We start from the raw sequence: 56,442 nt of genomic DNA, 5'->3' as shown, positions 1-56,442 counted from the left end.
TATTTCCGTGACCCGGATGTGGCATGGGTACAAACCCCGCAATGGTTCTTCGATCTGCCGGAAGGCAAGCGTTTGCCGGATGTATTGGGTAAATACCTGAAAGCACCGGGGCGTTGGATCGGCAAAGGCGTGGAAGCGGTGATCGGCGAACTGCGCGTTGGCGAAGACCCGTTCGTGAATGAGCCAAAAATGTTTTACGACATTATCCAGCGCCGCCGTAACTGGGCGAATGCGTCGTTTTGTTGCGGGGCTGGTTCGATCCACCGTCGTGAAGCGGTGATGGAAGCCGCGCTCAAAACCTATTCCGACACCATCGAAAAGCAGGTGGGCAAGCAGTCCAAACAGTTGCAGAAATTGATGGGTGGAGAAGCGCTGGATAGCGGTTTGGTGCAGGAAATGCGCCATCAGGTGGCGGGTGAGGAAGAATTTACCCCCTACCGTTTCCACGTTTCCGAAGATATTTATACCTCTATCGTGCTGCATTCGGATGAGGATCGTCATTGGAAATCGGTACTGCACCCGGCCGTCGAGTCCAAAATGTTGTCGCCGCAAGACTTGTTGAGCTGGACGGTGCAACGCTTCAAATACGCAGGTGGCACGCTGGACATCGTGGCGCATGATAATCCGATAACGCGTAAGGGCATGAGTTGGGCGCAACGGTTGATGTATGGGGCAACCGCGTGGTCATACCTCGGCGGTATCTGGAACATGATGTTTCTGGTCGCACCGTTGATTTACCTGTTTAGTGGCATTGCGCCGGTGAGTGCTTACACTGGGGACTTTTTTCTGCACATCCTGCCGTTCCTGATTGCGATGGAGCTGGCCTTCATGGTGGGGACGTGGGGCGTTGCGGGCTACCGTTCCAAGGCGAGTTACTTGTCGTTTTTCCCGGTTAACTTGCAAGCGATTTGGACGGTATTGAAAGGTGAACAGATCAAATTCCCGGTGACGCCGAAAGACCGGCAAGAGGGCAATTTTTTCCATCTGGTGCTGCCACAATTTGCGGTGATTGTATTGACGGTATTGGGGATTGTTTACGCTAGCGTGCAATTTTTTGTGCTGGGTAATCACGATTATTCGATGGGGGGTATTCTGACCAATCTGTTCTGGGGCTTGAATAACATTCTGGCGTTGAGTGGTATTGTGATGGCAGCATTTTGGCAGCCAGATGCGGAAGAAGCCGTTACCGAGGAAGTAGCTCAACCCCAACAATATAAAAATAATGAGGTGACAGTATGAGTTTTAAACAGAGCTTGGTGCGTGCGCGTAGCCATTTGATTTTTTTGACGGGGTTAGTCACCGCGTTTGGTTTGGTTGGCTGGTTGGAAGGGCTTAGTGTCGGCAATGCGAATACGCCTGAGGCGATTATTGAGGCCAATGCGGATGTGAAAATTGCTCCAACGCGTCCGCTGACTGCGCAGGAAATGGCGTGGGCGAAAACGGCGTGGCGTTATTTCCAGAACAATACCATGCCGGAAACTGGGCTAGTGAACTCGGTGGATAAGTATAATGCCTCGACTTTGTGGGATACCTCGTCCTACCTGATGGCGGTGATTGCGGCGCAGCGCTTGGGCATTATTGACCAGAACGAATTCGATACGCGTATTGCCAAGGCGCTGGATTCCCTGACGAAAATGCCGCTGTTTGAAGGCAAACTGCCGAACAAATCCTACAACACGATTTCCCTGCAAATGGTGGATTACACCAATCAGCCGAGTGAAAAGGGGATTGGTTGGTCAGCGATCGACATCGGGCGGGCATTGGTTCCGCTGAATGTGTTGGCGTGGAATTACCCGCAGCATACCGCTTCGGTCAAAAAAGTGATGGAACGTTGGGATACGCAGCCGATGCTGGTGAAAGGTACGTTGCAAGGTGCGGCGGTTACTGCTGCGGGCAAAACCGAATACCTTCAGGAAGGGCGTTTGGGTTATGAGGAATACGCGGCGAAATCCTTCAACCTGATGGGGTTGGATGTGGCTAATGCCTTGCGTTACACCGATTTCCTCACGTTTGTTGATATTGATGGCATTCAGGTGGCAACGGATAGTCGCAGTGCGCAGCAATACGGGGCGCATAACTACGTGGTCAGCGAACCGTACATTCTCGATGGTGTGGAATTCGGTTGGGATCATCTGTCGCAGGAACTGGCATGGCGCGTCTACAAGGTGCAGGAAAAACGCTTTGAGGATACCGGCATCCTCACCGCTGTATCGGAAGACAATATCGATAAGCCGCCGTACTTTGTTTACAACACCGTGTTTACCAATGGCAAAATTTGGAATGCGATCACCGAAAAAGGTGAGGATGCCAGCCAGTTCAAAACCCTGAGTACCAAAGCGGCGTTTGGCTGGCACATGCTTTACGAAACGCCTTACACCCAGAAACTAATGGATAAAGCCGCCACGTTAACCGACCCGGAACGCGGTTGGTATTCCGGGGTGTATGAAGTCAGCGGTGAACCCAATAAGGCGCTGACTGCCAACACCAACGGCATCATTCTGGAGACGTTGGCGTATAAGCAGAGTGGTAAGCTGATGAAATTGGGGAAATAATTAAATTTCCCGATTCAATACCCGTTTGAGTGCCGCCGGATCAAAGTCGGCGGTGACGATGGATTCGCCCAGCGATTTCATCAGGATGAGGCGCAAGGTGCCATCCAGCACTTTTTTGTCTACCGACATATAGCGGGTGAAATCCTCGCCCGTCATCTGTGCGGGCGGGACAACCGGCAAGTTGGCGCGTTGCAGGATGTGGCGCGTGTAAGCCACGTCATCCGCCGCCAGCCAACCCATTTGCTGTGACAGTTCCGCCGCCATTACCATGCCGGTCGCAACCGCTTCGCCGTGCAGCCAGTTCCCGTAACCCATTGCCGCTTCAATCGCGTGGCCGAAGGTATGCCCTAAATTGAGCAATGCGCGTTGCCCGGATTCGCGTTCATCCGCCGCCACGACTTCTGCCTTGTGTTCGCAGGAACGGAAAATCGCGTAGGTGAGGGCTTCCGGGTCACGCGCCAGCAGTTTATCCATGTTCGCATCGAGCCATTGCAGGAACGCGGGATCACGGATCAGGCCGTACTTCACCACTTCGGCAATCCCGGCGCTGAGTTCGCGGTCGGGCAGGGTGTTGAGTGTGTCGGTGTCGATCAGCACGCATTGTGGCTGGTGGAATGCGCCGATCATGTTTTTGCCGAGCGGGTGATTCACCCCGGTTTTGCCGCCGACGGATGAGTCGACCATGGCTAGTAAGGTGGTGGGAATCTGGATAAAGTTGATGCCGCGCTGGTAGCTTGCCGCCGCATAGCCTGCCATATCGCCGACGACACCACCACCCAGCGCAATCAACGTGGTTTTGCGGTCAGCTTTGCTTTCCAGCAAGTGGGTGTAAATCTGGTTGAGTACGTCGAGGTTTTTGTATGCTTCGCCATCAGGTAGGGTGACGGTGGAATGTTTCAGGCCGGTCAGCATTTGCTGGGCAGCAGTCAGGTAGAGCGGGGCGACGGTGGTGTTGGAAACCACTACGGCACTGTTGCCCTTGATGTGGGGCGTGACCAGTTCGGCGTGTTGCAGCAAGCCTTGCCCGATGTGGATCGGGTAGCTACGCTCGCCAAGCTCAAGATTCAGCGTTTGCATGGGTAACATCCTGTAATTGTTTTAGTTTGGCGTGAATGTCACGCAGGATGACATTCACTTTTTGTTTGCCGGTAGGCATGATCAAATCAGCAACTTCCATGTACAGCGGCTCACGGGCTTTGAGTAAGTCCCGCAAGGTTTGCATGGGGTTGGCGGTTTGCATCAAGGGTCGGGTTTTGTCGTGGCGGATGCGCTGAAAAAGCTGTTCAGCCGAGGCACGCAGGTAGATGACCGTGCCACCTGCCTTGATGTGTTCGCGGTTGATGTCCCGCAAGACACTGCCGCCGCCGGTGGCAATCAGGGTATTGGGTAAAGCGGTTAGCTCGGCAATGACCTGTTCTTCACGCTCACGAAAACCCGCTTCGCCTTCAACGGCAAAGATGGTTGGAATGCTGACGCCTGTGCGTTCTTCGACTACCTTATCGGAGTCGTAAAATGTTAGGTTCAGTCGACGGGCGAGGTGTCGGCCTATGGTGGATTTTCCCGCGCCCATCAAACCCACCAGGATGATGTTATTTTGCATCCCGGATTTATGCCAGTACCGGGCGCGGGAATCAAGCGACTTGTGTGTTTCGCTTAGGATTTACTGTCCACAATCTTGGGCGTGACAAAGATCAGCAGCTCATTATTGCTCTTGCTGTTATTGTCTGTACGGAACAGGCGACCGAGGATAGGCACATCGCCCAGCACGGGGACTTTGCTGGTGCCGTTGGTACTGCGTTCCTCGTGGACGCCACCGAGCACCACGGTTTGACCGTTTTCAACCAGTACCTTGGTCTGGATTTCGCGGGTATTGATGCTGGGAACCCCGGAGTATATCGAGCCAACCGTATCCTGATTGACCTTCAAATCCATCGAAATGTGCTCATCGGGGGTGATTTGTGGGGTGACTTCCATACTGAGCACCGCTTTCTTGAAGGCGACGTTGGCAGCACCGCTGGAAGAAGCTTGCAGGTACGGCACTTCCACACCTTGTTCAATCAGCGCTTTGGTTTGGTTGGAGGTGATCACTCGTGGGCTGGAAATGGTTTCACTTTTGTTTTCCGATTGTGAGGCCGACAGTTCCAGATCCACCAAAAAGTCTTTGCTGAGGATCGAGAAGCCGTAGCTGCCGATCGCCCCCGTCACCGGTAGGTTGACGCTGAGGCGGTCGCTCAGGCTAGGCATGGTGACGGTGGCAGAGCCCGTTGTGTCTGCCAAGGCTTTGGTGGCGCTTTCCCAGTAGGTGTCAGTACCTGTACCCAGTGTGCCTGTACCAATACCGACGCTATCCTGATTGATCCACGTTGGGGTGATACCAAAACGTGCGCCGAGTTCTTTGCCGAAGGAGTCGCTGGCAATGACGATGCGTGATTCGATTAGTACTTGTGCGACGGGTACGTCCAGCACTTTGATCAAATCACGGATGGCGTTGACCTGTGTGGCGGTGTCTTGCACCAACAGGGTGTTAGTGCGTTCATCTACCGATACTTTGCCACGTGAGGAGAGCAGGGATTGCTTGTCATTTTCTTTGTCCCCACCCTTGGATTTTTCGATGATGGCTACCATGTCGGTGGCTTTGGCAAAGTTGATGGCAATGTATTCTGTCACCAAGGGTTCCAATGCCTGTTTGGACTTGATGGCTTCGAGTTCTTGTTGCTCTTTGGCGGCCAGTTCGGCGGCGGGCGCTACCCAGATGACATTGCCGTTTTCACGCATGGCCAGGTTTTTGGATTCGAGTACGATGTCCAGCGCCTGATCCCACGGTACGTCTTTGAGGCGCACGGTGATATTGCCTGTAACGGTGTCGCTGACCACGATGTTTTTGTCGGTGAAATCAGCCAGCAGTTGCAGAACCGCGCGGACTTCAATGTCCTGGAAGTTGAGTGAGAGCTTTTCGCCGGTGAAGGTTTTCTTTTTCTTGCCACCTACCAGTTTGTCTTCTGGCACTGCTTTGAGTTTGTCGATCTGGACAGTGTACTCATTGCCGTTACGCTTGGTGGTGTATTCAAAACCTTCGTGGGTAGTGATACGAATGCGGGCGTTACCGCTGCGCTCGGCGACATCAATAGCACTCACGGGCGTGCCGAAGTCCATGACATCCATGCGCTTTTGCAGGTTGGCGGGGACATCGGTTGCCGCGAAGGTAATGGTGATGGTGTTGCCAGTTTTGTCGTCGCTGATATTGGTATTGGCAGAAGACAAGTTGATGACCACACGCCCACCACCATCTGCTTCACGGCGGAAGTCTACGGCCTGTAACAACGGGGCTGCACTGACAGCAGGTTGTGGGGAGGGCGCAGTATTTTGCATGATGGCTGGAGCCGGGCGCTGGACTGCCGCTGGTTTGGGGGCAACAACAGGCGCGGCTGTTGGCATAACCACGGGTGCAGGCGCGGACGCGGATTTGCCGCCGGGCGGGGTGTACCAAGCGTAATCGGTTGGCAAGCTGTTGGGCACTGGCAATTCCGGCAACGGCAAGGAGGCTGCGCTGGGCGAATGTTCGTTATTCCAGCTTGGCTGGGGCGGCGTTAACGCTGGTGTTGTCAGTTTATCGGGGGCGGCTTTGCCACTGCGGTGCACGCCAGAGGCTGGTGTCGCTTGGCCGTTCTTATTGTCAAACAGCATGACAACCGTGTTGCCCCGTGCTTCGATCGTGTGGTCTACCAAGCCATTGAGGTGTACGACAACCCGAGCCTTGCCTTTATTGTTGGCGGCATCAATGGTCTGGATTTGTCCCAGGTTGATGGTTTTGCTACGGCTATTGGCGTCGACTTCCGTCGCGGGAAAGTCGAACACCAAGCGAGAAGGGTTCTCCATCATGAAACCTTTGGGCAAGGCGACGGGGGAGCTGAACTGCAACTGTACTTCGGTTTTGTTGCCCGCTGCGTGGGCAGAGATATTTTGTAGCTGCGTATCGGCTGCCAATACCAAGCTGCTGGCTGGTGTACAGGCCATGAGAATTGCCAAAGCAACACTTTGCTTTATTGTTTTCATTTTGTTGCTAGTCCTGTTTGTTATTTTTTTACATCTTTGAGGTCAGAAAGGGCAATGGCATTTTCCCGTTCCTTGAAACCACCGAAGCCGTTTTCGACAATTTCCTGTACGCTAATTTTGGTTTCTTCAACTTTATTAATTTTACCGTGGTTTTTGCCAAGGTAGTTACCGGCACGCGCCCGATGGACTGCTCCATCCGGTATACGGATTAGTGCCCACAGTGAGTTGTTTTGATTGATCGTGCCTACCATGCGCAAACTGTCCAGTGGGAAGCTTTCCAGAAACTCGGGAATGTGATTCGGGTCAGGCATGATGCTACTCCCGGCTTCTACCGCATTATCGGGTGCGAGTATTTTGGAATCAAATGGGTTCAGTTCATGCCCAGGGTAAATGAAGCGCACATAAGGCTTCACCTCGGGGATGGGGTCAATCGGGGCTGCGGGTTTGGCCTTGACCGTTTTTACGTATTGCTCCAAGTCACTCATGTCGCTGTTACAGGCGCTTAACAACAGCAGCACGCTCAGGCCAGCGGATAGTTTCAGGGTGCGTTTCATCCTTGCTTACTCCCTTTACTGGCAACTTTATTGGTGGCTGGGGTATCGCCGTTGCTGTCTTCCAGATAACGGTAGGTTTTCAGGATGGCTTCCATGCGTAATCGCCCGGTTTTGTCTTCGGGTTTCAGGTCGATATTATTGATGGTAACGATGCGTGATAGACCAGAAATGTCACTGACAAAGGTTGCCAGTTCGCGATAGGAACCCTTGGCGATGATCTTGATGGGCTTTTCAGCATAAAATTCCATCTTCACTTCGCCTTGTGGCTCAAATAGTTCTAATGCCAAGCCGTTGGATAAGCCTTTTTCGGAAATATCCAGAATCAGCCCCGGAATCTCGGTGTCGCTGGGTAACTGGCGTAACAGGATGCTGAAGGAGCGCTGCATTTCTTCCAGTTGCGCCTGATACTGTGGGAGCTGGCTGGCGCGTTTCTGTTTGGTTTCCAGATCGCTGCGCAGTTGTTGCTCCTTAGTTTCAACCGCTGTCAAGGCATCAATCTCATCGACGATGACGAGTTGGTAGCCCAACACTAGAATGATGATCATGATGACAGCCAGTGTCATTGATTTGATCGACCAGGAAACACTACCGGGGTCATCGACGAGGTTATTGAGTTCGTGCAGGTTCATGAGCCACCCCCTTGTTTAGCTTTTGCCTTTGCTGGAGTGGCCGTCTCTTCTGTATCGTTGCCTTGACGCAGTAACTGGGTGACATCCAGCTTGAAATCCCTCAGCAGGATGTCAGCATCTTTGGCTTCCTGTTTGGTGGAAATGATGTTCAGGTTGGAAGAGCTCAACCACGGGGAAGCATCCAGCCGGTTCATGTAGCTGGAAACCCGCGCATAGGATTCGGCCTTGCCTTCGAGTTGCACCTTGGTGGCTTCCTGTTTGAGGGAGAGCAAGTACATGCCTTTGGGTAAAGCATTGACCATTTCGTCAAACAGATGGACGATTGCCGGGCGGGTGCTTTGCAAATCTTCAATGATCTGCATCCGATCCAGCAATGCCTGACGGGTGGTGTCGAGTTTTTCGATTTCCTTGATCTGCTTATCCAGTGCGGCAATTTCAGTGGCCAGGAATTGATTGCGTTGCTCTTGATTCTCAATGGATGACAGCATGAACTGGTGTGCGCCAAACACAGCGACAGTCGCCAACGCCGCACTGACCCCCACTAGGGTGAAAAACTGCTTCTTTTTTTCCTCGCGAGCTTTTTCGCGCCAGGAGAGAAGGTTAAGACCTGCCATTACTCCAGCCCTCGCAGTGACAAGCCTGCCGCAATCAGTAGAGCCTGCATGTCATTGGTAAACCTGACCGGGCTGACCCGTGAGCCGAGGGCAACCTGCGTAAATGGGTTGATGACCCTGACAGGAATGCCGATAGTGGACTGGATTTGCTCATCCACACCGGGAATACGGGCGCAGCCACCACAAATCAGGATTTGTGACACGCTGTCTTTCTGGCTGGAGGCGTAATAAAACTGAAGAAAACGGTGCAATTGGCGCACCATGCTGTCCTTGAAGGGTTCCAATACCTCGGAAACGTAGTTTTCCGGCAGGTTGCCTTCTTTTTTTGCCAAGCCTGCTTCCTGCCAGGTCAGGCCATAGCGGTGCATGATTTCTTCGGTCAATTGCCGTCCACCAAAGACTTGCTCGCGGGAAAAGGTTAAGCGGCTTTGCTCAAAGACGCTGATACCGGTCATGGTCGCACCAAAGTCGACGATGGCGAGTGAATCGTGCTGACTCAATTCGCTGGTCAGGTGGCGCAGGACTTTTTCCAGTGCATGGGTTTCGGTGTCGACAATATCCACGGTCAAGCCCGCCATTTCGGCCGCTGCCACCCGGACTTCGACATTTTCTGAACGGGTAGCAGCGAGTAGTACATCCACTGTTTCGGGGGAATTGGCGGATGGCCCGAGGACTTCAAAGTCATAATTGACTTCGTTCATCGGGTAAGGAATGTGTTGCTCGGCTTCCATCGACATTTGTGCTTCCAGCTCGGCTTGTGGGATGGAGGCTGGCATTTGGATGATCTTGCTGATCGCCATGGATGTCGGGATGGCGAGTGCGCAATGCTTCAGTTTGGAGCGGCTGTCACGCAAAGCGCGGCGGATGGCTTCACCCACAGGCTCTGGTTCCACGATGTCTTTTTCGTTGGCGACACCTTCGGGCAAAGGGGCAACGGCATAGCTTTCGATCCGGTAATCGCGCCCTCTACGGGTCATTTCCACCAGTTTGATGGCAGAAGAGCTGATGTCCAGGCCGAGCAGACTTTCTTTGCGAGGATATATTGAAAACACAGGCAATTCCGGGGGTTATTGTTATTATTAAAGGTTATTGTTCATATCTTTTAATTATTTTCAGGTCAATGGTAGCGTCGAATCTCAAAATAGTCTACTCTGCCCGTCTTGGGTGGCGTGCTTTCAGATAAACGGGAGCCGTGCGTAAACGAATAAAAGTCCAATGTAGTCATGCGGTTCATCTATAAGTTTTTTCAGCTTGTTTTAGGCGCTTTTTTTGCGCTCCTCACGTTAGGGGCGTTAGGTTTGTTTGCCTTATACTCCCATTATGCACCCCAATTGCCTGATGAAGCCGAGCTGCGCAAAATTGATATTCAGGTGCCTTTGCGTATCTATACAAAGGATGGCGAATTGCTGGCTGAATACGGCGAACGGCGTAGCCGCCCGGTAACACTTGCTGAAGTTCCCCGTAACTTGAGTCAGGCATTTATCGACATTGAAGATGCCCGTTTTTACGAACATCAAGGCGTGGATCTCAAAGGGGTACTGCGGGCGCTGCGCAATGTGGTGTCAACAGGTTCGGCAAGTCAGGGCGCTAGTACGATCACCATGCAGTTGGCGCGAAATTCCTTCCTGGATTCTGGTAAAAACCTCGAACGTAAATTCAAGGAAACCCTGCTAGCCATCAAAATGGAGCAAAATCTGAGCAAAGACCAGATCCTTGAGTTATACCTCAACAAGATTTATCTGGGCAATCGCGCTTACGGGATTGCTTCTGCGGCAGAAACTTACTACGGCAAAACATTGGGTGAACTGACGCTGGCGCAAAGTGCCATGATTGCTGGTTTGCCCAAAGCGCCTTCGCGTTATAACCCATTGGCTAATCCTGAGCGGGCGACGATCCGCCGTAACTATATCCTCAAGCGGATGCTGGAGTTTGGGCATATTTCCCAACTGGAGTACCAGACGGCGCTGAATGAGCCGAATACTGCTGAAAAACACAAGACCGAAATTGATGCCGATGCGCCTTATCTTGCGGAAATGGTGCGAGCGGAAATTGTCAAACGTTTTGGTGTGGATAATGCCTATACACAGGGCTACCATGTTTACACGACGCTGGATTCCGAAAAACAGGCAGAAGCCGCCGCCTCGTTGCGTAAGGCGCTGAGTTCCTACGCCCAGCGTCATGGTTATCGGGGGGCTGAAGATAAGGTTGATCTCGGCGATTTGAAAACCGAAGATGAGATGCGCGATAAACTTTCCACTTACCCGGTCTTTGGTGATTTGTACCCTGCCTTGGTGCTGAGTGCTGACAGCAAAGCGGCTGAGTTGCTGGTGGGTGAGACACGGGTGACACTGGATATTAATGCGGTCAAATGGGCGCGTGCATTCAAGACAGAAGACCGGCGCGGCGCATCCCCTAAACGTGTCAGTGATGTGCTGAAGGCGGGCGATATTGTACGTTTGCGTCAGACCGATAAGGAAAGAAATACCTGGGTGCTTTCCCAAGTGCCAACCGTTGGTGGTGCGTTGGTGTCACTTGACCCTGCGGATGGCGCGGTTCGTGCGGTCATGGGTGGCTTTGATTTCTACCATTCCAAATTCAATCGTGCGACCCAAGCGGTGCGTCAGCCGGGTTCCAGCTTCAAGCCGATTATTTATGCGGCTGCTTTGGCTAAAGGCTTTACGCCCGCGAGTGTGGTGAATGATGCACCGCTGGATATTCCTGGCAGTAACTGGAAGCCTGAGAATTTTGGGGGCAGATACATTGGCCCCACGACGTTGCGGGAAGCCTTGGCAAAGTCGCGTAATCTGGTGTCGATCCGCTTGCTGCGGAGTATCGGGGTTAATTATGCGATTGATTTTGCAACCCGCTTTGGTTTTCCCAGAGAAAATTTACCCCAGAACCTGACGCTGGCTTTAGGGACGGCGATGACAACGCCCATGGAAATGGCGACGGCATACGCAGCTTTTGCCAATGGCGGCTACAAGATTGATGCCTATTTTATAACTCGGATTGAAGACCGCAATCATCAGGTTTTATTCAAGGAAACCTCACCCCGGATTTGTGCGGGTGGGTCTGACGTGTGCGTTATCAAGCAGCCAGATGACAAGGCAGTGACTAAAACGGACGCGGTTAAAAAGGAAGTGTCCGATAAACCCATCTGGGAAACGGCTGAAGTTGAGCGCCCGAAAGTGGGTGACGAAGGGGTATACCCTGCTGCCAAACGTATTCTAGATAGCCGCACCCATTACCAAATTGTCAGCATGATGCAGGGTGTTACTCAGTTTGGCACGGCTGCACGCGCTGGGCGCAGTTTGAATCGTAAGGATATTGCGGGTAAAACCGGTACCACCAACGATCAAAAAGATGCTTGGTTCTGTGGCTTTACCCCGGATGTTGTGAGCATTGCCTGGGTTGGGTTTGATGATATGGCGAAGCTTGGGGAAGGGGAAACCGCTACCAATGTGGCTTTGCCAATGTGGATTGATTTTATGCATCGGGTGCTTAAGGGTGAGCCTTCCAAAGAATGGGAAAGGCCGGTGGATCTCAAGGAAGCAGATTTGGGGCTTGATATCGAGGATAAGCCGAAACGGCGTAGCAGTAGCAGTAGCAGTCAGACGGCTTCTACCAATAGTGGCTTCCAGTACAAAAGCGAGCGTGACATTGTGACCCGCCAGCAAGTTGCGCAGCCGCGAGCGCCCGCACCACAACGTACCCCGGAACGGGTGGAAATTCCCGAGCAGCTTTTCTGATGCGCAATAGCCGCGATGAACTGCGTCACTTGGTCGCAGATGAGGCTGCCCGTCTGCTTTACGAAGACGGGATGCGCGATTACCGGCTTGCCAAGTTACGGGCGGCGGAAAATCTGGGCGTGAGGTTGCAGGGTAGCGCCCAACCGACCAATGAAGAGGTGGAAGCCGCCATCCACCAGCGTATCCAATTGTTCGATGCGGATACCCAACCTGTCTTGCTGCGCCACCACCGCGAAGTGGCGCTGGAGGCGATGGATTTCCTGCAAGCCTATCACCCCTATTTGACGGGGGCTGCCCTCGAAGGAACGTCTAGCCCGCACTCTGCTGTTACCTTGTATTTGGGGGCGGACAGTGTGGAAGAAGTGATGTTTTTCCTTGAAGATCAGCACATCCCGTTCCAGACGCATGAACGCCGCACCCGTCTGGGCAGCAAGAAACAGGATTATTTCCCGCTGTTGCGTTTCTATGTCGATGATGTGGAAGTGGAGCTGATGGTGTTCCCGCAGGATGACCGTTTTGCCGGAGCGCCGATCAGCCCCATTACCGGCAAGGCGATGAGGCGGGCAGATCGCAAGAAAGTGGCGGCATTGTTGGGTTGATGAGTAAGCATCGTACACACTTGCTGGAAACCTATGCTGCTGGCTTAGCTGCCGTTAATGGTGAGCAGGCTGTTTACCGCGCGATGCTGGTTAGAGGTAAACGCGAGCCTTGCCACGTGGTGGCGATTGGCAAAGCTGCCGAAGCCATGTTCAGCGGTGCAGCCCGTTACCTGAAAGGCAATCTGCAAAGCGGTTTGTTGATTACCAAGCACGGTCATGTCAATTCTACTATCGGCGATCATGTACAGATTATCGAATCCGCCCATCCGATCCCTGATGAATCTTCCCTGCAAGCGGGCAAAGCCCTGATCACGTACCTGCAAGGTCTGCCCGCAGAGGAACCTATCCTTTTCCTGATTTCCGGTGGTACATCGAGTCTGGTGGAAGTGCTGGAAGCGGGTTGGAGCTTACCTCGGCTGCAACAGGCTACCCAAGACATGCTGGCGAATGGTGTGGTAATCAGCGACATCAATGCCATGCGCCGCACGCTGTCCCTGATCAAGGGCGGCAAATTGTGGCAATACGTTAGTGAGCGTCCGGTGCGTTGCCTGTTGATGTCCGATGTGCCCGGTGATGACCCGGCGGTGATTGGTTCCGGCTTGCTGTTTCCTGCGCCGCGCGAGGATTTCGACTGGGAAATCGTCGCCAGTAACCAGCAAGCACTAGCGGCAATGGCGGTGGCCTCCTCCTCTGACAAGGGGCTGCCAGGTGGCGTTTCTTCCACTGTTATGCCCGATTTTCTGGAAGGCGATGCTGAAGTTGTCGCCCATCTTTGCGTGGAACACTTGCGCAACAGTGAACCCGGACTCTATTTATGGGGGGCGGAAACCACGGTTCAACTCCCGCTCAACCCCGGTCACGGTGGGCGAAACCAGCATCTCGCCTTGGCGGCGGCGCTTTATTTACGCCCTGATGATAATCTGTTCTTGTTAGTAGCGGGGACAGATGGTACGGATGGTGTGACAGATGATACCGGCGCACTGGTGGATAATGGCACGGTGCAGCGTGGTAAGTCCCAAAACCTTGACCCACTGGCTTGTTTTCAGGCAGCCAATGCCGGTATATTCTTGGCAGCCAGCGGCGACCTGATCCATACTGGGCCGACGGGCACGAATGTGATGGATGTGATTATTGGCCTGAAATTGTCATGAAAAACCTTTACGCCGCAGCTTATGCCTGCTTGATGCAAACTGACCTTGAGGATAAACTGGCTTGTGCCCGTCAGCTCTACGCCGACTGGCAGGCGGGTAATTGTTTGCGTGAAAATACTCTGGACTGCCCGGTGCTGACGATTTCAATGCCGGGACGCCCCGCCAAACCGGAACTTGTTCACCCCAAACAGGTCAAACAACGCAAGCTGACCACCCCGGAAGGGCGACGAGCCTTGTTGCACGCAGTGGCGCATATTGAATTCAATGCGATCAATCTGGCGCTGGATGCTGTCTACCGTTTTCGCGATTTACCAGAGGCGTATTACGGTGACTGGTTACAGGTGGCAGCGGAAGAGGCTTATCATTTCAGCTTGTTGCGTGAACGCTTACGGGAGCTTGATTGCACGTATGGTGAGTTGCCCGCGCACAATGGTTTGTGGGAACAAGCCTGTAAGACGGATCATGATGTGCTGATTCGTATGGCGCTGGTGCCGCGTGTGCTGGAAGCGCGTGGGCTGGATGTGACCCCTGGCATGATGCAGCGCTTACGCGAGGTGGGGGATGAGCCGACCATCGCGATTTTGGAGATTATCCTGCGGGATGAAATTGGGCACGTGCGGATTGGTTCGCACTGGTTCCGTTACTGCTGCGCACAGCGCGGGCTGGAGCCGGAAGCCACGTTCCGCCAGTTGATACGTGAGGTGTTGCAGGGGCCGTTACGTGGCCCGTTTTACACCGAGGCACGCTTGCAGGCAGGTTTCAGTGCGAATGAACTGGCACAGTTGGAAGCAATGGAAAAAACGTGGGCAGAAGATGCCGCTTATCGGGTGAAATAGCCACTGCTTGAATGGCTGCAAGCATTCCCCGGTATTTTCCGGCAGAATTTGCTTCATTGGCCTATATTAATAGGCGGGTTATTCAGTGAGTGTCTTGTCATTATGAAAAAAACAGATCAAACCCTGTTGTCAGCATTGCTGGCAATCAGTCTGCTATGCTTTCCATTTAGTCTATACGCTGGGGAAGCACCAATCCCAGCGTGTGTCGACAGTAGCGCTAAAACACTCAATAAACAGGCCGAACCTTATCAGGCCGCTATTAAGCAAGCAGCCAAGCGTTATGATGTCAGCCCGTCACTTATCAAGGCGGTAATGGCCTCTAGCAGTTGCTTTAATGCCGTAAAGGTTTCCCCGCAGGGCGCGGTTGGCTTGATGCAGCTCAGGGCGGATACTGCCAAGCGCTTTGGTGCGTTGGAGGTACTCAACCCCGACGCCAATATTGATGCGGGAACCCGCTACCTCAGTTATTTGCTGAAACGTTACCAAGGCAGTTTGGCAGAAGTACTGACCGCGTATGTGAGTGATGGTGGCAGACTGAGGGAAGAGGCCACCAAAAAAGCCCCCTTGGCTGAGATTCGCGAGCCAGTTAAGCAATTACTCAGTACTTTGCTCAAGTTGGCAAACAACAAGAAAGCCAATCGTGAGGCACAAGCCTTGCTGAAAACTTGGGATAAATCCGAAGATATTTACCTCACCGCCTTGGCAGCCTTGCCGAGGCCGGATGAGAAAGCGCTTAAAATCTGGTTCAAGTCACGTCTGGCGAGTATCCATTACGCACGCGCGCCGGAGGCGAGAGGCTGTGGTGGTTTCAGCGCAAAGACCCTGCAAGAAAAGGCCGCGCCTTATGAAAAAATGATTCAGACATCCGCCAAGCGCTACGGTGTTAACCCGGCGCTGGTCAAATCGGTTATTGCTGCCGAAAGTTGTTACCGCGAGATGGTGGTTTCCTATAAAGGCGCATCGGGTTTGATGCAGCTCATGCCTGAAACGGCGGATGAGTTGGGCGTGATGGATATTTTTGATCCATCCGAAAACATCAATGGGGGAACCCGCTACCTCAGTTGGTTGCTCAAGCGCTATAACGGCAGTTTCTCCCATGCTATCGCCGCCTACAATGCCGGTGCAGGCAGGGTAGAGCAAGGACAGCCCATTACGGTTTCATTTGTAGAAACCCGTGGCTATATCAGTAAGGTGCTAACCAATCTGACCAAGCTGGAAAAGGGTAAAAAGTCCATCGAGAATGCCCGGTTATTGTTGGCGGACTGGGAGCAGGCTGAACTGGAATATCAGGCTGCCTTGCGTGGCGAAACACTCGCGGTGGCTGAACCACCGGCAGAACCGTTGGTTGAAGGGGAGCAGTCGCCAGTTGAGGGACAACAACAAGTTGCTTCCGCAGATGCGAATATAACTACTCCGTTACCAGCTCCAATGGCGGAAGAACAGCCGGGTGCAACCTTGGTATTCTCACGGAATGAAAAGGTTTCACTGGCATCTGCCCAAGCTGGTGAGCAACCGAATTTCCACCTGATTTCTATGATTGATCAAGACATTGTGCGCGTGAAACGTGTTAGTACGACGGTTGTCGTTCCAGCAGCAGAGCCGTTATTGGTGGAAACCACCCTAGAAGCACCTGTAGCGGTAGCAGGGGAGTCTGTTCCCGCCCCCCAACCAGTGCCGCAGTCGCCATCACCAGCAAACAAGGGTTTGCCAAGTTGTGATGCTTTGCCGCAGTCACTGTTGGAGCAGACTGAAGAGCGTGGTAGTGGGCGCTATGGTGCGTTTTTCTACTTGCCTCAAGCGGGTGATACCGTAGAGCAACTTGCCAGTAGGCTGGGGATTAACCCTCAGGATGTGTTGTTTCTGAATAATATTCAGGCAGGTACAGTGATTTCAGCGAGGCAACATTTGAAAGTGGCCGAGTGTTTGCGAAATTTGTAGCAAGCACTTGTGAAATTTTCAGTGTATTCCGCTGTGTTTTGGTAGAATGCCCTGATGGAAGAAAGTTTGTCATTTGTTGTCACGCTCGAAGGTGGTGCGCCTTCTGTGCAGCTTGTTGTGCTCGAAGGTTACAGCCACCCAGACCGTATTATGGAAATCCCGTTTGGATTGCTGGATTTTCGTGCCCTTGTGCGCAGTGCCCAAGCTACCGGCGATTACTGGATTGTAAACACCACCCCAGATTTACCTGAGTTTCAGGTGGAGTCTGCTATTTTTGTGCGTCATCGTGACGATAAAATCCTGTGGGACATCGTGTTTGAGCACTATGAGCCTTTTCTGGACATTGAGCTTGCCGCCGATGAAGAAGACGATGAGCCGCTGGAAGACTTCGATGAGAATGTCATTACGCTGAGCTTTGACCCCTTTCAGTATGTCAGTGCCCTGTACCAGTTTTGCCAGCTTTACCCGCAATTCAAGCCGATTACGTTTCTGCCGAAGTCTGCTGATGAGAATTTACGGCTGGAACAGTTTCTGCCGCAGTTACATATTTTGTGGCGGCGTTATGGGGAAGAGCATGGTTCGGTCAGTTCCGATGGTTTGCTGATCAGTGATACCGATACGTTTGCAAAATACGCCGAAGAGCAGTGGACGGATGAAGTGCTACGGGCTTTGCTGGAAATGCGCTTTGGGCGGATTCTGGGCAATATTGACGAGTATTTGAATTCACTACCCGGTGATGTGCTTGCCAAGCTGGAAGCAGACAGTGCCAGCATCGAGCAGGCGCTGAATGAGCGTTGGGAGAAGTTGGTTAATTCCCTGACGGAAGAAGAGGCTGAGGCGCTGGAAAACGACCAAAGCCAGAGTAAGTTTCCCAATAGCTTGAAGTTACGGCTGATGCGTGAGTTTCTGGCAGGAAATCCGTCGGTATTGCTGGGTCATGCCCATGTGGCAGGTAAAAACAGCGATACGCCCGACAAGGTGATCAGTTTGGAGTCTTGGAAAAAAGACAAGGATTCTGTCGTTAGTCCACAAAACTCCACTCAAGACGAATAATGACATCCTTTCAAGCAGGCTGCCCAGTGGTTTGGGCAGCCGTCGTTGTGCGTGCGTAGTTCTTAGCGTTTACGTGCCTTGAAGCCAACCGCTAGCAAGCCCAGTAACAGGGGGGCGAGAGGGAAGCTGCCGCCGCCCCCGCCACTGGATTGCGCCACTACTTGTGAGGAAGGTTCACTGGAACTGGTAGAGCTGCCGCTGGTAGAGCTGCCACTAGTTTGAGCACGTGCGTTCAGTCGGTCGATGACATTGCGCGTGATACGGCTGACTTGGGGATCATTCAAACCTTCTGCCCAGTCGATGGTTGGTGCAGTAAATACTGTGCCACTGTTGGCTGTTGGCTGGAAAATGCCCATTGTGCCCCAGCCTTGGCCTGCATGGTTATTATACACTACGCCCGGAACGAGGGATGGTGAGTTGACCGCATAAGCAGGTGTTGTTGCCAGTATCTGGAAATTCAGGGGTGTACCATCTTCTCCGGTGACGACAGGTTTGTTACCGGACATGCTATACAATGCTCCATCAACTTCGTAACCGACTACAGAGCTACTGTTGCCATCTCCGCGCCCGAAGACGTTGCCATTGGCTAATCCTGTGTCAGCGAATACCCAATGTGTGGCATCGGCAACTTTGAAACCGCCATAAGAGCCATCGTCACCAGTACTATTTTTGACGTAGTATTGGACGCCAGACTCGGTGTAATTAGCATAGCCACCATGTTGAAAGCTGACACCTGTAGAGAGATTTTCCGGCCTGTTCACGGGCGATTTGAACCAGTTGGTGGTGACTCTGCTATTGTCTTGCCCATATAAGGGGTCATTATTGGCATTTTTGTAACAGACCATGTGTTTGTTGTCAGCGCTGAAACGCACTTGCCACCACATGGTATTACCACTGAATATTGCACCGTTGCCACCTGCTGCAAGGTAGCTATCCCAATTGTCACGCATCTCTTTGGACCAGTACTCGTTGTGCCCAACCAGAATGACCAGATTGTAATGGCTCAACAATGAAGGGTCGCGATGCAGATCCATCATCGAGGCTGCTTCATAGGCAATGCCCTGCTTGTCCAGCCAAGTGACGAATCCCCGGTGTTCTGCCCACTGACCCCTACCTGTCGGGCGTTCCATGGATACCTGAGCGCTTGCCTGCCCATCGGTGGAGTTGAAGCCATACATGGACTTCCCACCAATCGGGGAGTAGGCAATCTTGGTGGGAAGGCTGTCAAGCACCAGTATTTTGGAATCATTGCCCGGTTGTGCAGATTTGATGGCAACGAATTCGGAATAGCTGCCTTTGCCATTGTTGAAGCTGACTTCGTAAATACCGCTTTTCCAGTCTGCCGGAATGCCGATGGAGTAAGCGGAACCCCAGTTCAAGTCGTCATAGCTGTTGGTGGGTGTATTATAATTGACTGCACCGTCAAATGAGCTGCTTTGCAGGTTAGGGTTGTCATTGCCCGCTCGCCGTACATATACATTAAAACTCGGTGTGGTGCTGGCAACATGCACCTTCAGTTGTCCACCTGTTTGCACGCTGCCTGCTTCGATGTAGCCACAAATTTCAGCGAATACGTCGCCATTTTTGAAATCACACGATACTGCAAACGCACTCGGTGACAGCATGAAGCTGATCAATCCAACTACCCCAGCCAGACCAGTCCATAATTTGCTGGAAGTAGGGTGGATGTGGGTAGGTAATATATTAGCCATATAGTCTTCTCCAGAACTGCCCTTGATAAGGCAGTTCTTTATTCACTTGCCGCATAAATTGTTATTAATTAACGTCATAATTACTAATAATTATGACGTTAAGATTAATTAAATTTCAGTTAATTGCTTTATTTATCAGTTGGTTGTCAATTGTTTCTGCTTTCTGCGAATCTTCAGGCCAAAAGTAATAATCAGTCCCATTAATAGTGAGGTGAGTGGGAAACTGCCGCCCCCACCGCTACTGGTTTGTGCCACGGATTGAGGTGATGTGCTGACAGGTGTGCTGACAGGTGTGCTGACAGGTGTGCTGACAGGTGTGCTGACAGGTGTGCTGACAGGTGTGCTGACAGGTGTGCTGACAGGTGTGCTGACAGGTGTGCTGACAGGTGTGCTGACAGGTGTGCTGACAGGTGTACCCTCTGAATCACTGACGTTTCCGTTTCCACTGCTATTGCTGCTGGACGGGCTTGTAGCAGTACGGCTTTTGAGTTGATTGATAACGTTTTTGGTAATGCGTGCTACCGGCACTTCATGCAAGCCTTCTGCCCAATCAATGGTGGGCGCGACAAAGACTGTGCCGCTGTTGGTTGAAGGTTTGAAGAGACCTAACGTTCCCCAACCTTGACCGTTGTAGTTGTTGTACACAACGCCGGGAACATTAGAAGGTGAGTTGACGGCATAGGCCGGTGTGGTGGCTAAAATCTGGAAGTTGAGCGGTGTGCCATCTTCGCCGGTCACAACCGGCTGATTGTTAACTATGCGGAATAATGCGCCATCGACTTCATAGCCAGCAATGCCGCTTACCCGCCCGAAGATGCTGCCATTAGTCAGCCCGGTACCTTCAAAAGCCCAGTGTGAAGCATCGGCTACCTTGAATCCGCCGTTGGAGCCGTCATCATTAGTACCGTTCGTGACGTAATATTGGACGCCATTTTCCGTGTAGTTGTGATAACCCCCGTGGCGGAAACTAACACCGATGGAAAGGTTTTCGGGTCTGTCGATGGGGGGGCTGAACCAGTTGGTGGTGACTCTGCTGTTGTCTGTGCCATACAATGGGTCGGCGGCAGCGTTTTTGTAACAGATCATTTGCTTGCTATCTTCACTGAAACGCACCTGCCACCACATGGTGTTGCCGCTGAAAATAGCCGCATTGCCACCACCGGCAAGGTAGTTGTCCCAATTATCGCGCATTTCTTTAGACCAGTATTCATTATGCCCGACCAGAATCACCAAGTTATAGTGGCTCAGCAATGAAGGGTCACGATGCAAATCCATCATGGAGGCGGCTTCGTAATCAATCCCTTCCCGGTCGAGCCAACCGGCAAAGTCGCGGTGTTCTGTCCATTGTCCCCGACCAGTCGGGCGTTCCATCCCTAGTTGGGGGGTGGCTTGCCCATTGGTGGAATTGAAGCCGTAGAAGGATTTGCCGCCTATCGGGGAATAGGCAATTTTGGTGGGCAGGCTATCCAGTACCAACACTTTGGAATGGCTACCCGGTTGCGCTGCCTTGATGGCGACGAATTCCGGGTAATTTCCCCGGTCATTATTGAAGTTGACTTCATAAATCCCGCTCGTCCAGTTTGACGGGATGCTGATCGGGTAAGCAGAACCCCAGTTCAACTGTGTGTAACTGTTAGCGCCATAATTGCCTGCACCATCAAGGGAGGTGCTCAGCAAGTTCTCGTTGTCGTTCCCTGCGCGTCTAATATTGACACTAAAACGGGGTGTGGTGCTGGAAACGTGGAGCTTGAGCTGCCCGCCGGTCTGCACCCCGCCTGCTTCCACGTAGCCACAAATTTCGGTGAATACATCACCATTCTGGAAATCACAGGAGACGGCAAACGCTCCCGGCGACAGCACGAAGCTGATGAATCCAACTACCCCAGCCAGCCCGGTCGATAATTTGCTGGAAGTAGGAAGGATGTGAGTAGGTAATATATTAGCCATATAGTCTTCTCCAGAACTGCTCCTGATAAAGCAGTACTTTGTTCATTGGGGTTATAAGCGTTATTATCTTAGCGCAACTCAATAAGTTTGCATTAACTTAAATCATCATTGTTAATGGATTAGTCTTTAAAACTAATCACAAAAACGATAAATAATTATATTTATCAAGTGCTTGGTGTGGATTTTTTCTTTTTATCGAAAGGCAATAAATCAATCTCACTAATAGCAAAGTGAATGGGAAACTGCCGCCACCTCCGCTACTGGCACGGACTACGTTACTCCCCCGTTGCTTGCGGTTGCCCGAAGGAATACAGCGCCGTTCTGGAAGGCATAGGAGACGGCAAATGTGCCCGGTGATAGCCGTAGCGTAACCAGCCCTGCCGCTCCGACGGCAGTTTGGTTGTTAATTGGCTGGAAAGGGTGCGGCAAGGCGTGTGGCTATGAGCCATGAAGTTTCTCCGTGGGTTATGTTTGTGAAAACATGTTGAGCCAAAATTATTTTTAATAGCATGATTAAATAATTATTTTTGGCGGGGCGCATTCACAAACAGACAAACTGGGGAGATTTAGGGACAGGCAGTGAAGGGTATGGCGGCGGGGTGTCTCGGGCGGTTACAGGGCAAACGGTGACAAGCCGTTGACGGTCAGGACAACGTTGAGCAGCACCAAGGCTGCCATAATAGCCATTGCTACGTATAAATTTTTGAGCGAGCGTTCCATTGTTATATTCCTAATAGTTCAAGGTGGTGATGGCGCGAAGTAGACGCTATTTTAGCAGTGTGCTCAAGCCGGAATGCTGCTGTGCACACTGGGGTTTCCCCTTGAAAATCCAATATTTGCAGTGTTTTTAATCATTGTGAGGCTGAGGGTTTAGGGTGTGCTCCAGTTGTGGGGCAAGCTGTGTCAAAAACGCGCGATTTAGGGCAACCCAGATAATGAGCGGCGCAATCATCGGTAATAACAGTGTCCCCACTTGATAGCCTAGGGCAATGAAGTCAGCAAGCGGCGCTGAAATGCCTTGTTGGGTCTGAAACGCTGCGCCCACATCAAACGTCAGGGTTTTGAGTACGCTGAAGGTCATGCTGAATACTTCGGTGGGCAAAATCAGCAATAAGCCCCACAACAGATTTTGCGCTTTGTGCTGGCTGGGCGTGGCAAGGATCAGGGCAGCCAGCAGCGGCAAACTGTAACTGTAAATCAAGGGGTTAAGGTGAAAACCCAGTACATCATCCCCTATGGGCGGGGATATAACAGCACCATTCAGGTCATGCCCAAAATTGGAAGCTAACACTAAGGTGTGACCATCCAGCCTTAGCCACATGAGAGCATCAGGAATCAGCATAGACAGCAGCTTGCCCGTGATCAGGGTGATGGGGGCGAGATGAAAAGTCGCCGAGATGTACCAGACAAAAAACGTCAGCGGAAAAAACACGATGACCCCCAGTATGAAACGGCGTAACGGTTGCTGGATCATGCGTTAGCCTCCGTCAGCTTGGGTGGCGTTGCTTGCCCCGGCAGGTAATGAATCCAGATCAGGAAGACCACCAGTGCATCCAGCATGATTAGGGCTTGCCAGATGTACAAATGTGCCCAGTCAAACAGTTCCTGACTCCATTGCCCCAAGTAAAACAGGCTGATGATCCGCAATAAATTCATGCCTTGAATCGCGATAAAGCCCCAGAATAGCCCGGTGAGTTTGTGCAGGAGTGGGGCAGGGAAGGCGATGATCGCTGCGAGTAAGACAATCATGGCTTCAACACCATTGCAACCCGGCTCAATCGACACCGCAAAACCGTTCAGGGTGCTGCTGACCACTTTGCCTGCTGTGGCAACATTGGGGTCGAAAGCTGACATCAGCCCACCGCTGATATTTGCCAGCAGGCTTGTCCAAGGGAGGATAATGGCTGACTGTACGGGTTGCAGCATTTCAGCCCCAAACAATACGCCCTGCAACAATAGGAAGAATATAAGAAAACGTAACATAGCCCTGTTTCTTGTGATTTTTATGATGGCATCATTTTATCTGATTTTAGGGCTAAAAGGTAGCCTTGGTTATGCTTGCCGTACCGGAACATTGCCAATGGTGGGCGGTTCTTTGTTGCAAGTGCCGCAGCGTCGTTGGGTGGCGCATTCATTTTTCATGAGGCAATGCCCGATCCAGAACAGGATGGCACCGCACAGGATGCAGATTGAAAAGAATATCCAGTTAATATCCTGCTGGCGTTGAAACTGGAGTACTGCACTTAGCCCACCAATCCCCACCAGTAAAGCCAGAGCCACCCATTTGGCACTGCGCATGAAGTAAAAGACCAGTGATTGCTCACAATCAAGATTTTTTGCGGTAATACATTTAACGTGTTTTTTCATGGTTTCGATACTCCTAGTCTAAAAACAAACGCACGGTTTGTCTCACACTCGTCTATTTTTGTTTTATGTCCTGCAACAATCGTACCACTATATTGGTTGACTGTAGCCTGTTTTCGGGGAACTTTGCCAGTAACCCGTTGACCAGTGGCTGATAAGCGTGCAGTGTAGCAGGTAGCAGAGGAATGGGGGCAATTGCCTGTTTTTTCAAGAGTTCTTCTAGCGATGTTGATTCATAGGGTTTGTGACCAACCAGTAATTCATACAGTATTACCCCTAGGGCGTAGAGGTCGGTGCGTTCATCCGGGGGGTCGCCGATAATGCGTTCCGGGCTGATGTAATAGGGGGTGCAATAGATTTCATCTTCACGCATAAACCCCGTGGCTACCAGCAGGCGGGTTTCCAGTCCAAAGTCCAGTAGCGCCAGGGAGTTATCGTTGCGTACCAGTATGTTGGAGGTTTTGAGATCCTGATGCAGCAGGCCGATGCCGTGAATTTCACCCAGAGCCAAGGTAATCTCAGTAAACCACTGCAAGGCTTGTTCCAGCGGGGGCAGTGGCATCAGGGACAGTTGCCGCCGCAAGGTATGACCGGGCACATATTCCATGATCATGTATAACGCCCCGGCTAACAAACCCGCATCAATGGGTCTTACCAAGCCGCGATGTGCCAGCAAACCCAGTGCCAAGCTTTCCATGAGGAATTCATCGACCAAGTACTGATCCAGCTTGCTGGCATCGAATTTAAAGCGTTTGATCACCACAGGCTGACCGCCCGGAGCGCTGGCCAATACAATGATGGCATTTTCGCTTTCGTGCAGTACTTGCAATAAGTGGTGACCCGGTAAAGCCAACGGATACCGCGCCAGTGCTGGATGGTTCACGTGGGTATTCCTGTGGTCGTAATCATTTGCCCTCGCCTTCCTTTATTTTCTGATGATTCCCATTCGGGTAGTGTAGGCTATGGCAGGCGGGTATGTCGCTTCCCTTATTGGCGTCGCTGAAATTCAATCCAATGTCAATTGACAAAGCCCCTCTGCTTCAAGGATAATTCCGCGCTTTTCTATGGGCTATTGCCCTTGGATCCTTGCCTCACCGTTAGCGGGAGGCTGTTTAACCCGAAAGGAAACCGTCATGAGACATTATGAAGTTGTTTTCCTGGTCCACCCGGATCAGAGCGAACAGGTACCTGCGATGGTAGAACGTTACCGTAGTATGGTACAAGAAAGCGGTGGTGCTATCCACCGTCTGGAAGATTGGGGTCGCCGTCAACTGGCTTACCCAATCAACAAGCTGCATAAAGCACATTATGTGCTGATGAATATCGAATGTGGCGCGGAAACACTGGCTGAACTGGAAAGCATTTTCCGTTTCAACGACGCGGTTATCCGTAATGTCACCATGCGCTGTGACAAGGCTGTTACCGAACCTTCCCCGCTGAGAAAAGACGCGGAAGCTCGCCCTGCCAAGCGTATGCGTGAAGAAACCCTGTCTGATGATGATGATTCATCTGACGACGAATAATTACGGTTGATCTGGAGATAGTTTATGTCACGTCAATTCCGCCGCAAAAAATACTGCCGTTTCACGGCTGAAAAGATCACCGAGATTGATTACAAAGATCTCGATATCCTGAAAAGCTTTATCACCGAAACCGGCAAAATCGTCCCTAGCCGCATTACCGGCACCAAAGCGATTTATCAGCGCCAACTGGCAACTGCCATCAAGCGGGCACGTTTCCTCGCGCTGCTGCCATACACGGATCAGCACAAATAAAGTGCTGTAAACAGTCAACTTACGCACAAATGCTCGATGTTTGTGCGCAGACAAGGTGAGAACGATGGAAATCATTCTTCTGAAAAAAGTAGAAAACTTGGGAAGTTTGGGCAGTGTTGTGTCCGTGCGTCCTGGTTATGCCCGTAACTACCTGATCCCGCAAGGCAGAGCCCAAATGGCAACTAAAGCCAACAAGGAAGCCTTCGAGGTGCGTCGTGCGGAACTGGAAGCTGAAGCCGAAGCAATTCTGGCTGCTGCTCAAGCACGTCGTGACCAACTGGCTGATATGGTTCTGACCATCACCAGCAAAGCGGGTAACGAAGGCAAGTTGTTTGGTTCTGTATCGAACATTGAAATTGCTGAAGCCATTATGGCTGCTGGCATTACGGTAGAGCGTCGCGAAATCCGTATGCCGGATGGTGCGCTGCGCCACTTGGGTGAATTTGAAGTCGGCGTACATTTGCACGCTGAAGTCGATACTACCATCAAGGTCGTGGTTGAAGCGGAATAATTCCTGCTTTAACAATGCCTTGTGATAAATGCCCCGTTGTGCTTGATTGCGCTGCGGGGCATTTTTATTTATCCACAGCTTTCCCACTGTTCTATCCCTAACGCTTGCCCGCAATTTTGGGTAAACTCGCCGTATGGCAGACTCATACGAATCACTTAAAATTCCCCCCCATTCCATCGAAGCCGAACAATCTGTTCTGGGCGGCTTGTTGCTGAGTGGCTTGGCAAACGACAGCACGGCGTGGGATACCATCGCCGATAAAGTGACGGAGGGCGACTTCTACCGGCAAGATCACCGCCTGATTTTCCGCGCGATTGCTGATTTGGTGGAAGACAGCAAACCGCTGGATCTGGTCACCGTGTCTGAATGGCTCAAGCAGCGCGGTGAGTTGGAACATGCGGGTGGCTTTGCATACCTCGCTACGATGGCAAAAGACACGCCGAGTGCCGCCAATATCAAGGCTTATGCCGAAATCGTCCGCGAAAAATCCGTGCTGCGCCAGCTCATCACGGTGGGGACGGGGATTGCTGATTCCGCATTCACCGCGCAAGGCCGCCCTACGAAAGAGTTGCTGGACGAGGCTGAACAGAAAGTTTTCAAAATTGCCGAGCAGGGAACCCGGCAAGGGCAAGTATTCAAGCCGCTAAAAGGCTTGCTCAAAGTCACGTTGGCGCACATTGAAGAAATGAGCAAGCTCGACAGCAATGTCACGGGCGTTTCGACCGGATACCACGATCTGGATGAGATGACCTCGGGCTTGCAGAAGGGGGATTTGGTGATCGTGGCGGGGCGGCCGTCGATGGGCAAAACTACGTTTTCGATGAATATCGCCGAATATGCCGCTGCCCACAAAAAACTTCCCACCGCTATTTTCAGTATGGAGATGCCCGCTGAACAGCTTACCCTGCGTCTGCTGTCATCCATGGGGCGGGTTGACCAGACTCGGATTCGGACAGGTAAATTGACCGACGAAGATTGGCCGCGTATCGCCACTGCCGTCAAAATTTTCAATGATGTGCCGATGTTCATTGACGATAGCCCAGCACTTTCGCCGACGGAAGTCCGCGCCCGCGCCCGGCGTTTAATGCGTGAGCATGGGCAGCTTGGCCTGATCGTGCTGGACTACCTGCAACTGATGCAGGTAGGCGGCAGCTCGGATAACCGTACTGCTGAAATTTCGGAAATTTCCCGCTCCCTCAAGTCCTTGGCGAAAGAGCTGTCAGTACCCGTCATTGCGCTGTCACAGCTTAACCGCAGTCTGGAACAGCGCCCCAATAAGCGTCCGGTGATGTCGGATTTACGCGAATCGGGCGCGATTGAACAGGATGCTGACTTAATCATCTTCATCTACCGCGATGAGGTCTACAACCCTGAATCCCCTGACAAAGGAACGGCAGAAATCATCATCGCCAAGCAGCGTAATGGCCCGATTGGCAGTGTGCGTTTAACGTTTCTCGGCAAATACACCCGTTTCGAGAATTTTACCCCTGACATTTACACTTCAGGATTTGAATAATTGCTGCAAACCGCTACACTGCCCGCATGAAACGATCAGCCTGCGCCACCATCGACACCGCTGCCTTGCGGCATAATCTTGCCCGCTGCCGCGCGGTTGCGCCCAACAGTTTGGCAATGGCCGTCATTAAGGCTGACGCTTACGGGCATAACATGCTCAAGACGGCGGAAACCCTGAGCCATGCCAACGGTTTCGCGGTGTCTTGCCTTCAGGAGGCGATTGAATTGCGTCAGGCGCGTTTCATCCACCCCATCCTGGTGTTGCAAGGCTTCAACACCTTGCAAGGCATGAAAGCAGCGGCGGAACACCGGTTGCGGGTGGTGCTCCACGACTTGTCGCAGCTTGAATTGCTGGATAGCGCCCCGGCTTCCATCAAACTGGATGTTGCGCTGAAACTCGATACCGGAATGCACCGGTTGGGGTTTCCGGTGGAACAGGCGCATCACCTGTTCGAGCGGCTGGGAAAACACCCGAATATCAAGCCGACCCCGTGGCTGATGACGCACATGGCCTGTGCCGATGAGCTGGATAACCCGCAAACCCCGCTACAACTGGAACGCTTTACCAAGTACACCGATGGTTTGCGTGCGCCCCGTAGTGTTGGTAATTCAGCCAGTATTCTCGGTTGGCCGCAGACACATGTTAACTGGGTGCGCCCTGGCATCATGTTGTATGGTTCCTCACCCTTTGCCAATGGTGATGCCAAGCGTGACGGTTTGCGGCCTGTCATGACCTTGACTGCGCCGTTGGTTGCTGTGCATACCATTGCCAAGGGCGAAAGCATTGGCTATGGCGCAAGCTGGACTTGCCCGGAAGATACCCGTACCGGCGTGGTGGCGATTGGTTATGCTGATGGCTACCCACGTCATGCCCCAACAGGCACGCCCGTTTGGGTCAATGGCAAACAAACCCGGCTCTTGGGGCGCGTCTCGATGGACATGATCGTGATCGACCTGACCGCTATCGAAGCGCGGGTCGGTGATCAGGTGGAGTTATGGGGCAAGCACCTTTCTGTTGACCGTATTGCGCAAGCGGCGGGAACTATTAGCTATGAAATCCTGTGCAATGCAGGAAATCTTTGTAAGCATGAATATATTTGATGAAATAAGTAAATCCTTGTTGCTGATAATCTGATAAGAATTTGCTATCCTATTTTTTGTTCAAATAAATCTGATGATGGATGGGCTTGCACATGGCAACAATAAGATATGCTGTTCAAAACAATCGCCGCGAGCAAATGAAGCGCGAGTTGATTGGACTCGTCATAGGAACCTCGCTGTTAATGGCGGGTATGGCTTTCCTGTTTTCCCAAACGTTGGTAGCGAGTAGCCCGAGCACCAGTAATGCCAAGGCTGATGTTGAAGCCAAGCCAGCTAGCGCGGCGGCTAAACCAGTGACTGAACCAGCAGCGGTTACTCCTTCCCCTTTGGTAGCGGCGATACCTGTTGCTGATGCCTCTGCGTCGAAAGCGGATATTCCAGCACTGGCTTCCTTGGATATTGCGACGAGCAACCTGACGAGTGTGTCAGTGAATACGCCAGAGCCAGCAACAACTGTTATGCCCGAAACCAAAACAGTGGAAGCGCAAACCACTGAGGTCGTTGCACCGACAGAATCCGAAGCCTTACCTGCCGAAGAGAAGGTTGACGTAACCGCAACAGGCTCTACTGGCTGGATTTATGCCGGGCAGTTTGCCAATGGCAAATGGGCGGAGCAAGGGTTGAAAATCGGTGCTGAATTACCCGTTACAGGTAATAAGTATCCACTGAGCTGGTCGGCAACTGTGCGTGAACATGCCCCTGGTAAACAAAGTCAAAACGGTAGCAAGCTGGGTAAAGTAACAGGCAATCTGGCGGCTGGACGTGAAGTTGAAGTGGTGCAGGTTAAAAAGTCTGGTAGCAAAGGCCATGTATGGCTGGAAATCAGATACCAATAGTAACCAGCATTCAATAAATGGCGTTAAACGTGCAACTATTTTCCGGTTGCTAATGTCCAATGATGCACCATGATATTAAGTATCCGTACCAAACTGTTTATCGCCATTTTTCTCGCCTGCTTACTCATTGCAGGCGGGCTAGCAGGTATTTTGCAATACAGTTTGAAACGCAACTTTCTGGACTACCTGAATGAGCAGGAGAGCCGTTCCCTTCTCCAGTTAGAAGCCCGCTTGGTCGAGGTTTATGAGAGCCGTGGTGATTGGACGGAACTCGAGCGTAACTCGCGGCTTTGGACCTTTATTCTTGATAGTGCCGTGCGTAGCAGCTTTTTTCCGGCCAATGGTGACGACGCAGAGGGCGCTGATCCGCAGCTTTTGGCATCCCCACCCGGTTCTTATCGTGAGCCAAGTGGCAGACCGCCACCTCCCCCCCGCTCGCATATTGCGCAACGCATGGAACGTTTCATCAGTCGAATTGTACTGCTGGATGCCCAGCGTGCCATTGTCAAAGGCAATATCCGCCTTGATGTCCCTCAGGATTTACACGAACTTAAATCCAAGGGGAAAACCATCGGTTATCTGGGAATGCACCGCCGCCAACGCCTGACCGAAAAAGTGGATGTGGATTTCGCTGACCGTTTGCAACGCACCTTGTGGATGGTTGTATTGTTGTTGGCTTTACCCATGGCGGGGCTATTGTCCTTCCTGCTGGCGCGTCATTTGGGACGGCCGATTCAGGCACTTCGTAGGGGAACCCGCCAATTGACTGATGGAAATTATGCTTCGCGTATGCAGCCAGCGGGCCGTGATGAACTTGGCTTGTTGACCTGTGATTTTAATCAGTTGGCGGAGCGCTTGCAGCAGAATGAGGCTTCCCGCAAGCAGTGGATAGCGGATATTGCCCACGAACTGCGCACCCCGCTGGCGATTTTACGTGGTGAAATCGAAGCCTTGCAGGATGGCATCAACCAGCCGGATGCCAGCACGCTGGCCTCCTTGCATCAGGAAGTCAGCCACTTGCAACGCTTGGTCAGCGACTTGTACGACCTTTCCATGTCTGACAGCGGGGCACTCAGTTACCGAAAGGAAAGTCTCGATCTCATTGCGGTGTTGCAAGAAACCTTGGCTTTGCATAGTACCTCACTGGATGAACAACAATTGAGTGTCGATGTGAAAGGCTTAAACCAGCAGCCAGTATTGATTCAAGGCGATTCACAACGGTTGCAGCAATTGTTCAAAAACTTGCTGGAAAACAGCCTGCGTTACACCGACAAGCCGGGGCAGTTGCATATCAGTACCCAGCTCAAGGCTGGCTGGGTCGACATCCTGTTTGAAGATTCATCCCCCGGCGTCCCTGAGGATGCTTTACCCCGCTTGTTTGAACGCCTCTATCGGGTCGAAAGCTCGCGTAACCGCGCCACGGGTGGCGCTGGTATTGGCCTGAGCATTTGCCGCAATATTGTGGAAGCCCATGGTGGCAACATTAGCGCAGCGCATTCCACACTGGGTGGCTTGGAAATTCGGGTACACCTACCCCTGCAAAGTTGACGGATACCCACATGGAACAGATTCTGATTGTTGAAGACGAACCTAAAATTGCCGATTTGCTGCAAAAATACCTGCAAAACGCCAATTACCAAACCCACTGGCTCAATACTGGCCTTGGGGTAGGGGAGTGGGTACGCAAGGAACACCCGCAGCTTATCCTGCTCGACTTGATGTTGCCGGGGAAAGATGGTTTGGAAGTCTGCAAGGACATCCGCCAGTTTTCCCCCGTGCCGATTATCATGCTGACCGCGCGCGTCGAAGAGATCGACCGTTTACTGGGGCTGGAGCTGGGGGCGGATGATTACATCTGTAAACCTTTCAGCCCACGCGAGGTGGTGGCGCGGGTCAAGGCCGTGTTGCGGCGCTTGCAGGCATTCACTGCGCATGAGAGCGAAGGGGTTACGCTGAGTACTTCCTTGTTGGAGCTGGATCGTGATCGTTTGCTGGTCAAAGCAGGGCAGGGCGAAATTACCCTGACGTTGGTGGAATTCGAGTTACTCGCCACCTTAAGGCAACACCCCGGCAGAATTTTTGGGCGCGACCAATTGATGACCAAGGTTTATAACGATAATCGCATTGTGTCCGACCGTACTATTGACAGTCATATCAAAAAATTGCGAAAGAAACTCGCAGAAATTCTTCCAGATCAAGAGCTTATTCACTCGGTCTACTCGGTTGGCTACAAGTTCGAGCCGTAAGATCAGGCAACACTTCCACATTATTTGCACAATTACAGCAAATTTCGTGCGCAATGTGTGCGTAACATCCTCCTCAACGAAACACTTAACCAAGTCCTTAAAGGGGAATGAAGATGAAAAAAGCATTAATTGCAACAGCACTGATCGGCGTTATTGGTATGTCAGCGGCCTTCGCTGGTCATGGTGGCGGTGACTGCGGTGGTAAAGGTGGTCACGGCGGCTTTGGTGGTCGTGGTGGTGACAAAATGGGCGAAATGCTCACCGAAAAACTGAAACTGGATGACGCGCAAAAGGCTCAGCTTGAAACCATCAAGCAGGAGCAAGGCACTAAAATGGACGCCTTGCGCACACAAATGCAAGAGCAGATGAAAGCCTTGCGTGCTGAAAACGAAACCAAAATTGCGGCTATCCTGACACCTGAGCAGGCAACAACTTTCAAGCAAATGCAGGATGACCGCCAAAAACGCCAGCAAGAACGTCTGGAATCCATGAAAAAGCGCCTCGAAAGCAACACTCTCTAAACAACTTACAACATTAACAATTAAATAAGGAAAACTTACTCATGAAAAAAGCACTGATCATCACTTCACTGGTTGCCCTGCTGGGTGCGTCGGCTGTCATGGCTGACCAAGGCTTCGGCGGCGGCAGAGGCATGGATCGCATGAAAACCTCCTTGGGTCTGAGCGACACGCAAGCGGCACAAGTGGATAGCATCATGCAAGATCAACAAGCCAGAATGAAAGCGCTGCATGAGGAAACTAACCAACGCATTCAGGCGCTGTTGAACCCTGAGCAAGCGGCTAAATTCCAGCAAATGGAACAGCAACGTGGTGAACGCAAAGGCAACCGCATGGAGCGTTTCCAAGGCAATGAGCAAGCACCCGCCGCGCCAGAAGCAGGCAGCTACGGGAATTTCTAAGTTGGTTTGATTTTTATCGTCTGAGTTGATTTTGAGTCATATTTCACCTCGCTTAGGGCAGCCTTTTGGTTGCCCATTTTTTTGCCTACAAGAAAATATTTCTTATTTCAGTGATTTATATAATAAATGAAAAATATATATAATTGATAATGCCGCGATTAGCTAATGTAAATTTACGATAAAATACTATTAAAAAATCCTGCCTATTTGAAAATATTGTCTAGAATTAGCGTAGAGCATTGGTACTCATGAGTACGGATGATGTTTGTGCGAATAGAAAATAATCAGCATGGAAGGTGAATATGTTAGATAGTCCCTCGGATAATGATGACCTGACCCCAATGCAGGAATATGTGATTGCAGGTGGCGTTATTCTGTTGTTTGGGCTGCTGTATTGGTATTTAAACCATGGCTGGAATAGCGAAACAGCCCTGGCGACAGCACCAGCCCCCACTCAACAGAGCGTGAGGCTGGAGCCGGTAAAATTTTCTGCTGCTGCCGAAGCACCTACCGCCATGGTGGAACTGACTGTTGATGACAGCAAAACAAGCGTAACGGCACCGCCAAGGCAGGCAGTTGCACCAACTGTGGCAGCTACGACTACAGCCGCTGCCACTGTAGCAGCACCTGCGGCAGCATTGCCCACTAAAGCAGCCACTGAACCTGCTCAGGTAGTACCACCAGTAGCACCCGCTGTTCAGAGGGCCTCTTCCCCAGAATCAACGCCCGCACCAGCGGTACAAACAGAGAAACTGGCAGCAGCGCCGCAGATCACCACTTACACGCTCCCGGATGGTAGCAGCATCGACATTGGCAAAAGCAATTTTGGTATCGCCCTCAGGGATGCTATTGCCAACCATCAGACGGACAAGTCGATCGTCTTTGAAGGCATCCAGTTCGACTCGGGTTCAAGCAAACCGAATGTCGCATCGGGTCAACCACTCAAGGTTGTCATTGCTTTGTTGCACGCTAACCCGAGTATCAAGTTATTGATCCGTGGGCATACTGATGAAGTCGGTGCAGCCAAGGATAACACCGAATTGTCACTGGTACGCGCCAACGAAGTGGGTGTGGCATTGGTGCAAGCGGGTATCGACCGCAAACGTTTGCGCATTATGGGGATGGGCAGTTCAGAACCCATCAGCATTGATAACACGGATTCTGCGCGTCAGCGCAATCGGCGTATTGATGCGCTGATTCTCAAGTAACACAACCCTTGATTGACTACTCCCCACGGCTAAAGCCGGGGGATTCCTAATTCACCGAGAACAGGACGACGACACCGAAATGCCATCGCCACTAACATTCTCTCCAAAGGCTAACACCGCCAGCCCGGCGGCTAAAATGTTACGTGCTGCATTCACGTCACGGTCGTGGGTTGTGCCGCATTCGGGGCACTCCCACGATCGCACGTCCAGCGGCATGTTTTCTTTCACGAACCCACAGCAGGAACAGCGTTTAGTGGACGGGAAGAATCTCCCTATCTCAACGTATGTCCTCCCGTACCAGCCAGCTTTGTACGCAAGCTGGCGAGTGAACTCACCCCAACTTGCATCCGCAATGTGCTTGGCTAACGTTGGGTTCTTAATCATGTTCTTCACGGCGAGGTTTTCAGCACAAACCACTTGGTTCTCGTTAATCAGTTTGCGGGACAACTTGTGCAAGTTGTCCGAACGGTCATCGGAAATTTTCGCGTGAACACGGGCGACCTTGCGTTTAGCTTTCAACCGGTTCTTGCTGCCGAGTGTCTTCTTGGCAAGACGGCGTTGGTACTTCGCGAGTTTAGCCGCGTGTTGTGCGGTGTGGCGGGGATTACCGGATTTAAAACCGTCAGAGGTAACGAACAAATCCTTGATGCCCACGTCAATGCCTGCCTTTTTATCGGTGACGGGCAACAGCGTGGGTTCAAATTCACACAAGCAAGACACAAAATAGCGTCCGGCCTGATCTTTGGAAACAGTAACCGTGGTGGGGTCAGCCGGAAGTGCCTGACTCCACTTGATATTCAGCGGTTTATCGCACTTCGCCAGTTTCAATTCACCGTCACGGTAGCTGAACGCGCGGTACGTGAATTCAGCCGATTGGCGGTGCTTTTTAGATTTGAAGACAGGGTATTTTGCCCGACCTTCAAAGAAGTTTTTGAACGCCGTTTGCTGATTCCTCAAGCATTGTTGCAGCGGAACACTGGAAACGTCGTTCAGGAAAGTAGCTTCAGGCAGTTTTTTGATGGCAGTCAGTTGGGAACTCGCTTTCGTGTACCCAACTTTTTCCTGAGCCTGATAGTAGGCATCCGTGCGGTAACGCAAGATGCTGTTGTAAACGTAGCGCACACAACCGAACGTCTGAGCCAGCAACGTTTCTTGTTGTGGGTCTGGGTAGAATCGGAATTGGTAGGCGCGTTTAGTTTTCATTATTCACAAAATATCGTATATTTCGTGAAGAGTCAACAACCGAAGATAGCAAACCAAACGGAGGAGCGAGAAGAGGGTCGGCTGTCGCCGACGCGCTATCCCTCCCCATGCCTAAAGGCAGGGGTATCTCGCGCACGACTGATGAGTAAATTCATTTCACCACTTTTATTGACAGGAGTAACACTATGGATGGTCTTTCATCTTCTTTAAACGGTATGTTGGGCGGGCTTGCCTCCGGCAACTTGGGTCATGCCTTGATTGGCCTAGCTATTTTGGTCATCGGTTTGATCGTAGTCAGTTTTGTGGCGGGTTTCATCAAGCGTTTGCTGGGTAAAGTAGGCTTTTTGGCACGTACTAATTTGGCAAAACCCATCGCATCCCTGATCAAAGCGGTGCTAACCATCTTTGTGCTGATGGCTGTTTTGCAGCACTTCGGTTTAACCGATGTCTTGGCGCCGCTGAAAACCATGCTGAACAAATTCCTCGCGGCTATCCCGAATATTATTGGGGCAGGCGTTATTGCTTATGCTGGCTGGGTGATTGCTAAAATCGTCTCTGAATTGACCGGCGTAGCGTTGGGGCGCGTAGATCGTCAATTGGCACTGAAAATGGGTCATCAAAGCACGCAGGGCATGAAGCTTTCCAAAATTGGTAGCTCTTTCATGTTTGCCGCTATCTTGATCCCGATTGCGGTCAGCGCTTTGGGTGTGTTGAATATCCCTTCCATCACTGAGCCTGCTTCTGACATGCTGAACAAGCTGTTGGCGGCGATTCCAAACATTATTGGTGCCGCTATTATTCTGGCAGTGACATATTTTGTCGCCAAGTTTGTGATTTCCATGCTGAGCAGTGTGTTGGATGGTATCAATGTGGATGGTATGCCGCAAAAATTGGGTTTGACGGGTGTGTTTAGTGACAATTTCACCCCAACCAAATTGATCGGCAATGTCATTATGTTCTTTGCAATGTTGACGGCGGCAACGGCGGCGGTGAATACCTTGGGTATTGACATCATTTCCAATATCTTTGCGAAAGTACTGGAGTTTGGTGGCGGTATTCTGGTCGGTGGCGTTATCTTGCTGGTGGGTTATTTCCTCAGCACGCTGGCGTATAACAAGCTGAGCCAATACGGCAGCGCAGGTATTGCCAGCATCGCTCGTTTCGCTATTTTGGGTTTGGTATTGGCCATGGGTCTGCGGGCAATGGGTCTGGCGGATAATATCGTCAACATGGCTTTCGGCTTTACGCTGGGTGCTGTGGCGATTGCGGTTGCCTTGGCCTTTGGTTTGGGGGGTCGTGAGGCGGCTAAAACCATCGCCAATAACTGGGCTTCCAAGCTCAAATAAAATTGACCGTTTGATGTAAAAGAGAAGGGGTGTATTTGCATACACCCCTTTTTTTCGGGCGTAAGAAGCCGTTGGTCTGTAACGGAATTAAATCAGTAATTTAGTGGTCTATATGATCTAGAATCATGGAATAGTAGTATACATAAATAATCAGGTATTCCAGCAGGCGCGACTTTACTAGCCTGTGCCTGCGGAGATCCGTAGGAGTGAGATATGTTCGCCCAAATCCGCAAGAACACGTCTGGTTGTGCTGACTGGTTATGGCAGCAAGGCATCAACTGGCTGAACGCCACCCCGCGTGAAGACGATTTCAGTGCCTTGTGCAATTTTGAGTTCCTCGAACGTGAAATTCGTCCCGCTGATGTGATTCTATTCGCGGGTCAATCGCGCGTTAGCAAAGTTATCCAAACCGTGGTGTTGTCACCGTGGACACACGCGGCACTTTACATTGGGCGCATCAATGACATCCGTGACCCGAAAGCACGTTCCCGACTGGCAGCTTATTACGACGGTGACTTAAGCGAGCCGTTAGTGATCGAATCCTTGCTGGGAAAGGGTACTATCGTCACCCCGTTACGCAACTACCGCAAAGAACATCTGCGCATTTGTCGCCCCGCTACCCTGACTTGGCAAGATACCGATAAAGTCGTGAATTTCGGCATCGAACACCTCGGCATGGGTTACGATGTCAGGCAATTGCTGGATCTGGCACGTTTCATGTTCCCCTACGCGATTTTACCGCGCCGCTGGCGCTCAAGCCTGTTTCAGCATAATGCCGGGCAACCGACCCACATTGTGTGTTCCAGCATGATTGCCCGCTGTTTCCAGCAAGTGCATTACCCCATTCTACCGATTGTGCAAAATGAACAGCAGGATCAACTGCGTTTTTACGAGCGTGATTTCCGCCTGTTCACCCCCAGTGATTTTGACTACTCGCCTTACTTCGAGATTATTAAATACCCGGCTTGGAATGCAGGGCGTGAGCCTGCTTACCGCACCTTGCCGTGGCATCAAGAGGAGGAGCATCCCCATGAGTTGGTTAACAAAATACCGCCACCAGTACATCAGCCGCCCCGTCATGCGCCTGATGAAGCAACAATTACCGCCGATTTCGCAGACCGAACAGGACGCGTTGGACAGTGGCAACGTCTGGTGGGATTCCGAACTTTTTTCAGGCAAGCCTGATTGGTGCCGCTTACACGATTTGTCCATCAGCAAACTGAGCGTTGAGGAACAAGCTTTCCTTGATGGCCCCGTGGAAGTGCTGTGCCAACGTCTCGACGATTGGCAAATTACCCACGAACTCTACGACCTGCCGCCTGATATTTGGGCATTCCTCAAACAAAACCGCTTTTTCGGCATGATCATCCCCAAGGAATATGGGGGGTTGGGCTTTTCCGCGCTGGCACATTCGCAGGTGGTGATGAAGGTGTCCAGCCGTAGTGCCACGGCAGCGGTCACGGTAATGGTTCCCAACTCCTTGGGGCCGGGCGAATTGCTGATGAAATACGGCACGCAAGCGCAAAAAAATTACTACCTGCCCCGGCTGGCGGATGGGCGCGACATCCCCTGCTTTGGCCTGACTGGCCCGGAAGCGGGCAGCGATGCCAGTTCCATTCCCGATAGCGGGGTGGTGTGCCGTCAGGATTTCAATGGCGAAAAAGCCGTGCTGGGGATGCGCCTGAACTGGGAAAAACGCTACATCACGCTGGGGCCGGTGGCGACAGTCTTGGGGTTAGCGTTCCAGCTTTACGACCCGGATCATCTATTGGGTGACAAGGAAGAGCTTGGCATTAGCGTGGCGCTGATTCCCACCAACCATCCGGGCGTGGAAATTGGTACGCGCCATTTCGCGCTGGATATTCCGTTCCAGAATGGCCCTAATTACGGGCATGATGTGTTTATTCCGATGGATTGGTTGATCGGTGGGCAAGCGCAAGCGGGCAAAGGTTGGCGGATGTTGGTGGAATGTTTGGGCGAAGGGCGTGGCATTTCCCTGCCTGCGCTCTCGACCGGCGCTGCGAAAGTCGCCTCACGTTATACCGGCGCGTATGCGCGGGTGCGCCAGCAGTTTGGGATGCCGATCGGTTATTTTGAGGGGGTGGAAGAGCCGCTGGCGCGTATTCTCGGCAACACTTACTTGATGGATGCTGGGCGTATTCTCACCGCTACCGCTATCGACCAAGGGCAGCGACCGGCAGTGATTACCGCTTTGCTGAAGTACCAGTTGACCGAGCGGATGCGGCGGCTGGTTAATGATGCGATGGATATTTCCGGTGGGGCGGGCATTTGCATGGGGCCATCTAACTATTTGGCGCGTGCTTACCAGTCGATCCCGATCGGGATTACGGTGGAAGGTGCGAACATCCTCACCCGTTCGCTGATCGTATTCGGGCAGGGCGCGATGCGTTGCCACCCGTGGCTGCTGAAAGAAATCAAGGCGGTACAAGCCGATGATGTGGAGGCGTTCGATACTGCCTTTATGGGGCATGTGAAACACATTTTCAGCAATCTGGGGCGTAGTGTTTGGTATGGCCTGAGCAATGCCAAACTGGTGGCGCACGGTTCGCCCATGACCCGCGAGTATTACCGTCATTTGAGCCGCTTGAGCAGCCAGTTTGCCTTGTTGGCGGATTACGCGGCCTTGTCGTTGGGCGGCACGTTGAAACGGCGCGAACGTTTGTCCGGGCGTATGGCGGATATTCTGGCGAACCTTTACCTGTGTTCGGCGGTGCTCAAGCATTTCGAGGAGCAGGGTGAGCCGGAAGCGGATGTGCCGTTGATGGCTTACGCGTGCAAGTTGACCATTCATCGGGCGCAGCAGGCGATGCTGGCGGCGTTCCATAATTTGCCACACCCGTGGCTGGCGAAGATTTTGCGTGCCGTGATGTTCCCGTATGGCAAGCCGTTTAGCCCGCCGAATGATCAGTTGATTCATCAGGTGGCGCGTTTGGCGTTGGAGCCTTCGGCTACCCGTGATCGGTTGACTGATGGGATTTACATTACCAACGATCCGGCTGACCGCATGGGGCGGATTGAAGATGCCTTGCACAAAACACTGGCCGCCGCCGAACTCGAGAAACAGTTACGTAAGTTGATGAAGACGGGCAAGCTGGAAGCGCATACGACCGATGCGGCGATTGTTGAGGCGAAGGATAAAGGTTTGCTGGATAAATTCAGTGTGGAACGGCTGTTGGCAGCGCGGAAAGCGGTGGCGAATGCGATTCGGGTGGATGATTTCCCGGCGGAGTATTTTCGGAAGGGGGAGGCGAAGAAACCCCTCCCCAACCCTCCCCTTATCAGGGGAGGGAGTCAAGAGAGGGAGATGGGGTAGCTTTTATTTATTAAGCGCCGCAAGTAGTGGATTGATTGCTAGCTTGTTGCTGCCCGGATTGTTGTTGGCCTGAATCTTGGCCGCCAGCAGAAGATGAATCCGCGCCCTGCATTTTTTCCATCATGGTTTGCAGCAATTGCATGATCATTTCCATCATTTGCGACATAGTGTCGCCTTGCTCGCCGCCAGCAGCACCAGACTGGCCTGCTTGACCGGATGCGCCTTGAGAGCCGCAGCACTTGCTGCTGCCCTGTCCGCTCATGGCGTGGTTGAATTGTTGGACGCTATCAGCAGAAGGGGCTGAAGTAGGGCTGAGGCCAGTTTGTGAGGCTGCGCTGGAACCAATTCCATTGATGTTCATCATGATACGACTCCTTGTCGTGGGTTGGGAAATCCTGTGTGTACAGCCTACCGCAGATGTCCACGAAAAGGGGGTGTTGTGCAGACGGCTTGTCGGGGGATTAGCCTTGTTAGTCGGTTTGGGTGTTAAGTCGTGACTGGTAAGTGCCCGGTTTTTACCCAAATGATGGTTTCTTCATCGACGTAGGGATAGTGGCTGCTGAGGTGTGGGCTGCGTAACCAAGTGCCCGGCGGGTAGCTGCCGTGTTCGTCTTTGAATGTGCCTGAGAGCACAAAAATTTCTTCCCCGCCAAAGTGCCGATGTGGTTGGAAACGTTCACCCGCAGGCCAGCGTACTAGCGCGACATGTTCGTGCTCAAACTGATGCAGGGACATGACTTGTAAACCACCGATACCCGGCTGCCACGGTGTTTGGGCTGTGTCGATGCGCACGCTTTGCTGGTCACGGGGATCAAACTGCTCTAGCTTGACCAGCAGGGTACAGCCGGTTTTGCTGAAGGGGCTGTGGGCGCTGCGCGGAGGGTTGCGTAAATACGCTCCTTTGCCATAATCGCCGTTTTCATCAGAAAACACGCCATCCAGCACCAGAATTTCTTCACCTAGTGGGTGTTCATGGCGTGGGAAATGGCTGCCTGCGGCGAAGCGCACGATGCTGGTGGTGTGGCCGGATTCCGGGTTTTCGCGTTCTAGTGGCTTGCGGCCTACACCGTCTGCGGGGCTGTTGATCCACGGTATGTTGACGGTTTCGATCACGATGGGTTGGGTGAAATCCATATTCAGCATGGTTTTGTTACTCTCGAATGGTACTGTTGGCAGAGTGCTGTTTTGCTGGGGGAAAAGCAAATAGCCCCGTGAATTTTCGGGGTGGCTATCGGCAAGTTGGTATTCAATGAATGCGTTGCCTACAATGCTTAGTAAGCTCGCTACATGAGGTATTGACGATGGCAATGCTAACGATCCGCAATCTGGATGATGATCTTAAAACACAATTACGCATCCGTGCCGCGCAACATGGCTTGTCGATGGAAGAGGAGGTACGGCGCATCCTGCAACAGATTCTTGCGCCACAAACGCCACAAAAAGGCTTTGGGACTCGTGTGCACCAGCGGGTTATGGCGTTGAGCAATGGGGTCGATTTACCTTTGCCAAAACGCTCTTTGCCGCGTTCTGCACCTGATTTTTCCGGGGAAGCCGCATGATTTTGCTGGATACCAATGTCATTTCCGAGTTAATGAAGGCAAAACCCGAAGTCAATGTCTTGGCATGGGCTGATCAGCAACTGGATACGGATTTGTATTTTTCCGCCATCAGCAAAGGTGAAATTGAATGGGGTATCGCCTTGCTGGTAGATGGCAAGCGCAAGCAGCTATTGGCGGATGCGGCTATCGAAGTGTTCGCGATGTTTGAGGGGCGTTGTCTGGATTATACCTGCGATGTTTCGCCGTTTTATGTGGCGATTGCGATGTATTCAAAGCAGGTGGGGCGTCCGATGAGTGTGGAGGACATGCTGATTGCAGCGGTTGCACAGGCGAATGATGCGGTGCTGGCGACGCGCAATGTGACGGATTTTGATTTTCTACCGGGATTGCTGTTAGTGAATCCGTGGGAGTAATGAGAAGATTGGCGTTATAATCACAACAGGTTCACGTTTTACGCACAGGATAGACAAGCTGATGAATATAATGCCTGAAAAAGAATCGACCAGCAGAATCACGATGGAAGCAGGCAAGCGTAGCGGAAAGCCCTGTATACGTGGTCTGCGGATTGCGGTTTATGATGTGTTGGGTTGGCTTGCGGCGGGTATGACTACATCGGAAATCCTCGAAGATTTCCCAGAGCTGGAGATTGCCGTTGTTGAAGCTAAAAATGAACGTATTGCGGCGGGATATGGGCAGTGCGTGGCGGAAATGATTGCGGCACAACGTTATAACCAACGGGATGGGAAAGAGTTGCCGCATATTTATGGTGTGGTGACGACAGGTCATGCGTGGAAGTTTTTACGACTGAATGAGACTGTGATTTATATTGACCGTGAGGATTATTACATCAATGACCCCGCAAAAATTATCGGGGTGTTGGATGTTATGTTGCGGTAGCTTGCCTTAGGTCAATTGCATCACCGCTTGTTTTATGGGATATGACATCTTATAATAAATAGATGGTAATGTGCTCCCTATGTGTCAGATTTCCCGGAGACCACTCAGATAGCGAAATGAATGTGGAATCGACCAAAGTTTTGCGGAGTTTCAGTTTTCACCGTATTTAATAATAAGATAAGCAAATATGGCTAGAACCACAAATATAAATATAACCGATGCGGCTATGCAGGTTAAGTAAGCAATTATTGGTCCGAATTTAAACCATATCATCTGCATGGAGGTAATGTCTTGTTTGCTATGTGTTTCTTGATATTGGAGTGCCAGCTCATTTTCTTTTTTTTCTAATCCATCTTGATTTTTAATCAAAACAAACCAGTAGGAAGATAATGCAATCACCCCAATTGCTAAAGGAATCCAATGGTATTGTTGAATAAGAAATTGTGGTGCTACAAAGAATGCAAGAATTATAGTAATAATAGGGATTGTTATTTTTCCATGAGTAAATAGTTTTCTTTGTAATAAAAAAGCGGAATCTAATCTTTGTGAAAAATATGTGCGATTATTGCTATTCTGTATTTCCAGGTTATTATTTGTTATTAACTCTTCTTTCATGATTTGTGCCTATTGTTTTTTAGAGATAAAAATTATTTTATTGCGAATGTGGCATTAGAGTCACGCATGTTTTTATCAAGTAAATAAATGCTTAGAAACTTTAATAATTTATTGTATTGATTTTATTGCTCAATATGATTTGGCTTTACTTTTCTGGCAACTTCATTTTTTAATAACTTTCCTAATTCATATCCTTTTTTGTAGGAAAATAAATGCCCTCCACTTGGTAAGCTACTTTCAAATGTATTCTCTTCAAGGATGCCATCGGAAATACCTTTTTTGAAAGAGAGTCCGTGACCATGAGGTATTTCTGGAATGTTTGTCATCTCTATACTCCTCCTTAAACTTTATGGTTAAATATGTGTTGGTTGTGAATTTTTGGATTTGCTTGGAAATTAATAATTCAAGTGGATTAACTATAGCTGGCTAGCTGGCTAGCTGGCTAGTGCCTTTTGTCGGATACATGGTAACTGGTACATCCTGTTACCCCGTCCACACATTTCCGCTATAATCCCCCCCTTTCCAACAGCCCAACCCCGTGGACACCATGACCGACCGCCTAACCGAAACCGCCCGCCGCCGCACTTTCGCCATTATTTCCCACCCGGATGCGGGTAAGACCACCATGACCGAAAAGGTGTTGCTATTCGGGGGCGCAATCCAGCTTGCAGGCACGATCAAGGGGCGCAAAGCCGGTCGCCACGCCACCTCCGACTGGATGACGATGGAAAAGGAACGTGGTATTTCCGTTACCTCATCAGTCATGCAGTTCCCCTACAACGGGCGCATCGTCAACCTGCTCGACACGCCGGGGCATGAGGATTTCTCGGAAGACACCTACCGCGTACTCACCGCCGTTGACTCCGCGCTGATGGTTATCGACGTAGCGAAAGGCGTCGAAGAACGCACCATCAAGCTGATGGAAGTGTGCCGCCTGCGCGATACGCCGATCATGACCTTCATCAACAAGCTCGACCGCGAAGGCAAAGAGCCGATTGAATTGCTGGATGAAGTTGAAACCGTCCTCAATATCCAATGCGCCCCGATCACCTGGCCTATCGGCATGGGCAAACGCCTCAAAGGGATTTATCACCTTTACGAAGACAAGGTAATCCTCTACAAGCCCAGCACCGAGCGCCGTCAGGATTACGACGAAATTCAAGGGCTGGACAACCCCGAACTCGACAAGTTGCTTGGTTCACAAGCAGACGAATTACGCGAAGAAATTGAGCTGGTGAAAGGCGCAAGCCACACATTCGAGCTACAAGCCTACCTCGACGGCAAGCTCACCCCAGTGTATTTCGGCACAGCCTTAAACAGCTTCGGCATCCGTGAATTGCTGGACGGTTTCGTGGAAAATGCGCCCGCACCGCAAGCCCGCCCGACCACCACCCGTAAAGTGGAAGCAGCGGAAGAACCCTTCACCGGCTTCGTCTTCAAGATTCAGGCGAACATGGACCCGCAACACCGTGACCGTATGGCCTTCATGCGCATCTGTTCCGGCAAATTTGAAAAGGGCATGAAGGTTAAGCATGTGCGCATCGGCAAGGATGTGAAAATCCCCGACGCGCTCACCTTCATGGCATCCGACCGCGAGCATGTGGAAGACGCTTACCCCGGCGACATCATTGGCCTGCACAACCACGGCAGCATCCGCATTGGCGATACCTTCACGATGGGTGAAAACCTGCAATTTACCGGCATCCCCAACTTCGCCCCGGAACTGTTCCGCCGTGCGCAATTGCGTGACCCGCTGAAAATGAAACAGCTCCAGAAAGGTTTGGAGCAGTTGTGCGAAGAGGGCGCAACCCAGCTTTTCAAACCGATCAATAACAATGACCTGATCCTTGGTGCGGTCGGTGTACTCCAGTTCGACGTGGTGGCGCAACGCCTCAAGGATGAATACAAGGTCGATGCGCTGTTTGAAGGCGTGAACGTACAAACAGCACGTTGGGTGACCTCTACCAATGAAAAGAAGTTTGAGGAATTTAAAACCAAAGCAGCGCAAAATTTAGCTTACGACCATTCGGGCGAGTTGGTTTATATTGCCCCGACGCGTATTAATCTACAAATGGCGCAGGAAAAATGGCCAGATATTAAATTCCATTCCACGCGTGAACATGGTGTGGAAAGTCGCTGATATGCCCTTATATTCACCGGGTTCTATAACTGTTTTACAAGGGGAAACTCATGAGTGATTTAATCAATCTGGTGTGCCCGGCCTGTGGTGTCACCAACCGTGTGCCTGCCGACCGTGCCAGCGAAGCCAAATGCGGCAAGTGCCACAGCCCACTGTTTAGCGGGCATCCTACCGAGCTAACGGGGGAAAACTTCACCAAAAACGTTAGCCGCAATGATATTCCGGTACTGGTGGATTTCTGGGCGCCGTGGTGCGGGCCATGCCGTCAGATGGCTCCGGCGTTTGCGCAAGCAGCGGCGCAAATGGAGCCGCAAGTGCGTTTTGCCAAGCTGAATACCGAAGATCATCAGATGGTGGGGGCGCATTACAATATTCGCAGCATCCCGACGATGGTGTTGTTCCGGGGCGGGCAGGAAATTGCCCGCCAGTCCGGTGCGATGGGGGCGGCGGATATTATGCGCTGGGTGAGTAGCCAGCTTTAAGCGCGATCAATCCACGGGGATATCAAAGAACTCTACTAGCCCAGTTTCCAGTGAATATTCGGCGCTGACGACCAGTAAATTTTCATTGGCGATCAGGTGTTCCAGAATCTTTGAGCCATGCCGCAAGTGGCTAGTGGCAGCACGGATATTGGCACGGACAGCGTGTTTCATCAGCGCTACCGGGTCGTCGCGTAACGGGGTTTCCATCAGAGTGGCAACAGCGGGGGCGATGCGTTCCACGATGGAGCGTTGGTTGCGGGAAGGGCTGCGCGAGTTGTTGCGTAATTCGTCCAGAGTGGCAGCAACAGCGCCACACTGGGTGTGCCCCAATAGCACTACCAAGCGAGTATTGTATTGGGTGGCGGCAAATTCCACGCTGCCTACTTGCGAGGGCGCAACAATATTGCCCGCGACGCGGATGACAAACAACGAGCCAAAGCCTTGGTCAAACACCAATTCTGCTGGAACCCGCGAGTCTGAACACCCCAAAATGATGGCAAATGGGTTTTGCCCCTCCGTCAGGGCGATACGTTCAGCCTGACTCATTTGTGTGCCATGGCTGAGAATGTTATTGGCGAAACGTTCGTTACCGGCACGCAGGCGTTCCAGTGCTTCTTGCCCACTCAGGTTCGGTTTTTTGTCAGGCATTGGTCGGGGTCTCCTGGAAGTTTTTCAACTGACTGTTTTTAAAGTGAAAGTGTTTTTTGTGCGTATACAGGTCGTATTATGTAACATGCGCTTTCAATCTGAAATAGGCTCGTGCTAAGTATCCATACTGAGATGGTGTCGTTTCAGGCAAATATCTCCCAGAACGGCAGTGTTTCAATACCGTCCGCGAAAGGTTCTGACTGGTCAAAAGTGATCAGGAGCTCACTGATTGCTTTGCCTGTTGCAGACAAACTGCTAGGGTGAGCGCCTTACGCAACATTTAGGGAAGGTTATGGATCACAGCGTACACAACAAACTCATTTCATTCATTTGGGCTATCGCCGACGACTGTTTACGCGATGTGTATGTGCGCGGCAAGTACCGCGATGTGATTTTGCCGATGGTGGTGCTGCGCCGTATCGACACGCTGCTGGAAACCAGTAAGCCAGCGGTATTGGAAGAGGTTAAATTCCAGCAAGAGGAAATGCACGCAACCGAACTGGATGACGAGCCATTAAAAGCCGCCTCCGGTTACGTGTTCTACAATACCTCGAAATGGACGATGAAAAGCCTGTTCAGCACTGCTACTAATAACCAACAAATTTTGCTGGCAAACTTTGAAGAATACCTGTTGGGCTTCAGTGAAAACGTCAAGGAAATCATTCAGCGTTTCAACCTGCAAGCACAAATCCGCCACATGGCTTCCAAGCAAGTGTTGCTGGATGTGGTGGAAAAATTCATTTCCCTGTACATCAACCTCACCCCGGACATTGCCGAAGACCCCGATGGGAATAAACTCCCCGCACTGACCAACCTCGGTATGGGTTATGTGTTTGAAGAGCTGATCCGCAAATTCAACGAAGAAAATAATGAAGAGGCAGGTGAACACTTTACCCCGCGTGAAGTGATTGAGCTGATGACCCACTTGGTGTTTGACCCAATCAAAACCGACTTGCCGCTGACCTTGACCGTGTATGACCCGGCGTGTGGTAGCGGTGGGATGCTCACCGAAGCGCAGAACTTCATCGAAGACAAGTACCCCAGCACGACGACCCGGCGTGATGTGCATTTGTATGGCAAGGAAATCAACGACGAAACCTACGCCATTTGCAAATCCGACATGATGATCAAGGGCAATAACCCGGAAAACATCAAAGTCGGCTCGACGCTTTCCACCGATGAATTCGCCGCTGACCGTTTTGACTTTATGCTTTCCAACCCACCCTATGGCAAGAGCTGGGCTTCGGAGCAAAAGAACATTAAAGACGGCGCGGATGTTATCGACCCACGCTTCAAAGTGACGCTGGAAGATTATTGGGGCAAGCTTGAAGTGGTGGATGCCACGCCGCGTTCCAGTGACGGACAATTGCTGTTTTTGATGGAAATGGTCAGCAAAATGAAAGCAGGGGGCAGCCACATTGCTTCGGTGCATAACGGTTCCAGCCTGTTTACGGGTGATGCGGGGGGCGGGGAAAGCAATATCCGCCGTTACATTATCGAAAACGATTGGCTGGATGCGATTGTGCAGTTGCCGAATAATCTGTTCTACAACACCGGCATTACGACTTACGTGTGGCTGCTGAATAACAATAAACCAGAGGGGCGCAAAGGCAAGGTGCAATTGATTGATGCCAGCTTGTTGTACCGTAAGCTGCGTAAAAATCTTGGCAATAAAAACTGCGAGTTTGCCCCGGAACATATTCAGCAAATTACCCAGACCTATCTGGATTGTGCCGCCATTGAGCGCGAGCTGGATGCCAATGGCGACCCCATCGGCATTGCCAGCAAGGTGTTTCGCAAGGATGATTTTGGTTATTACAAAGTCACGATTGAACGCCCGGATCGGCGTAAAGCCCGCTTCTCGGCGGAGGCGCTCGCGCCGTTGCGCTTTGATAAAGCCTTGGCGGAGGTGATGGAATACCTGTACAGCACGCATGGCGACAAGGTGTATGAGGCTGGCGTGTTGAAGGCGCAGGAAAAAGCCATTCTTGGTTGGTGCGACGACAATGCGATTAGCCTCAACGCTAAGGCAAAAGCCAAGCTGCTGGATGTGCAAGCCTGGTTGGGCTTGAAACAGGTATTCGAGAAGGCGCAGTTACTCATGGCTGAGTTGGGTGATGCGGAATTTGACGACTTTAACCTGTTCAAAGAGCAGGTGGATGCTGCGTTGAAAACCCGCGCCATCAAGCTGTCTGCTTCCGAAAAGAACGCCCTTCTGAATGCGGTGAGTTGGTATGACGAAAGCGCCGCTAAGGTTATCAAAAAGGTGGTGAAGCTCGCGGGCAAAGACATGGATGCGTTGCTGGAACGCTATGATTGCGTGGTGGATGATTTACCGGATTTTGGCTACTACCCGACAGGCAAAAAGGGCGAATACCTCACCTATGAAACCAGCGCGGATTTGCGCGATAGCGAGTCGATTCCGCTCAAAGACAGCATTTACCAATACTTCCTCGATGAAGTCAAACCGCACGTCGCCGAGGCTTGGCTGAGCATGGAGTCGGTGAAAATTGGCTATGAAATCAGCTTCAACAAGTATTTCTACCGCCACAAACCGTTGCGTTCCTTGGAAGCGGTGGCGGCGGATATTTTGGCACTGGAACGTAAAGCCGATGGCTTGATTGCCGAAATTCTGGGGATTCCGCAGTAGCCTTGATGTGCTACCATTATGGGGAACATTAAGCGAAAAAGGTACTGGATTATGCAAACTTTCTCTATCCGTGATTTGCGTGAGCGCAGTGGTGAATTGACCCGTGAGGCAGAGATCGGGCATGTGTCACTGATTACCAAACGGGGACAGCCAATTATGGTTGCCTTGCCATTTACTGACACTTTGCTGGATCGGGGGGTTAGGGTTGCCTTGGCCGAACATTTGTTCAAGGAAGGCGTTTTATCATTAGGCAAAGCTGCCAAGATGGCGGGTATGGCGTATGTGTTGTTCTCAGAACATTTGAGCCGTATCGGTATACCCGTGGTGGATTACTCGCCCGATGAACTGGAGGCAGAGCTTGAGGCGGCTGCGTTGTGAAGTCGCTGATCGTTGCGGATACTGGGCCGTTGGTTATTCTGGCGAAAATCGACCGTTTGCATTTGCTGGTGCAGCGTTACCAGACCATCAGGATTCCTGAAACGGTATTGTTGGAAGCGACGACGTTGGCGCATCGGCAAGATAGCCAGAGGATTGCAGATTTTGTGGCGCAGCATGTACAGGTGGTTGGTGATATTGCGCAGGATGATACTGATTACCTCGATTTTGGTCTGGATGACGGTGAAACCCAAGCCATTTTGCTGGCTAGGCAGTCCCGATGTCCTGTTTTGATGGATGAAAAGCGTGGGCGAGCGGTTGCCAAACGCGAGCATATCAGTGTGTTGGGAACTGTCGGCTTGTTGTTGGTTGCCAAACAGGAAGGTTTGGTAGACGCCATCAGCCCGTTACTGGAGCAAATGCTGGCGCATGATTACCGATTGGCGGCGGGGCTGGTTGAGCGTGCCAGATTCATGGCTGGAGAAAGTTGATGTTAAGGGACGATTTTGATGAGGTTAAATATAAATCGCTGCGTTCCTTGGAAGCCCTTGATCATCATTGGAGTGTGCGGGCTTTGGAGCGGCAAATCGGCAAATTCTATTACATTGGCTTGATTTTGTGCAGTCAGAAAAGTGAGGCGGTGGTGAAGTATTCGGTGCTGACGGATAGTGCGCAACTGTTTGCCGCCAAATACTTGCTATACCTGCCGACCGAAGAAGAACTCAAGCGCGAATTGGAACAGGAGCGCATCAAGGTACAGGCGCAACTCCAGCACAATGCCCATGAGGAACAACCATGACTCTGCAAACCCTCCCCAAATACGAAACCTACAAAAACTCCAGCATCGAATGGCTCGGCAAAATCCCATCTCATTGGACTGTGAATAGAATCAAAGCCGATATAGAATTATTGACTGGCTATCCTTTTAATAGCCGAAAATATTTAACTGAAGGAGTAAAGTTGACTCGTGGCATCAATGTAAAAGAAGGTCGCCTTGATTGGAAAGATACGGCTTATTGGTCAGAGGTTACGTCAGAGCTTAAAAAATATGTGTTGTGTGATGGTGATATTTTAATAGGAATGGATGGTTCAAAAGTCGGTAAGAATTTTTGTCAGATTAATGTAGATGATCTTCCTCTTTTATTGCTTCAACGGGTTGCGAGATTAAGAGCTAAAGGAAATCTTGTGCCAAGATTTTTATTTTGGAATATTGCATCTGTTCGTTTTTTAGATTGGGTTAATACTGCCAAGACAGACCCAATGATACCCCATATTGCTCCATCGGATATTAATGGTTACGTGGTTTCATATCCGCCAATTACAGAACAAACCGCTATCGCCCATTTCCTCAACCAAAAAACCGCGCAAATCGACGCAGCCATTGCCATTAAAGAGCAGCAAATCGCCTTATTGAAAGAGCGCAAGCAAATCCTTATCCAACAAGCTGTTACCCAAGGCTTAGACCCGACTGTGCCGATGAAAAACTCAGGGGTGGAGTGGATTGGGGAGATTCCGGCGCATTGGGAGTGCCTAAAACTAAAGTTGGCATGTAAGTTTATATACGATGGTACTCATGGATCTTATCCCAGAGTGGAAGAAGGTTATAGGTTACTAAGTGTGAGAAATATTATTAATGATGCATTCTTTTTTCGAGAAGATGATAGTCGGGTGTCTTTTAAGCATTTTAAAGAAATAAGTTCTAAATTTTTGATTCAAGAGGATGATATTCAACTTGCGATCGTGGGTGCAACTTTAGGTAAAGTGGCTATTATAAAAAAGATAGAAGAAGAGTTTGTTACGCAACGAAGCCTATCTACTATCCGTGTTAATTCTCGGTGTAATAATGAGTTTCTTGCTTACTTTATGAGAAGTCCTGCTTTCCAAGCTTATTTATGGAATAATGCAGGTTTTTCGGCGCAACCTGGCGTATATTTAAATACAGTGCAAAATTGTTATATGCCATTGCCAAGTATAGATGAACAAAAAGAAATAATTAATTTTATTAGAAGTTCTTTTCTAAAAATTGATGATGCCTTGTCATTACAACAGCAGCAGATCGAGAAGTTGCGGGAGTATAAAACCACGCTGATTAACAGCGCGGTGACGGGTAAGATTAGGGTCACGTCGGAAATGGTGGCAATGGCGGGGAGTCCGTGATGAGCAAAGCGATCAAAGATACCCAGTACATCAACTGGGTTCGAGAGCTAAAACAGCAGTTTTATCAAGCCCAGCTAAAAGCCGTGATCAAGGTCAATCAAGAACTGCTGCAATTTTACTGGCATCTAGGGAGTGAAATTCTAGCCAAACAGCAACAAACTCAATGGGGTGATGGTTTTCTAACCCAATTGAGCAAAGACTTGATGGCGGAATTTCCAGCGGTGAAGGGCTTCTCCAAGCGTAATCTGGAGTTGATCCGTCAGTGGAGAAGTTATTGGGCTGAAACCACAGAGGGTGATAACGCAATTGCGCAACAGCTTGTTTCGCAATTATGCCAGCTACCTTGGGGGCATAATCTCGCCATCATTAGCAAAAGTCAAAGTTGCCCCGAAGCCTTGTATTACGTACAAAACACCTTGGTTCATGGTTGGAGTCGTGCCGTTCTCGTCCACCAAATCGAGTCCGGTTTATGGCAACGTGAAGGCAAAGCCACCACCAACTTTGCACAAACCTTGCCTGCTACCCAGTCCGATCTAGCCCAACAATCCATCAAAGACCCGTATGTATTTGATTTCCTAACCTTGAGCAAGGATTACAACGAACGCGAACTTGAGCAAAGTTTGGTGAAGCATATCACCCAATTTTTGCTTGAATTGGGTTCAGGCTTCGCTTACATGGGGCAGCAAGTACCCATCACGGTAGGCGAGCGCGATTTCTATCTGGACTTGCTGTTTTACCACACACGCCTGCATTGCCATCTTGTCATCGAACTGAAAATCACCGATTTTGAACCGGAACACGCAGGAAAGTTGAATTTTTACATCAAAGCCGTCGATGAGCAGTTGCGTCGCCCCGGCGATGAGCCAACCATTGGTTTACTGCTGTGCAAAAACAAAGATCGGATGGTAGTGGAATACGCACTCAGCGACATCAACAAACCGATTGGTGTATCCGAATATCAATTAACCAAGTCGCTACCCAACGATTTAAAGCCCAGCTTACCTAGTGTGGAAGAGATCGAGGCAGAGTTCTGGCAAGAGACTGACGACAATTCATCTATCTTGCGCGAGATACCCCGTCCTTTAGGTCGGGGAGGGATAGCGCGTCGGCGTTAGCCGACCCTGTTCTCGCTCCTCTTTTCGTTAGGCTACCTTTAGTTATTTAACTTTCACATGATATGTAGTAAAAGGTGAAACATGAAAACGAAACGCGCCTATAAATTCCGATTCTACCCTGACCAGCAGCAAGAAAAGCTGCTGGCTCAGACGTTCGGATGTGTGCGTTACGTGTACAACAGCATCTTGCGTTACCGCACTGATGCGTATTACCAGTCTCAGGCAAAAGTCGGTTATACGGGCGCAAACGCCAGATTGACCGCCATCAAGAAGCTCCCTGTGTCCCTGTTCCTGAATGATGTTTCCAGTGTTCCGCTGCAACAATGCTTGCGGAACCAGCAAACCGCATTCAAGAACTTCTTTGAAGGCCGGGCAAAATACCCTGTCTTCAAATCCAAAAAACACCGCCAGTCGGCAGAGTTTACTTACCGAGCTTTCACCTTTAAAAACGGTGAACTGAAACTGGCTAAGTGTGACAAGCCGTTGGCTATCAAGTGGAGCCGTCAGCTTCCTGCTGACCCGACCACCGTTACTGTTTCCAAAGATCAGGCCGGACGCTACTTCGTGTCTTGCCTGTGTGAATTTGAACCCACGTTGTTGCCTGTCACCGATAAAAAGGTGGGCATTGACGTGGGCATCAAGGATTTGTTCGTCACTAGCGACGGCTTCAAGTCCGGCAATCCCCGTCATACCGCCCAACACGCGGTTAAACTGGCGAAGTATCAACGCCGTCTTGCCAAGAAAAAACTCGGTAGCAAGAACAGGTTGAAAGCTAAACGCAAGGTTGCCCGTGTTCACGCGAAAATCTCCGATTGCCGTTCGGACAACTTGCACAAGTTGTCCCGCAGATTAGTTAACGAGAACCAAGTGATCTGTGCTGAAAATCTTGCTGTGAAGAACATGATAAAGAACCCGAAACTAGCCAAACACATTGCTGATGCAAGCTGGGGCGAATTTACCCGACAGCTTGAATACAAGTCTGGTTGGTCTGGCAGGACATACGTTGAGATCGGGCGGTTTTTCCCGTCCAGCAAACGTTGTTCCTGTTGCGGGTTCGTGAAAGCAAACATGCCGCTGGACGTGCGGTCTTGGGAATGCCCGGAATGTGGCACAACCCATGACCGTGACGTGAATGCAGCGGTAAACATTTTAGCCGCCGGACTGGCGGTGCTAGCCTTTGGAGAGAATGTTAGTGGTGATGGCATTTCGGTGTCGTTGTCCTGTTCTCGATGAATTAGGAATCCCCTTCCTTTAGGGAGGGGAGGAAGTCAAAAGGGCAAACATGGCAAGTCAAACCAACGAACAGGCATTTGAAGCCGCGATTGAAAAACACCTGTGCGGTATTTCCGTCTACCACATCGGCAACCCCTCCAAAATCAAGCGACAGCTTCACGCGCAAACGCAGTGATACGTTCCTGTTCCTCAATGTCCAGCATCCGAATACCGAGTTCTTCTATCTGGATGCGGGTTTCTTCAAAAGCATCGCGCAAAATACCTGTATCACGCTCTGGAGCTTTATAAGTAAACAGCGTTTGTTCAGGCGTAGCCACTTTCATCCGAAACAATTGCTGCATGGTGGCTTTCCACTGTAAGCCGTGATTGAGCAGTTGTTTAGATTGCGGGTGGCAGAAATGAATTGGCTTGATGATGGTCGGGTTGTTTCTCTCCGTCACAAAAGGCAAGCGCACTTCATACAACGCATTACCTAGCGTGCGATCTTTGAAGCGTGCCGCCAACTGATGAGAGATGAGTAACTTGGCAATGCTTGCCTTCATCCGATCTTCATGCCCTTGCTGATGGGCAAAACTGTGATGAACGTAATGCTCAAACAGTTCATCTGCCGTGGTTTCAGGATCTTCAGTAAAGCGCACATAGTGCCCACTGTAGGCAACAATATCTTCACGCGGGCGTACCAACTCGTCATACAACGCTTCAGGCTTTTCCATCGTTGCCATCATGCGTTGGATACGTTTCAGCTCATCGCGCACCAGCATTACGGCATTCTGAAAGATTGCTTTGTCCAACGTGTCGAAAAATTGTGTAACACGCCCGTGACGGTTGGCTGTCAACAGCCGGAAGGTAAAAGTACGGGATTTAGGCGCGTACAAGACGATACCAATATTGGCAAATTCTTGTGTTTCAGGGTAGGGCTGAAAACGGATGATGTTGTATTTACACGCTTGTTTCATTGCATTAGCCTCGTCCAGATTGCACTTCTAGTTGACTTGCCCTTCATGTTTATCCTAGGGGGTTATGATGAAGTCTGCAACAATCTACCCAACAAGCGCACGGGTTACAGTACAATTACGCAACAACTTGTTTCGCAATTGGGTTTCAGTTTAAAGGGCAAACATGGCAAGTCAAACCAACGAACAGGCATTTGAAGCCGCGATCGAAAAACACCTGTGCGGTATTTCTTCGGAAGAATGGAAGAAGCTGGGTGAAACTGCTGGTCTGTATAATGTTGGCTTCGGCTCCGCTAAGCTAACGGGAAGTGGCTACCAAATCGGCAACCCCAGCCGTTTCAATAAACAGTATGCCCTCGATGAGCAGTTTTTCTGGCAGTTTTTGCAAACCACGCAAGCCGAGGAATTGGCAAGGCTGCAAAAGCACAGCCCAAGTGATTGGCAGCGCAAAATTCAGGAACGCTTCGACCGTTTGATCAAAAAACACGGCATCCTGCACATGCTGAAAAAGGGTTTGAGTGTCGATGATGCCCACTTTCACCTGATGTACCCCGCGCCCTTGGCAAGCAGCAGCGCCAAGGTAAAGCAACAGTTTGCCGCCAATCTGTTCAGTTGCACTCGCCAGGTACGCTATTCCAGCGCCAACCCGCTGCAAGAAATCGACATGGTGTTGTTCCTCAACGGCATTCCCTTGATCACGCTGGAGCTGAAAAATGCCTGGACAGGGCAAACCGCCCGCTACCACGGGCAAAAGCAATACCGCGAAGACCGTGACATCACACAGCCTTTGCTGACTTTTGGGCGTTGTTTGGTACACATGGCGGTGGATACCGATGAGGTCTACATGACCACCAAACTGGCGGGAAAAAGCACCTTCTTCCTGCCTTTCAACAAAGGCCACGCCGAAGGGCAGGGCAATCCGCCCAACCCGCACGGGCATAAAACCGCCTATCTGTGGGAAGAGGTGTTCGCGCCGGAAAGCCTCGTCAATATTATCCAGCACTTTGTGCGGCTGGATGGCAGTAGCAAAAACCCGTTAGACAAGCGCACTTTGTATTTCCCGCGTTATCACCAGCTCGATGTGGTGCGTAAGCTGATCAACCATGCCGCCACGCATGGGGCAGGGCAAACCTACCTGATTCAACATTCCGCCGGTTCGGGCAAATCCAACTCGATTACGTGGGCAGCGTATCAACTGATTGAAGTGTATGCCGCTGGCAGCACCCAACCCCTATTCGATTCCGTGATTGTGGTGACAGACCGCCGCCTGCTGGACAAGCAATTGCGCGATAACATCAAAGAATTTTCCGAGGTGAAAAACATCATTGCCCACGCCCACAAGTCATCAGAGCTGAAGGCGGCGTTGGAAGGCGGCAAGAAGATCATTATCACCACTATCCAGAAATTTCCATTCATTATTGATGGGATTGCCGACCTCAGTGACAAGCGTTTCGCGGTGATTATCGACGAAGCTCACAGTTCCCAATCCGGTTCAGCGCATGACAATATGAACCGCGCAATGGGATCGGTGGCGGAGCGAAGTCGAAGCCAAGACGAAGACAGCGAAGATGCCCAGGAAAAAATCCTGCAAGCGATGCGTTCGCGTAAGATGCGTGGCAATGCCTCCTACTTAGCGTTTACCGCCACCCCGAAAAACACCACCCTGGAAAAGTTTGGGCAAAAACAATCCGACGGATCTTTCCAGCCCTTCCACTTGTATTCGATGAAACAGGCGATTGAGGAAGGCTTCATTCTGGATGTACTCGCCAATTACACCACCTACAAAAGTTATTACGAAATCCAGAAATCCATCGCCGACAATCCACACTTTGACACCAAAAAGGCGCAGAAAAAGCTGCGTGCTTACGTCGAG

Annotated in this window: 57 protein-coding genes (2 of these 57 only partly in view); 36 read left to right on the top strand and 21 right to left on the bottom strand. The window is 51.1% G+C overall.

Going from position 1 to position 56,442, the window contains the following annotated elements; translation table 11 throughout:
• Positions 1–1,239, top strand: the 3' portion of a protein-coding gene (locus tag J9253_RS09465) for a glycosyltransferase (RefSeq protein WP_210224339.1). Its footprint begins 633 nt before the window's first position; only the last 1,239 of its 1,872 coding nucleotides appear in the window; its start codon lies off the left edge, out of view; its stop codon occupies positions 1,237–1,239.
• On the top strand, positions 1,236–2,552 hold the full coding sequence (locus tag J9253_RS09460; RefSeq protein ID WP_028489371.1) for a DUF3131 domain-containing protein: 1,317 nt from the start codon (positions 1,236–1,238) through the stop codon (positions 2,550–2,552). Before J9253_RS09465 ends, J9253_RS09460 begins: the two co-directional genes overlap by 4 nt.
• On the opposite strand, the gene aroB is transcribed toward J9253_RS09460, so the two are convergent.
• Genes aroB through J9253_RS09425 form a run of 7 tightly spaced genes read right to left on the bottom strand, consistent with a single transcriptional unit; the run spans position 2,553 to position 9,454 of the window.
• Positions 2,553–3,629 carry a 3-dehydroquinate synthase gene (gene aroB / locus J9253_RS09455; protein ID WP_210224338.1) on the bottom strand — a complete coding sequence of 359 codons (1,077 nt, stop codon included), beginning with the start codon at positions 3,627–3,629 and terminating at the stop codon, positions 2,553–2,555.
• Positions 3,610–4,152: a shikimate kinase gene (locus J9253_RS09450; protein ID WP_210224337.1), complete on the bottom strand. Its 543-nt coding sequence runs from the start codon at positions 4,150–4,152 to the stop codon at positions 3,610–3,612. The genes aroB and J9253_RS09450 overlap by 20 nt, the downstream gene beginning before the upstream one ends.
• A gap of 53 nt (positions 4,153–4,205) precedes the next feature.
• The gene (gene pilQ / locus J9253_RS09445) at positions 4,206–6,605 is read right to left on the bottom strand and encodes a type IV pilus secretin PilQ (RefSeq protein ID WP_210224336.1); all 2,400 of its coding nucleotides are present in this window, start codon (positions 6,603–6,605) and stop codon (positions 4,206–4,208) included.
• 20 nt (positions 6,606–6,625) lie between these two features.
• Entirely contained in the window at positions 6,626–7,159 is a 534-nt protein-coding gene (locus tag J9253_RS09440; protein ID WP_210224335.1) for a pilus assembly protein PilP, read from the bottom strand.
• The gene (locus J9253_RS09435; protein WP_210224334.1) at positions 7,156–7,788 is read right to left on the bottom strand and encodes a type IV pilus inner membrane component PilO; all 633 of its coding nucleotides are present in this window, start codon (positions 7,786–7,788) and stop codon (positions 7,156–7,158) included. The genes J9253_RS09440 and J9253_RS09435 overlap by 4 nt, the downstream gene beginning before the upstream one ends.
• A complete protein-coding gene (locus tag J9253_RS09430) occupies positions 7,785–8,402 on the bottom strand; it encodes a PilN domain-containing protein (RefSeq protein ID WP_210224333.1) in 618 nt (205 codons plus the stop codon). Before J9253_RS09430 ends, J9253_RS09435 begins: the two co-directional genes overlap by 4 nt.
• Positions 8,402–9,454, bottom strand: a complete 1,053-nt coding sequence (locus J9253_RS09425; protein WP_210224332.1) for a pilus assembly protein PilM — start codon at positions 9,452–9,454, stop codon at positions 8,402–8,404. Before J9253_RS09425 ends, J9253_RS09430 begins: the two co-directional genes overlap by 1 nt.
• Before the next feature lie 246 nt (positions 9,455–9,700).
• Here J9253_RS09425 and J9253_RS09420 point away from each other — a divergent pair, with 246 nt between their 5' ends.
• The 6 genes from J9253_RS09420 to J9253_RS09395 all read left to right on the top strand — a co-directional run bounded on the left by J9253_RS09420 (position 9,701) and on the right by J9253_RS09395 (position 17,728).
• Complete coding sequence (locus J9253_RS09420; RefSeq protein ID WP_228291558.1) at positions 9,701–12,151, top strand: penicillin-binding protein 1A; 2,451 nt, start codon at positions 9,701–9,703, stop codon at positions 12,149–12,151.
• Complete coding sequence (locus tag J9253_RS09415) at positions 12,151–12,750, top strand: hypothetical protein (RefSeq protein ID WP_210224330.1); 600 nt, start codon at positions 12,151–12,153, stop codon at positions 12,748–12,750. The genes J9253_RS09420 and J9253_RS09415 overlap by 1 nt, the downstream gene beginning before the upstream one ends.
• The gene (locus tag J9253_RS09410; protein ID WP_210224329.1) at positions 12,750–13,901 is read left to right on the top strand and encodes a glycerate kinase type-2 family protein; all 1,152 of its coding nucleotides are present in this window, start codon (positions 12,750–12,752) and stop codon (positions 13,899–13,901) included. The genes J9253_RS09415 and J9253_RS09410 overlap by 1 nt, the downstream gene beginning before the upstream one ends.
• The gene (locus J9253_RS09405; RefSeq protein ID WP_210224328.1) at positions 13,898–14,737 is read left to right on the top strand and encodes a ferritin-like domain-containing protein; all 840 of its coding nucleotides are present in this window, start codon (positions 13,898–13,900) and stop codon (positions 14,735–14,737) included. Before J9253_RS09410 ends, J9253_RS09405 begins: the two co-directional genes overlap by 4 nt.
• Before the next feature lie 102 nt (positions 14,738–14,839).
• A complete protein-coding gene (locus J9253_RS09400) occupies positions 14,840–16,675 on the top strand; it encodes a transglycosylase SLT domain-containing protein (RefSeq protein WP_210224327.1) in 1,836 nt (611 codons plus the stop codon).
• 54 nt (positions 16,676–16,729) lie between these two features.
• On the top strand, positions 16,730–17,728 hold the full coding sequence (locus J9253_RS09395) for a hypothetical protein (protein ID WP_210224326.1): 999 nt from the start codon (positions 16,730–16,732) through the stop codon (positions 17,726–17,728).
• Positions 17,729–17,790: 62 nt separating this feature from the next.
• Here J9253_RS09395 and J9253_RS09390 read toward each other — a convergent pair whose 3' ends face one another.
• From J9253_RS09390 to J9253_RS09360, 7 genes are all read right to left on the bottom strand, one after another.
• Positions 17,791–19,440 (bottom strand): N,N-dimethylformamidase beta subunit family domain-containing protein, encoded by a 1,650-nt coding sequence (locus J9253_RS09390; RefSeq protein ID WP_210224325.1) that lies wholly within the window; start codon positions 19,438–19,440, stop codon positions 17,791–17,793.
• A gap of 135 nt (positions 19,441–19,575) precedes the next feature.
• Positions 19,576–21,387 carry a N,N-dimethylformamidase beta subunit family domain-containing protein gene (locus J9253_RS09385; RefSeq protein ID WP_210224324.1) on the bottom strand — a complete coding sequence of 604 codons (1,812 nt, stop codon included), beginning with the start codon at positions 21,385–21,387 and terminating at the stop codon, positions 19,576–19,578.
• Positions 21,388–21,662: 275 nt separating this feature from the next.
• Complete coding sequence (locus tag J9253_RS09380; RefSeq protein WP_210224323.1) at positions 21,663–21,836, bottom strand: hypothetical protein; 174 nt, start codon at positions 21,834–21,836, stop codon at positions 21,663–21,665.
• A gap of 398 nt (positions 21,837–22,234) precedes the next feature.
• On the bottom strand, positions 22,235–22,861 hold the full coding sequence (locus J9253_RS09375; RefSeq protein WP_210224322.1) for an exosortase H-associated membrane protein: 627 nt from the start codon (positions 22,859–22,861) through the stop codon (positions 22,235–22,237).
• A complete protein-coding gene (xrtH, locus tag J9253_RS09370) occupies positions 22,858–23,370 on the bottom strand; it encodes an exosortase H (RefSeq protein WP_210224321.1) in 513 nt (170 codons plus the stop codon). Before xrtH ends, J9253_RS09375 begins: the two co-directional genes overlap by 4 nt.
• A gap of 69 nt (positions 23,371–23,439) precedes the next feature.
• On the bottom strand, positions 23,440–23,754 hold the full coding sequence (locus J9253_RS09365) for a hypothetical protein (protein ID WP_210224320.1): 315 nt from the start codon (positions 23,752–23,754) through the stop codon (positions 23,440–23,442).
• A gap of 52 nt (positions 23,755–23,806) precedes the next feature.
• Positions 23,807–24,634 (bottom strand): serine/threonine protein kinase, encoded by an 828-nt coding sequence (locus J9253_RS09360; protein WP_210224319.1) that lies wholly within the window; start codon positions 24,632–24,634, stop codon positions 23,807–23,809.
• Positions 24,635–24,884: 250 nt separating this feature from the next.
• Between J9253_RS09360 and rpsF the strand changes: the two genes are divergently transcribed.
• The 11 genes from rpsF (at position 24,885) to J9253_RS09305 (ending at position 33,862) form a co-directional block, all read left to right on the top strand.
• Complete coding sequence (gene rpsF, locus J9253_RS09355) at positions 24,885–25,274, top strand: 30S ribosomal protein S6 (RefSeq protein WP_210224318.1); 390 nt, start codon at positions 24,885–24,887, stop codon at positions 25,272–25,274.
• Positions 25,275–25,298: 24 nt separating this feature from the next.
• On the top strand, positions 25,299–25,526 hold the full coding sequence (gene rpsR, locus J9253_RS09350) for a 30S ribosomal protein S18 (RefSeq protein ID WP_028489389.1): 228 nt from the start codon (positions 25,299–25,301) through the stop codon (positions 25,524–25,526).
• A 64-nt stretch (positions 25,527–25,590) separates the two neighbouring features.
• Positions 25,591–26,037 carry a 50S ribosomal protein L9 gene (gene rplI, locus J9253_RS09345; protein ID WP_210224317.1) on the top strand — a complete coding sequence of 149 codons (447 nt, stop codon included), beginning with the start codon at positions 25,591–25,593 and terminating at the stop codon, positions 26,035–26,037.
• Between the two features lie 133 nt (positions 26,038–26,170).
• Positions 26,171–27,553 carry a replicative DNA helicase gene (gene dnaB / locus J9253_RS09340; RefSeq protein ID WP_210224316.1) on the top strand — a complete coding sequence of 461 codons (1,383 nt, stop codon included), beginning with the start codon at positions 26,171–26,173 and terminating at the stop codon, positions 27,551–27,553.
• 26 nt (positions 27,554–27,579) lie between these two features.
• On the top strand, positions 27,580–28,653 hold the full coding sequence (gene alr / locus J9253_RS09335) for an alanine racemase (protein ID WP_210224315.1): 1,074 nt from the start codon (positions 27,580–27,582) through the stop codon (positions 28,651–28,653).
• Positions 28,654–28,745: 92 nt separating this feature from the next.
• On the top strand, positions 28,746–29,489 hold the full coding sequence (locus tag J9253_RS09330; RefSeq protein WP_210224314.1) for a hypothetical protein: 744 nt from the start codon (positions 28,746–28,748) through the stop codon (positions 29,487–29,489).
• 69 nt (positions 29,490–29,558) lie between these two features.
• On the top strand, positions 29,559–31,037 hold the full coding sequence (locus J9253_RS09325; RefSeq protein WP_210224313.1) for an ATP-binding protein: 1,479 nt from the start codon (positions 29,559–29,561) through the stop codon (positions 31,035–31,037).
• Between the two features lie 11 nt (positions 31,038–31,048).
• Positions 31,049–31,735, top strand: coding sequence for a response regulator (locus tag J9253_RS09320; RefSeq protein WP_210224312.1), 687 nt, complete (start codon positions 31,049–31,051; stop codon positions 31,733–31,735).
• Positions 31,736–31,848: 113 nt separating this feature from the next.
• Positions 31,849–32,256 (top strand): periplasmic heavy metal sensor, encoded by a 408-nt coding sequence (locus J9253_RS09315; RefSeq protein WP_210224311.1) that lies wholly within the window; start codon positions 31,849–31,851, stop codon positions 32,254–32,256.
• Positions 32,257–32,297: 41 nt separating this feature from the next.
• Positions 32,298–32,654: a hypothetical protein gene (locus J9253_RS09310; RefSeq protein WP_210224310.1), complete on the top strand. Its 357-nt coding sequence runs from the start codon at positions 32,298–32,300 to the stop codon at positions 32,652–32,654.
• Between the two features lie 302 nt (positions 32,655–32,956).
• Positions 32,957–33,862 carry an OmpA family protein gene (locus J9253_RS09305; protein ID WP_210224309.1) on the top strand — a complete coding sequence of 302 codons (906 nt, stop codon included), beginning with the start codon at positions 32,957–32,959 and terminating at the stop codon, positions 33,860–33,862.
• Between the two features lie 51 nt (positions 33,863–33,913).
• On the opposite strand, the gene J9253_RS09300 is transcribed toward J9253_RS09305, so the two are convergent.
• Complete coding sequence (locus J9253_RS09300) at positions 33,914–35,065, bottom strand: RNA-guided endonuclease InsQ/TnpB family protein (RefSeq protein ID WP_210221241.1); 1,152 nt, start codon at positions 35,063–35,065, stop codon at positions 33,914–33,916.
• A gap of 185 nt (positions 35,066–35,250) precedes the next feature.
• Between J9253_RS09300 and J9253_RS09295 the strand changes: the two genes are divergently transcribed.
• From J9253_RS09295 to J9253_RS09285, 3 genes are all read left to right on the top strand, one after another.
• The gene (locus J9253_RS09295) at positions 35,251–36,411 is read left to right on the top strand and encodes a mechanosensitive ion channel (protein WP_210224308.1); all 1,161 of its coding nucleotides are present in this window, start codon (positions 35,251–35,253) and stop codon (positions 36,409–36,411) included.
• 213 nt (positions 36,412–36,624) lie between these two features.
• Positions 36,625–37,596 carry a YiiX/YebB-like N1pC/P60 family cysteine hydrolase gene (locus J9253_RS09290; protein ID WP_228291557.1) on the top strand — a complete coding sequence of 324 codons (972 nt, stop codon included), beginning with the start codon at positions 36,625–36,627 and terminating at the stop codon, positions 37,594–37,596.
• The gene (locus J9253_RS09285) at positions 37,490–39,745 is read left to right on the top strand and encodes an acyl-CoA dehydrogenase (RefSeq protein ID WP_228291577.1); all 2,256 of its coding nucleotides are present in this window, start codon (positions 37,490–37,492) and stop codon (positions 39,743–39,745) included. The genes J9253_RS09290 and J9253_RS09285 overlap by 107 nt, the downstream gene beginning before the upstream one ends.
• 10 nt (positions 39,746–39,755) lie before the next feature.
• Here J9253_RS09285 and J9253_RS09280 read toward each other — a convergent pair whose 3' ends face one another.
• Complete coding sequence (locus J9253_RS09280; protein WP_210224307.1) at positions 39,756–40,109, bottom strand: hypothetical protein; 354 nt, start codon at positions 40,107–40,109, stop codon at positions 39,756–39,758.
• A 122-nt stretch (positions 40,110–40,231) separates the two neighbouring features.
• Positions 40,232–40,888, bottom strand: coding sequence for a cupin domain-containing protein (locus J9253_RS09275; protein ID WP_210224306.1), 657 nt, complete (start codon positions 40,886–40,888; stop codon positions 40,232–40,234).
• A 158-nt stretch (positions 40,889–41,046) separates the two neighbouring features.
• Here J9253_RS09275 and J9253_RS09270 point away from each other — a divergent pair, with 158 nt between their 5' ends.
• The 3 genes from J9253_RS09270 to J9253_RS21430 all read left to right on the top strand — a co-directional run bounded on the left by J9253_RS09270 (position 41,047) and on the right by J9253_RS21430 (position 42,201).
• On the top strand, positions 41,047–41,304 hold the full coding sequence (locus J9253_RS09270; protein WP_210224305.1) for a FitA-like ribbon-helix-helix domain-containing protein: 258 nt from the start codon (positions 41,047–41,049) through the stop codon (positions 41,302–41,304).
• Positions 41,301–41,717, top strand: a complete 417-nt coding sequence (locus J9253_RS09265) for a type II toxin-antitoxin system VapC family toxin (protein ID WP_210224304.1) — start codon at positions 41,301–41,303, stop codon at positions 41,715–41,717. Before J9253_RS09270 ends, J9253_RS09265 begins: the two co-directional genes overlap by 4 nt.
• Positions 41,718–41,787: 70 nt before the next feature.
• Entirely contained in the window at positions 41,788–42,201 is a 414-nt protein-coding gene (locus tag J9253_RS21430; protein WP_228291556.1) for a DUF433 domain-containing protein, read from the top strand.
• 150 nt (positions 42,202–42,351) lie between these two features.
• Here the strand turns inward: J9253_RS21430 and J9253_RS09255 are convergent, their stop codons facing one another.
• Both J9253_RS09255 and J9253_RS09250 read right to left on the bottom strand, forming a co-directional pair.
• Positions 42,352–42,816 carry a hypothetical protein gene (locus tag J9253_RS09255; protein ID WP_210224303.1) on the bottom strand — a complete coding sequence of 155 codons (465 nt, stop codon included), beginning with the start codon at positions 42,814–42,816 and terminating at the stop codon, positions 42,352–42,354.
• A 122-nt stretch (positions 42,817–42,938) separates the two neighbouring features.
• On the bottom strand, positions 42,939–43,142 hold the full coding sequence (locus J9253_RS09250) for a hypothetical protein (protein WP_210224302.1): 204 nt from the start codon (positions 43,140–43,142) through the stop codon (positions 42,939–42,941).
• Between the two features lie 221 nt (positions 43,143–43,363).
• Here J9253_RS09250 and J9253_RS09245 point away from each other — a divergent pair, with 221 nt between their 5' ends.
• Positions 43,364–44,956 carry a peptide chain release factor 3 gene (locus J9253_RS09245; protein ID WP_210224301.1) on the top strand — a complete coding sequence of 531 codons (1,593 nt, stop codon included), beginning with the start codon at positions 43,364–43,366 and terminating at the stop codon, positions 44,954–44,956.
• 50 nt (positions 44,957–45,006) lie between these two features.
• Complete coding sequence (gene trxC, locus J9253_RS09240) at positions 45,007–45,438, top strand: thioredoxin TrxC (protein ID WP_028489406.1); 432 nt, start codon at positions 45,007–45,009, stop codon at positions 45,436–45,438.
• A gap of 6 nt (positions 45,439–45,444) precedes the next feature.
• Here the strand turns inward: trxC and J9253_RS09235 are convergent, their stop codons facing one another.
• Positions 45,445–46,086, bottom strand: a complete 642-nt coding sequence (locus tag J9253_RS09235; protein WP_210224300.1) for a carbonic anhydrase — start codon at positions 46,084–46,086, stop codon at positions 45,445–45,447.
• 292 nt (positions 46,087–46,378) lie between these two features.
• Between J9253_RS09235 and J9253_RS09230 the strand changes: the two genes are divergently transcribed.
• From J9253_RS09230 to J9253_RS21150, 8 genes are all read left to right on the top strand, one after another.
• Complete coding sequence (locus tag J9253_RS09230; protein WP_210224299.1) at positions 46,379–48,736, top strand: type I restriction-modification system subunit M; 2,358 nt, start codon at positions 46,379–46,381, stop codon at positions 48,734–48,736.
• Positions 48,737–48,787: 51 nt separating this feature from the next.
• Entirely contained in the window at positions 48,788–49,114 is a 327-nt protein-coding gene (locus J9253_RS09225; protein WP_210224298.1) for a type II toxin-antitoxin system prevent-host-death family antitoxin, read from the top strand.
• Positions 49,111–49,602: a DUF3368 domain-containing protein gene (locus J9253_RS09220; RefSeq protein WP_210224297.1), complete on the top strand. Its 492-nt coding sequence runs from the start codon at positions 49,111–49,113 to the stop codon at positions 49,600–49,602. The genes J9253_RS09225 and J9253_RS09220 overlap by 4 nt, the downstream gene beginning before the upstream one ends.
• The gene (locus J9253_RS09215) at positions 49,602–49,910 is read left to right on the top strand and encodes a PDDEXK nuclease domain-containing protein (RefSeq protein ID WP_210224296.1); all 309 of its coding nucleotides are present in this window, start codon (positions 49,602–49,604) and stop codon (positions 49,908–49,910) included. The genes J9253_RS09220 and J9253_RS09215 overlap by 1 nt, the downstream gene beginning before the upstream one ends.
• Positions 49,907–51,268 (top strand): restriction endonuclease subunit S, encoded by a 1,362-nt coding sequence (locus J9253_RS09210; protein ID WP_210224295.1) that lies wholly within the window; start codon positions 49,907–49,909, stop codon positions 51,266–51,268. Before J9253_RS09215 ends, J9253_RS09210 begins: the two co-directional genes overlap by 4 nt.
• The gene (locus tag J9253_RS09205; protein ID WP_210224294.1) at positions 51,268–52,383 is read left to right on the top strand and encodes a PDDEXK nuclease domain-containing protein; all 1,116 of its coding nucleotides are present in this window, start codon (positions 51,268–51,270) and stop codon (positions 52,381–52,383) included. Before J9253_RS09210 ends, J9253_RS09205 begins: the two co-directional genes overlap by 1 nt.
• A gap of 81 nt (positions 52,384–52,464) precedes the next feature.
• Entirely contained in the window at positions 52,465–53,616 is a 1,152-nt protein-coding gene (locus tag J9253_RS09200; RefSeq protein WP_210224293.1) for an RNA-guided endonuclease InsQ/TnpB family protein, read from the top strand.
• 49 nt (positions 53,617–53,665) lie between these two features.
• The gene (locus J9253_RS21150; protein ID WP_266097383.1) at positions 53,666–53,791 is read left to right on the top strand and encodes a hypothetical protein; all 126 of its coding nucleotides are present in this window, start codon (positions 53,666–53,668) and stop codon (positions 53,789–53,791) included.
• Here J9253_RS21150 and J9253_RS09195 read toward each other — a convergent pair.
• Complete coding sequence (locus tag J9253_RS09195; protein ID WP_210224292.1) at positions 53,760–54,572, bottom strand: DUF3037 domain-containing protein; 813 nt, start codon at positions 54,570–54,572, stop codon at positions 53,760–53,762. The genes J9253_RS21150 and J9253_RS09195 overlap by 32 nt on opposite strands.
• 163 nt (positions 54,573–54,735) lie before the next feature.
• Here J9253_RS09195 and J9253_RS09190 point away from each other — a divergent pair, with 163 nt between their 5' ends.
• Positions 54,736–56,442, top strand: the 5' portion of a protein-coding gene (locus tag J9253_RS09190) for a type I restriction endonuclease subunit R (RefSeq protein ID WP_210224291.1). 1,344 nt of this gene lie beyond the right edge of the window; only the first 1,707 of its 3,051 coding nucleotides appear in the window; the start codon lies at positions 54,736–54,738; its stop codon lies off the right edge, out of view.

This window comes from Thiothrix litoralis (assembly GCF_017901135.1).
GTDB lineage: Bacteria > Pseudomonadota > Gammaproteobacteria > Thiotrichales > Thiotrichaceae > Thiothrix > Thiothrix litoralis.
Note: the sequence above shows the minus strand (reverse complement) of the source record. Positions and strands in the feature narration are given on the sequence as shown.

What these genes read in the sequence shown, in the direction of transcription:
- J9253_RS09235 (WP_210224300.1), bottom strand. Translation starts at nt 46,086, where the DNA reads ATGCCTGACAAAAAACCGAACCTGAGTGGGCAAGAAGCACTGGAACGC.
- J9253_RS09385 (WP_210224324.1), bottom strand. Translation starts at nt 21,387, where the DNA reads ATGGCTAATATATTACCTACTCACATCCTTCCTACTTCCAGCAAATTA.
- J9253_RS09380 (WP_210224323.1), bottom strand. Translation starts at nt 21,836, where the DNA reads ATGGCTCATAGCCACACGCCTTGCCGCACCCTTTCCAGCCAATTAACA.
- J9253_RS09410 (WP_210224329.1), top strand. Translation starts at nt 12,750, where the DNA reads ATGAGTAAGCATCGTACACACTTGCTGGAAACCTATGCTGCTGGCTTA.
- alr (WP_210224315.1), top strand. Translation starts at nt 27,580, where the DNA reads ATGAAACGATCAGCCTGCGCCACCATCGACACCGCTGCCTTGCGGCAT.
- J9253_RS09405 (WP_210224328.1), top strand. Translation starts at nt 13,898, where the DNA reads ATGAAAAACCTTTACGCCGCAGCTTATGCCTGCTTGATGCAAACTGAC.
- J9253_RS09250 (WP_210224302.1), bottom strand. Translation starts at nt 43,142, where the DNA reads ATGACAAACATTCCAGAAATACCTCATGGTCACGGACTCTCTTTCAAA.
- J9253_RS09430 (WP_210224333.1), bottom strand. Translation starts at nt 8,402, where the DNA reads ATGGCAGGTCTTAACCTTCTCTCCTGGCGCGAAAAAGCTCGCGAGGAA.
- J9253_RS09300 (WP_210221241.1), bottom strand. Translation starts at nt 35,065, where the DNA reads ATGAAAACTAAACGCGCCTACCAATTCCGATTCTACCCAGACCCACAA.
- aroB (WP_210224338.1), bottom strand. Translation starts at nt 3,629, where the DNA reads ATGCAAACGCTGAATCTTGAGCTTGGCGAGCGTAGCTACCCGATCCAC.
- J9253_RS09195 (WP_210224292.1), bottom strand. Translation starts at nt 54,572, where the DNA reads ATGAAACAAGCGTGTAAATACAACATCATCCGTTTTCAGCCCTACCCT.
- J9253_RS09325 (WP_210224313.1), top strand. Translation starts at nt 29,559, where the DNA reads ATGATATTAAGTATCCGTACCAAACTGTTTATCGCCATTTTTCTCGCC.
- J9253_RS09305 (WP_210224309.1), top strand. Translation starts at nt 32,957, where the DNA reads ATGTTAGATAGTCCCTCGGATAATGATGACCTGACCCCAATGCAGGAA.
- J9253_RS09460 (WP_028489371.1), top strand. Translation starts at nt 1,236, where the DNA reads ATGAGTTTTAAACAGAGCTTGGTGCGTGCGCGTAGCCATTTGATTTTT.
- J9253_RS09205 (WP_210224294.1), top strand. Translation starts at nt 51,268, where the DNA reads ATGAGCAAAGCGATCAAAGATACCCAGTACATCAACTGGGTTCGAGAG.
- J9253_RS09255 (WP_210224303.1), bottom strand. Translation starts at nt 42,816, where the DNA reads ATGAAAGAAGAGTTAATAACAAATAATAACCTGGAAATACAGAATAGC.
- pilQ (WP_210224336.1), bottom strand. Translation starts at nt 6,605, where the DNA reads ATGAAAACAATAAAGCAAAGTGTTGCTTTGGCAATTCTCATGGCCTGT.
- rpsF (WP_210224318.1), top strand. Translation starts at nt 24,885, where the DNA reads ATGAGACATTATGAAGTTGTTTTCCTGGTCCACCCGGATCAGAGCGAA.
- J9253_RS09310 (WP_210224310.1), top strand. Translation starts at nt 32,298, where the DNA reads ATGAAAAAAGCACTGATCATCACTTCACTGGTTGCCCTGCTGGGTGCG.
- J9253_RS09375 (WP_210224322.1), bottom strand. Translation starts at nt 22,861, where the DNA reads ATGATCCAGCAACCGTTACGCCGTTTCATACTGGGGGTCATCGTGTTT.
- J9253_RS09440 (WP_210224335.1), bottom strand. Translation starts at nt 7,159, where the DNA reads ATGAAACGCACCCTGAAACTATCCGCTGGCCTGAGCGTGCTGCTGTTG.
- J9253_RS09320 (WP_210224312.1), top strand. Translation starts at nt 31,049, where the DNA reads ATGGAACAGATTCTGATTGTTGAAGACGAACCTAAAATTGCCGATTTG.
- J9253_RS09290 (WP_228291557.1), top strand. Translation starts at nt 36,625, where the DNA reads ATGTTCGCCCAAATCCGCAAGAACACGTCTGGTTGTGCTGACTGGTTA.
- J9253_RS09415 (WP_210224330.1), top strand. Translation starts at nt 12,151, where the DNA reads ATGCGCAATAGCCGCGATGAACTGCGTCACTTGGTCGCAGATGAGGCT.
- J9253_RS09395 (WP_210224326.1), top strand. Translation starts at nt 16,730, where the DNA reads ATGGAAGAAAGTTTGTCATTTGTTGTCACGCTCGAAGGTGGTGCGCCT.
- J9253_RS09245 (WP_210224301.1), top strand. Translation starts at nt 43,364, where the DNA reads ATGACCGACCGCCTAACCGAAACCGCCCGCCGCCGCACTTTCGCCATT.
- J9253_RS09295 (WP_210224308.1), top strand. Translation starts at nt 35,251, where the DNA reads ATGGATGGTCTTTCATCTTCTTTAAACGGTATGTTGGGCGGGCTTGCC.
- J9253_RS09270 (WP_210224305.1), top strand. Translation starts at nt 41,047, where the DNA reads ATGGCAATGCTAACGATCCGCAATCTGGATGATGATCTTAAAACACAA.
- J9253_RS09390 (WP_210224325.1), bottom strand. Translation starts at nt 19,440, where the DNA reads ATGGCTAATATATTACCTACCCACATCCACCCTACTTCCAGCAAATTA.
- J9253_RS09285 (WP_228291577.1), top strand. Translation starts at nt 37,490, where the DNA reads ATGCGCCTGATGAAGCAACAATTACCGCCGATTTCGCAGACCGAACAG.
- J9253_RS09280 (WP_210224307.1), bottom strand. Translation starts at nt 40,109, where the DNA reads ATGATGAACATCAATGGAATTGGTTCCAGCGCAGCCTCACAAACTGGC.
- J9253_RS09400 (WP_210224327.1), top strand. Translation starts at nt 14,840, where the DNA reads ATGAAAAAAACAGATCAAACCCTGTTGTCAGCATTGCTGGCAATCAGT.
- J9253_RS09210 (WP_210224295.1), top strand. Translation starts at nt 49,907, where the DNA reads ATGACTCTGCAAACCCTCCCCAAATACGAAACCTACAAAAACTCCAGC.
- J9253_RS21430 (WP_228291556.1), top strand. Translation starts at nt 41,788, where the DNA reads ATGCCTGAAAAAGAATCGACCAGCAGAATCACGATGGAAGCAGGCAAG.
- J9253_RS09450 (WP_210224337.1), bottom strand. Translation starts at nt 4,152, where the DNA reads ATGCAAAATAACATCATCCTGGTGGGTTTGATGGGCGCGGGAAAATCC.
- J9253_RS09265 (WP_210224304.1), top strand. Translation starts at nt 41,301, where the DNA reads ATGATTTTGCTGGATACCAATGTCATTTCCGAGTTAATGAAGGCAAAA.
- J9253_RS09215 (WP_210224296.1), top strand. Translation starts at nt 49,602, where the DNA reads ATGTTAAGGGACGATTTTGATGAGGTTAAATATAAATCGCTGCGTTCC.
- trxC (WP_028489406.1), top strand. Translation starts at nt 45,007, where the DNA reads ATGAGTGATTTAATCAATCTGGTGTGCCCGGCCTGTGGTGTCACCAAC.
- J9253_RS09315 (WP_210224311.1), top strand. Translation starts at nt 31,849, where the DNA reads ATGAAAAAAGCATTAATTGCAACAGCACTGATCGGCGTTATTGGTATG.
- J9253_RS09435 (WP_210224334.1), bottom strand. Translation starts at nt 7,788, where the DNA reads ATGAACCTGCACGAACTCAATAACCTCGTCGATGACCCCGGTAGTGTT.
- rpsR (WP_028489389.1), top strand. Translation starts at nt 25,299, where the DNA reads ATGTCACGTCAATTCCGCCGCAAAAAATACTGCCGTTTCACGGCTGAA.
- J9253_RS09230 (WP_210224299.1), top strand. Translation starts at nt 46,379, where the DNA reads ATGGATCACAGCGTACACAACAAACTCATTTCATTCATTTGGGCTATC.
- J9253_RS09365 (WP_210224320.1), bottom strand. Translation starts at nt 23,754, where the DNA reads ATGAAAAAACACGTTAAATGTATTACCGCAAAAAATCTTGATTGTGAG.
- J9253_RS09275 (WP_210224306.1), bottom strand. Translation starts at nt 40,888, where the DNA reads ATGCTGAATATGGATTTCACCCAACCCATCGTGATCGAAACCGTCAAC.
- xrtH (WP_210224321.1), bottom strand. Translation starts at nt 23,370, where the DNA reads ATGTTACGTTTTCTTATATTCTTCCTATTGTTGCAGGGCGTATTGTTT.
- dnaB (WP_210224316.1), top strand. Translation starts at nt 26,171, where the DNA reads ATGGCAGACTCATACGAATCACTTAAAATTCCCCCCCATTCCATCGAA.
- rplI (WP_210224317.1), top strand. Translation starts at nt 25,591, where the DNA reads ATGGAAATCATTCTTCTGAAAAAAGTAGAAAACTTGGGAAGTTTGGGC.
- J9253_RS09225 (WP_210224298.1), top strand. Translation starts at nt 48,788, where the DNA reads ATGCAAACTTTCTCTATCCGTGATTTGCGTGAGCGCAGTGGTGAATTG.
- J9253_RS09200 (WP_210224293.1), top strand. Translation starts at nt 52,465, where the DNA reads ATGAAAACGAAACGCGCCTATAAATTCCGATTCTACCCTGACCAGCAG.
- J9253_RS21150 (WP_266097383.1), top strand. Translation starts at nt 53,666, where the DNA reads ATGGCAAGTCAAACCAACGAACAGGCATTTGAAGCCGCGATTGAAAAA.
- J9253_RS09330 (WP_210224314.1), top strand. Translation starts at nt 28,746, where the DNA reads ATGGCAACAATAAGATATGCTGTTCAAAACAATCGCCGCGAGCAAATG.